Source organism: Halomonas sp. WWR20 (assembly GCF_054602495.1).
Genome location: NZ_JBTRHR010000003.1, coordinates 396,843 through 450,012 on the forward strand (window position 1 = coordinate 396,843; position 53,170 = coordinate 450,012).

At 59.0% G+C, this 53,170-nt stretch carries 50 protein-coding genes and 1 pseudogene (1 of these 51 running past the window's edge); 21 read left to right on the top strand and 30 right to left on the bottom strand.

Annotated elements, in window-relative coordinates; all coding sequences use genetic code 11:
- On the top strand, positions 1–504 hold the 3' portion of the coding sequence (locus ACW4DH_RS08315) for a siderophore-interacting protein (RefSeq protein ID WP_459635905.1). Its footprint begins 297 nt before the window's first position; only the last 504 of its 801 coding nucleotides appear in the window; its start codon lies off the left edge, out of view; its stop codon occupies positions 502–504.
- Between the two features lie 165 nt (positions 505–669).
- On the opposite strand, the gene ACW4DH_RS08320 is transcribed toward ACW4DH_RS08315, so the two are convergent.
- From ACW4DH_RS08320 to ACW4DH_RS08330, 3 genes are all read right to left on the bottom strand, one after another.
- Positions 670–1,284 (bottom strand): LysE family translocator, encoded by a 615-nt coding sequence (locus ACW4DH_RS08320; RefSeq protein ID WP_459635906.1) that lies wholly within the window; start codon positions 1,282–1,284, stop codon positions 670–672.
- A 13-nt stretch (positions 1,285–1,297) separates the two neighbouring features.
- Entirely contained in the window at positions 1,298–2,131 is an 834-nt protein-coding gene (locus ACW4DH_RS08325) for an AraC family transcriptional regulator (protein ID WP_459635907.1), read from the bottom strand.
- Positions 2,132–2,230: 99 nt separating this feature from the next.
- Positions 2,231–2,398 (bottom strand): hypothetical protein, encoded by a 168-nt coding sequence (locus ACW4DH_RS08330; RefSeq protein WP_459635908.1) that lies wholly within the window; start codon positions 2,396–2,398, stop codon positions 2,231–2,233.
- A 362-nt stretch (positions 2,399–2,760) separates the two neighbouring features.
- Between ACW4DH_RS08330 and ACW4DH_RS08335 the strand changes: the two genes are divergently transcribed.
- From ACW4DH_RS08335 to ACW4DH_RS08345, 3 genes are all read left to right on the top strand, one after another.
- Complete coding sequence (locus ACW4DH_RS08335; RefSeq protein WP_459635909.1) at positions 2,761–3,243, top strand: PhzF family phenazine biosynthesis protein; 483 nt, start codon at positions 2,761–2,763, stop codon at positions 3,241–3,243.
- 199 nt (positions 3,244–3,442) lie between these two features.
- A complete protein-coding gene (locus tag ACW4DH_RS08340) occupies positions 3,443–3,661 on the top strand; it encodes a DUF3820 family protein (protein ID WP_459635910.1) in 219 nt (72 codons plus the stop codon).
- 233 nt (positions 3,662–3,894) lie between these two features.
- Complete coding sequence (locus ACW4DH_RS08345) at positions 3,895–6,429, top strand: esterase-like activity of phytase family protein (protein ID WP_459635911.1); 2,535 nt, start codon at positions 3,895–3,897, stop codon at positions 6,427–6,429.
- A gap of 250 nt (positions 6,430–6,679) precedes the next feature.
- Here ACW4DH_RS08345 and ACW4DH_RS08350 read toward each other — a convergent pair whose 3' ends face one another.
- The 3 genes from ACW4DH_RS08350 to ACW4DH_RS08360 all read right to left on the bottom strand — a co-directional run bounded on the left by ACW4DH_RS08350 (position 6,680) and on the right by ACW4DH_RS08360 (position 10,142).
- Positions 6,680–7,852 (bottom strand): MFS transporter, encoded by a 1,173-nt coding sequence (locus ACW4DH_RS08350; protein WP_459635912.1) that lies wholly within the window; start codon positions 7,850–7,852, stop codon positions 6,680–6,682.
- A gap of 36 nt (positions 7,853–7,888) precedes the next feature.
- The gene (locus ACW4DH_RS08355) at positions 7,889–8,911 is read right to left on the bottom strand and encodes a GlxA family transcriptional regulator (protein ID WP_459635913.1); all 1,023 of its coding nucleotides are present in this window, start codon (positions 8,909–8,911) and stop codon (positions 7,889–7,891) included.
- Between the two features lie 355 nt (positions 8,912–9,266).
- Positions 9,267–10,142 (bottom strand): LysR family transcriptional regulator, encoded by an 876-nt coding sequence (locus tag ACW4DH_RS08360; RefSeq protein ID WP_459635914.1) that lies wholly within the window; start codon positions 10,140–10,142, stop codon positions 9,267–9,269.
- Positions 10,143–10,241: 99 nt separating this feature from the next.
- Between ACW4DH_RS08360 and ACW4DH_RS08365 the strand changes: the two genes are divergently transcribed.
- The gene (locus tag ACW4DH_RS08365; RefSeq protein ID WP_459635915.1) at positions 10,242–10,991 is read left to right on the top strand and encodes an NAD(P)H-dependent oxidoreductase; all 750 of its coding nucleotides are present in this window, start codon (positions 10,242–10,244) and stop codon (positions 10,989–10,991) included.
- 126 nt (positions 10,992–11,117) lie between these two features.
- Complete coding sequence (gene thiI / locus ACW4DH_RS08370) at positions 11,118–12,587, top strand: tRNA uracil 4-sulfurtransferase ThiI (protein WP_459635916.1); 1,470 nt, start codon at positions 11,118–11,120, stop codon at positions 12,585–12,587.
- A gap of 300 nt (positions 12,588–12,887) precedes the next feature.
- Here thiI and ACW4DH_RS08375 read toward each other — a convergent pair whose 3' ends face one another.
- From ACW4DH_RS08375 to ACW4DH_RS08385, 3 genes are read right to left on the bottom strand one after another with little or no spacing between them, the layout of a single operon-like run.
- A complete protein-coding gene (locus ACW4DH_RS08375; RefSeq protein WP_459635917.1) occupies positions 12,888–14,267 on the bottom strand; it encodes a sensor histidine kinase in 1,380 nt (459 codons plus the stop codon).
- On the bottom strand, positions 14,264–14,935 hold the full coding sequence (locus ACW4DH_RS08380; protein ID WP_459635918.1) for a response regulator transcription factor: 672 nt from the start codon (positions 14,933–14,935) through the stop codon (positions 14,264–14,266). Before ACW4DH_RS08380 ends, ACW4DH_RS08375 begins: the two co-directional genes overlap by 4 nt.
- Positions 14,932–15,273, bottom strand: a complete 342-nt coding sequence (locus ACW4DH_RS08385; RefSeq protein WP_459635919.1) for a PepSY domain-containing protein — start codon at positions 15,271–15,273, stop codon at positions 14,932–14,934. The genes ACW4DH_RS08380 and ACW4DH_RS08385 overlap by 4 nt, the downstream gene beginning before the upstream one ends.
- Positions 15,274–15,487: 214 nt before the next feature.
- On the opposite strand from ACW4DH_RS08385, the gene ACW4DH_RS08390 reads away from it, so the two are divergent.
- Together ACW4DH_RS08390 and ACW4DH_RS08395 are read left to right on the top strand one after the other, a co-directional pair.
- Positions 15,488–15,964 carry a hypothetical protein gene (locus ACW4DH_RS08390; RefSeq protein ID WP_459635920.1) on the top strand — a complete coding sequence of 159 codons (477 nt, stop codon included), beginning with the start codon at positions 15,488–15,490 and terminating at the stop codon, positions 15,962–15,964.
- A gap of 145 nt (positions 15,965–16,109) precedes the next feature.
- On the top strand, positions 16,110–16,700 hold the full coding sequence (locus ACW4DH_RS08395) for a LysE family translocator (RefSeq protein ID WP_459635921.1): 591 nt from the start codon (positions 16,110–16,112) through the stop codon (positions 16,698–16,700).
- Here ACW4DH_RS08395 and ACW4DH_RS08400 read toward each other — a convergent pair.
- From ACW4DH_RS08400 to ACW4DH_RS08415, 4 genes are all read right to left on the bottom strand, one after another.
- Positions 16,687–17,523, bottom strand: coding sequence for an AraC family transcriptional regulator (locus ACW4DH_RS08400; protein WP_459635922.1), 837 nt, complete (start codon positions 17,521–17,523; stop codon positions 16,687–16,689). The genes ACW4DH_RS08395 and ACW4DH_RS08400 overlap by 14 nt on opposite strands.
- A gap of 67 nt (positions 17,524–17,590) precedes the next feature.
- A complete protein-coding gene (locus tag ACW4DH_RS08405; RefSeq protein WP_459635923.1) occupies positions 17,591–18,220 on the bottom strand; it encodes an FMN-binding negative transcriptional regulator in 630 nt (209 codons plus the stop codon).
- A gap of 40 nt (positions 18,221–18,260) precedes the next feature.
- Positions 18,261–18,998 carry a GNAT family N-acetyltransferase gene (locus tag ACW4DH_RS08410; protein WP_459635924.1) on the bottom strand — a complete coding sequence of 246 codons (738 nt, stop codon included), beginning with the start codon at positions 18,996–18,998 and terminating at the stop codon, positions 18,261–18,263.
- 17 nt (positions 18,999–19,015) lie between these two features.
- Positions 19,016–19,462, bottom strand: a complete 447-nt coding sequence (locus tag ACW4DH_RS08415) for an N-acetyltransferase family protein (protein ID WP_459635925.1) — start codon at positions 19,460–19,462, stop codon at positions 19,016–19,018.
- Positions 19,463–19,555: 93 nt separating this feature from the next.
- Between ACW4DH_RS08415 and pdxR the strand changes: the two genes are divergently transcribed.
- On the top strand, positions 19,556–21,037 hold the full coding sequence (gene pdxR / locus ACW4DH_RS08420; protein WP_459635926.1) for a MocR-like pyridoxine biosynthesis transcription factor PdxR: 1,482 nt from the start codon (positions 19,556–19,558) through the stop codon (positions 21,035–21,037).
- Between the two features lie 184 nt (positions 21,038–21,221).
- Here pdxR and ACW4DH_RS08425 read toward each other — a convergent pair whose 3' ends face one another.
- The 3 genes from ACW4DH_RS08425 to ACW4DH_RS08435 all read right to left on the bottom strand — a co-directional run bounded on the left by ACW4DH_RS08425 (position 21,222) and on the right by ACW4DH_RS08435 (position 25,581).
- On the bottom strand, positions 21,222–23,081 hold the full coding sequence (locus ACW4DH_RS08425; RefSeq protein ID WP_459635927.1) for a hypothetical protein: 1,860 nt from the start codon (positions 23,079–23,081) through the stop codon (positions 21,222–21,224).
- Positions 23,082–23,958: 877 nt separating this feature from the next.
- Positions 23,959–24,405: a low molecular weight protein-tyrosine-phosphatase gene (locus ACW4DH_RS08430; RefSeq protein ID WP_459635928.1), complete on the bottom strand. Its 447-nt coding sequence runs from the start codon at positions 24,403–24,405 to the stop codon at positions 23,959–23,961.
- 462 nt (positions 24,406–24,867) lie between these two features.
- Complete coding sequence (locus ACW4DH_RS08435; protein WP_459635929.1) at positions 24,868–25,581, bottom strand: DUF3581 family protein; 714 nt, start codon at positions 25,579–25,581, stop codon at positions 24,868–24,870.
- Between the two features lie 281 nt (positions 25,582–25,862).
- Between ACW4DH_RS08435 and ACW4DH_RS08440 the strand changes: the two genes are divergently transcribed.
- Positions 25,863–26,234, top strand: a complete 372-nt coding sequence (locus ACW4DH_RS08440; RefSeq protein WP_459635930.1) for a hypothetical protein — start codon at positions 25,863–25,865, stop codon at positions 26,232–26,234.
- Between the two features lie 39 nt (positions 26,235–26,273).
- Here ACW4DH_RS08440 and ACW4DH_RS08445 read toward each other — a convergent pair whose 3' ends face one another.
- Entirely contained in the window at positions 26,274–26,540 is a 267-nt protein-coding gene (locus tag ACW4DH_RS08445) for a hypothetical protein (RefSeq protein WP_459635931.1), read from the bottom strand.
- Positions 26,541–27,080: 540 nt separating this feature from the next.
- Here ACW4DH_RS08445 and ACW4DH_RS08450 point away from each other — a divergent pair.
- On the top strand, positions 27,081–27,635 hold the full coding sequence (locus ACW4DH_RS08450; RefSeq protein ID WP_459635932.1) for a hypothetical protein: 555 nt from the start codon (positions 27,081–27,083) through the stop codon (positions 27,633–27,635).
- A 111-nt stretch (positions 27,636–27,746) separates the two neighbouring features.
- On the opposite strand, the gene ACW4DH_RS08455 is transcribed toward ACW4DH_RS08450, so the two are convergent.
- The 4 genes and pseudogenes from ACW4DH_RS08455 to ACW4DH_RS08470 form a co-directional block, all read right to left on the bottom strand.
- Entirely contained in the window at positions 27,747–28,166 is a 420-nt protein-coding gene (locus ACW4DH_RS08455; protein WP_459635933.1) for an MliC family protein, read from the bottom strand.
- A 522-nt stretch (positions 28,167–28,688) separates the two neighbouring features.
- Positions 28,689–29,318: a TetR family transcriptional regulator C-terminal domain-containing protein gene (locus tag ACW4DH_RS08460; RefSeq protein WP_459635968.1), complete on the bottom strand. Its 630-nt coding sequence runs from the start codon at positions 29,316–29,318 to the stop codon at positions 28,689–28,691.
- Positions 29,319–29,326: 8 nt separating this feature from the next.
- Entirely contained in the window at positions 29,327–29,539 is a 213-nt protein-coding gene (locus ACW4DH_RS08465) for a hypothetical protein (RefSeq protein ID WP_459635970.1), read from the bottom strand.
- A gap of 49 nt (positions 29,540–29,588) precedes the next feature.
- Positions 29,589–29,726: pseudogene (locus ACW4DH_RS08470) on the bottom strand (hypothetical protein); the annotation flags it as partial.
- Between the two features lie 252 nt (positions 29,727–29,978).
- Between ACW4DH_RS08470 and xdhA the strand changes: the two are divergent.
- The 4 genes from xdhA to guaD are packed head-to-tail and all read left to right on the top strand — an operon-like array spanning position 29,979 to position 36,102.
- On the top strand, positions 29,979–31,445 hold the full coding sequence (xdhA, locus tag ACW4DH_RS08475; RefSeq protein WP_459635934.1) for a xanthine dehydrogenase small subunit: 1,467 nt from the start codon (positions 29,979–29,981) through the stop codon (positions 31,443–31,445).
- Positions 31,429–33,894, top strand: a complete 2,466-nt coding sequence (gene xdhB / locus ACW4DH_RS08480; protein ID WP_459635935.1) for a xanthine dehydrogenase molybdopterin binding subunit — start codon at positions 31,429–31,431, stop codon at positions 33,892–33,894. The genes xdhA and xdhB overlap by 17 nt, the downstream gene beginning before the upstream one ends.
- The gene (xdhC, locus tag ACW4DH_RS08485; protein ID WP_459635936.1) at positions 33,881–34,735 is read left to right on the top strand and encodes a xanthine dehydrogenase accessory protein XdhC; all 855 of its coding nucleotides are present in this window, start codon (positions 33,881–33,883) and stop codon (positions 34,733–34,735) included. The genes xdhB and xdhC overlap by 14 nt, the downstream gene beginning before the upstream one ends.
- 38 nt (positions 34,736–34,773) lie before the next feature.
- On the top strand, positions 34,774–36,102 hold the full coding sequence (gene guaD, locus ACW4DH_RS08490) for a guanine deaminase (RefSeq protein WP_459635937.1): 1,329 nt from the start codon (positions 34,774–34,776) through the stop codon (positions 36,100–36,102).
- 98 nt (positions 36,103–36,200) lie between these two features.
- Here the strand turns inward: guaD and ACW4DH_RS08495 are convergent, their stop codons facing one another.
- On the bottom strand, positions 36,201–37,214 hold the full coding sequence (locus tag ACW4DH_RS08495; RefSeq protein WP_459635938.1) for a cytochrome-c peroxidase: 1,014 nt from the start codon (positions 37,212–37,214) through the stop codon (positions 36,201–36,203).
- Positions 37,215–37,608: 394 nt separating this feature from the next.
- Between ACW4DH_RS08495 and ACW4DH_RS08500 the strand changes: the two genes are divergently transcribed.
- From ACW4DH_RS08500 to ACW4DH_RS08515, 4 genes are all read left to right on the top strand, one after another.
- A complete protein-coding gene (locus ACW4DH_RS08500; RefSeq protein WP_459635939.1) occupies positions 37,609–38,271 on the top strand; it encodes a hypothetical protein in 663 nt (220 codons plus the stop codon).
- A gap of 13 nt (positions 38,272–38,284) precedes the next feature.
- The gene (locus ACW4DH_RS08505) at positions 38,285–38,836 is read left to right on the top strand and encodes a FlgO family outer membrane protein (RefSeq protein ID WP_459635940.1); all 552 of its coding nucleotides are present in this window, start codon (positions 38,285–38,287) and stop codon (positions 38,834–38,836) included.
- Between the two features lie 69 nt (positions 38,837–38,905).
- Entirely contained in the window at positions 38,906–39,283 is a 378-nt protein-coding gene (locus tag ACW4DH_RS08510) for a flagellar protein FlaG (protein ID WP_459635941.1), read from the top strand.
- Positions 39,284–39,426: 143 nt separating this feature from the next.
- Positions 39,427–40,212: an alpha/beta fold hydrolase gene (locus ACW4DH_RS08515; RefSeq protein WP_459635942.1), complete on the top strand. Its 786-nt coding sequence runs from the start codon at positions 39,427–39,429 to the stop codon at positions 40,210–40,212.
- Positions 40,213–40,305: 93 nt separating this feature from the next.
- Here the strand turns inward: ACW4DH_RS08515 and ACW4DH_RS08520 are convergent, their stop codons facing one another.
- The 8 genes from ACW4DH_RS08520 to aptA form a co-directional block, all read right to left on the bottom strand.
- Positions 40,306–41,079, bottom strand: coding sequence for a TetR/AcrR family transcriptional regulator (locus ACW4DH_RS08520; RefSeq protein ID WP_459635943.1), 774 nt, complete (start codon positions 41,077–41,079; stop codon positions 40,306–40,308).
- 260 nt (positions 41,080–41,339) lie between these two features.
- A complete protein-coding gene (locus tag ACW4DH_RS08525; protein WP_459635944.1) occupies positions 41,340–42,668 on the bottom strand; it encodes a short-chain fatty acid transporter in 1,329 nt (442 codons plus the stop codon).
- A 56-nt stretch (positions 42,669–42,724) separates the two neighbouring features.
- Positions 42,725–44,377 carry an AMP-binding protein gene (locus ACW4DH_RS08530; RefSeq protein WP_459635945.1) on the bottom strand — a complete coding sequence of 551 codons (1,653 nt, stop codon included), beginning with the start codon at positions 44,375–44,377 and terminating at the stop codon, positions 42,725–42,727.
- Positions 44,378–44,450: 73 nt separating this feature from the next.
- On the bottom strand, positions 44,451–45,647 hold the full coding sequence (locus ACW4DH_RS08535; protein WP_459635946.1) for an acyl-CoA dehydrogenase family protein: 1,197 nt from the start codon (positions 45,645–45,647) through the stop codon (positions 44,451–44,453).
- Positions 45,648–45,656: 9 nt separating this feature from the next.
- Positions 45,657–46,424, bottom strand: coding sequence for an SDR family NAD(P)-dependent oxidoreductase (locus ACW4DH_RS08540; protein ID WP_459635947.1), 768 nt, complete (start codon positions 46,422–46,424; stop codon positions 45,657–45,659).
- A 108-nt stretch (positions 46,425–46,532) separates the two neighbouring features.
- Positions 46,533–47,750: an MFS transporter gene (locus tag ACW4DH_RS08545; RefSeq protein WP_459635948.1), complete on the bottom strand. Its 1,218-nt coding sequence runs from the start codon at positions 47,748–47,750 to the stop codon at positions 46,533–46,535.
- Positions 47,751–47,874: 124 nt separating this feature from the next.
- Positions 47,875–49,056, bottom strand: coding sequence for an acetyl-CoA C-acyltransferase family protein (locus ACW4DH_RS08550; protein ID WP_459635949.1), 1,182 nt, complete (start codon positions 49,054–49,056; stop codon positions 47,875–47,877).
- Positions 49,057–49,499: 443 nt separating this feature from the next.
- Complete coding sequence (aptA, locus tag ACW4DH_RS08555; protein ID WP_459635950.1) at positions 49,500–50,861, bottom strand: omega-aminotransferase AptA; 1,362 nt, start codon at positions 50,859–50,861, stop codon at positions 49,500–49,502.
- Between the two features lie 224 nt (positions 50,862–51,085).
- Between aptA and ACW4DH_RS08560 the strand changes: the two genes are divergently transcribed.
- Both ACW4DH_RS08560 and ACW4DH_RS08565 read left to right on the top strand, forming a co-directional pair.
- On the top strand, positions 51,086–52,801 hold the full coding sequence (locus tag ACW4DH_RS08560; protein WP_459635951.1) for a SulP family inorganic anion transporter: 1,716 nt from the start codon (positions 51,086–51,088) through the stop codon (positions 52,799–52,801).
- Positions 52,802–53,070: 269 nt separating this feature from the next.
- Positions 53,071–53,170 (top strand): hypothetical protein (locus ACW4DH_RS08565; protein ID WP_459635969.1); only part of this gene is annotated, 100 nt, incomplete at its 3' end.

Sequence of the window (53,170 nt, forward strand, 5' to 3'; positions counted from 1 at the left end):
TCCACCTGGGCCGCCGAGGCAACCCCTGGAGACCGTATCGGCTTCGCCGGACCGGGGACGCCGAAATTCGTGGATTTCGATGCGGACTGGTTTCTCTTCGCCGGTGATATGTCCGCGCTGCCGGCCATTGGTGCCAACATCGAACGGTTGCCGGCTGATGCCAGAGGGTATGCAGTACTGGATGTGCTTGACGAGGCAGACCAGCAGGCGCTGCCTTTTCCGAAGAACATGACGGTCACCTGGCGGGTCAATCCCGCACCGGAGCGTGCCAACATTGGATGGGTGGACGCGGTTATGGCGCAGCCTTGGCTGGCGGGATCTCCTGCAGTCTGGGTGGCCGGCGAAACCGGCGCGGTGAAGGCGGTCCGTCGCTACCTCATCGAAGAGCGGAGTGTGGAACGACACCGGCTCTACGCCAGTGGTTATTGGCAGATCGGGCTCACCGAAGATCGCCACCAGATCGAGAAACGCAAGGACCAGCAGGCCAGCGACAGAATCGGATAATCATCTGACGGAACCGGATTCGGCCGGCTTCAGGGGCGTCATCATGGAAGCGGCTTTAGCCGCGATGGTATAAACCGCACACGTTTTTCACAGCTGAAGGCGCTCCTATAGGGTTTTGTACTTCGAGAGAGTTTTGTACTTCGAGCGCTCGCTAATTTCTGTCCGTCAATCTACGCCCGCCGTCAGCGGCAACCAGACGTGTTCGTAGCCGATCGACAGGGCGACGCCCACCAGCAACGCGGCCATCGCCAAGCTGAATCCCTTGAGAATCCTTGGGTTCTCGATGCGCTTGCCGAGCAAGGCGCCGACCAGCGCGTAGCTACCGGGCGCACCGACCGCCAGCACCGCCAGCCCCAGCGACCAGAGCACCAGGCTGACGCCGTGAATGCCCACGGCGGGAAACTGGATGGTGGCGATCGGCAATGTCGCGACCACGCCCTTGGGGTTGCACAGTTGCATGATCAAGCCGTCGCGAAAGCGCATCACCCGCGGCGCCTGGCGCACGGCGCCCAGATCGATGCTCGACCGGGCGATCTTGATGGCCAGATAAAAGATATATCCGCAGCCCAGCGCACCCACCACGGCGAGCATATCGCCGCGTACCCAGGCGGCGCCGGCCCAGCCGAACAGCAAGAACAGGATGAGCAAGGCCATCCCCACCCCGAGGTAGAATCCCAGCGAGGCCCTGGCCTGCCCATGAAGCCCGGCATTCAGGCCGAGCAGGTTCACGGGCCCAGGCGTGTACATGACGCCCAGGGCATAGGCGACGATTGCTAACATGGCGAAGTCCCTGTTACGAAGTGACGCTGCGCTGGTATTGGTACGGCGTCATGCCGTAGATACGCTTGAAGCGGCGATTGAAGTGGCTGAGGTCGGCAAATCCGTAACGCAAGGCGACCTCGTTGGGTAGCGCGCCGGCCTCCAGCGCATGGCGCGCGGCATTGATACGGCAATTGAGCACGTACTGGTGCGGCGTCATGCCGAACTGCTGCCGGAACAGACGCAGGAAGTGATATTTCGAGAGGTGCGCCGCCTGGCTGAGGTCGTCCAGCGACATATCGTCTTCCAGGTGCGAGAGGACGTAGTCCTTGGCGCGTTTCAGCAGCGCATCGGGGCGACTGATCGTGCCGCCCGGCTGGAACCTGCCGTCACGTTGAACGAGGCGTGTGGCGATCCGGTAGAGGGCGTACTCCTGATCGATACGGCTGCCGACCCGCTGGGTCACCAAGCGGACCAGTTCCAGAATGGCGTCGCGTAGCACAGGGTCCTGTATCAGGGTGTCGCGGCTTCTGAAACGGCCGGCGCTTTCACGCCCCACCCCATCGGCAAACACCGCCTCGAGCTGAGCGGGCGATACGTAGGCCATCACGTAACCCAGCGTGCTGTCGCCGCCCGGCTGGCCGTCGTGAACCTCGCCGGGGTTGAACTGGATGACATTGCCGGGCGGGCTGCGGTGATACTGGCCGCCGCTGAAGAAATCCTGGCGCCCGGCGAGGGTGACGCCGAAAGCATATTCGTCATGGGCATGAGGGTCGTAGCGGAAATCGCTCATCGCCGCCTGAAGCACGGTAAGCTCGGGAACATGCCGACTCTTGAAGAACCGAAACTGGCTGGGCTGCTTCGCCATGCCTTCACCTCCCTGAACGCTGACCTAGCCTAGCTTAGGCCGACCGACGTGTCGGCGGCTTGGACATTATTGCGCAAACGCGCCAGTGATGAGTTCCATTCACAGCGGCTTCGCGATCGCCTGGGTATCGGATGCCTTCAGCATGTCGATAAAGGCGCGCAATGCCGAAGGCACATGGCGGTGCCCGGGGTAATACAGCCTCAAACCGGGCAGATCATGCTCGATGCGTTGGCGCAGCGTGGCCGCGACCTGCCCATAGCGTTTCATGACAATATTCCCGGCGCCGTTCAATTGCAGTACAGATAGTCCGAACCAGAACGATACAGTTGCCTGTACAAGATAACTGTACCGCTGATATTCACTATAACTGAATCTGTATTGAACATGGGCATAAACCCTAACCTGTTAGCGTGAACCGCAACAGGAGAAGCGCCATCCACTTCACTCCTCTCTCAGCGGACTGTTAGCCAGACTGCGCCTTTACTGCCAGTGCCAACGCACGCGACACCAGCTGCTCAGCCTCGATGTTCGTCTGCTCCAAGATACCGGCCTGTCGCGTACCGATGCCGAGCGCGAAGCCAGCAAAACATTCTGGAAAGCATAACCTGTCTTCTCACCTGGAGATCACCATGCCCAACGACACACAGTATTATCTGCTCGATGTCTTCACCGATCGAGCCTTCGCAGGTAATCCCCTCGCGGTGTTTCCCTTTGCTGACGAGTTGGACACCGTCACCATGCAGGCCATCGCCAACGAGCTGAACCTTTCCGAGACCGTATTCGTCGGCCAGGCCGGCGATACCGCGCGTTATCCGATCCGTATCTTTACACCCACCATGGAGCTGCCCTTCGCCGGCCACCCGACGGTAGGTACGGCGCATCTGCTGGCGGAACTGGGAATGGCCAGGCGCGACACCCCCCTCACATTGGAAGTCGGGATTGGGTCATTAGTAGTTGACTTCGAGAAGGATCGGGCCCGATTCACCACGGCGCAGCCGGTCGATATCCGAGCCAGTCCCCTGAGTCAGCAAACCGCCGCTCGATTGCTGGGATTGGATGAGCGTCAGATCATCAGCCAACCGGTACCGGCTTCCTGTGGGGTAGTGTCGTGACGATATGCATTGCTGGTCAGTCGGTAATCATTGGCAGGGTACGCTGCGTCTTGGGACATAAATCCACGCCGGAGCTTTCGAAACAGGACCTGTGGCATGATGAGGTAAATAGTCGAGAGCAGCAGGATGACTGGGCGACTCAATACGGACCCAGCCTTCTGGCGTGACGCGGACCTCCATCCCTCAAGGAGCCCTTTGCATGAAACCCGAGGATCTGGAAAAGCTGGTGACCCGCCGAATGCCGTTCGGCAAGTACGAAGGCCGGCTGATCGCCGACCTGCCCGGGCCGTATCTGAACTGGTTCGCGCGGGAGGGCTTCCCGCGCGGTGAGCTCGGCCAGCTACTCGAACTGATGCACGAGATCGACCACAACGGGCTGGGCCCGCTGCTCGATCCGTTACGGCAAAAGCATTCCTGATGCCCTTTTCATGGCAGTCGATACTCGGGCCTATCGAACCCTCTCGACAATCCGGGACCGAGGCTAAAGACCATTTTGCCGCAGCGCGCACAATGAAAAACAAGACTACACAAGACGTTTGAATTGCTACTTATCCTTACCTGCGTGCCCTCGAACTGACATATCCAGCCACCAAGCTGGTCGAGCAGTACATGCCATGTCGTGCAATCCGGCCCTTAGCCTAAGGAAATCCCATGTACGGTTCATACGGCTCAACAACGAATTCGCTATTCAACTTCTCTCCGGCATCGTTTCTTGGCTCGACACTGGATCTCTTTAATAGCGAATTTAACATCGAAGCGGAACCTGCCACCTACACACCGATGCCTTTCTTCGAAAAAGAGTTCTTTCCAGCATTGCTTTCTGCGGGACAAGCTTATTACAGCGGCCTTGCCGATGCGTTAGGGCTCTTGGCAGAAGCCCTTTCAGACGGTCAACATTCCCCAACCGTGCCAGAAGAGCCCGAGATACCAGATGCCACCAGCACACTCCGGGTCGCCAGCTATAACGCCTCCCTGAATCGCGCTGAAACGGGAGAGTTGCTGGCTGACCTCTCCACTCCCGACGACCCGCAGGCGCAGCAGATCGCCGAGGTCATTCAGCAGGCTAGGCCTGACGTTTTACTGATCAATGAATTCGATTATTCGCCGGAGGCCGTCGACGCCTTTCGCCACAATTATCTTGGGATCAGCCAGAACGGAGCTGATCCCATCGACTACCCCTACGCCTTTTCTGCCCCCGTTAATACGGGTGTCGCCTCCGGCTTCGATCTCGATAACGATGGCCGGGCGGTAACGATGCCTGACGAAGAGGGCTATGCCGAGGATGCACTGGGGTTCGGACAGTTTCCGGGACAATACGGCATGCTCGTGCTGTCACGTTATCCCTTGGTGGAAGAGGAAATCCGTACTTTTCAGGACTTTCTCTGGAAAGACATGCCGAATGCACGCCTGCCCGATGATCCGGCGACAGCCGCCCCTGCCGATTACTACTCGGAGGAGGAACTGTCGGGACTGCCGCTTTCTTCCAAGAGCCATTGGGACATACCCATCGTCGTCGATGGCCAGAAGATCCATCTGCTTGCTTCCCACCCGACGCCTCCTACCTTCGATGGTCCCGAAGATCGCAATGGCCTGCGCAATGCCGACGAGATTCGTTTTTGGTCGGACTACGTTACCCCCGAACAAGGGGATTACATTGTTGACGACCAGGGCCACCCGGGAGGGCTCGGCGAGAATGAGCGCTTTGTGATCGTAGGCGATCAGAACGTTGATCCTGTCGACGGTGACAGCCTGCCCGGTGCCGCCCAGCAGTTGCTAGGCAACGCCTATGTTGATGCCGGACTCGCTCCCGACAGCCGGGGCGCCGTAGAAGCGGCCCAGGCCCAGGGCGAGGCCAACGAGACACATTCCGGTGACGCCCGCTTCGACACGGCAGATTTCAACGACACGGCCCCAGGCAATCTGCGGGCCGATTATGTACTGCCTTCTCAGAGCGGACTGACGCGGCTCGATGGAGGCGTTTTCTGGCCGACCGACAACCAGCCCGGCAGCGAGGCTATCGGGGCCTCGGATCATCGCCTGGTTTATGCCGACTTGGCGTTGACCCACCTTAAGCCCCTCGTCGAGGACGTGGAATTCGTGGGCATGACGGAATTCTCCAGCGGCATGTCGTTCCAGAATACCGTCGTGGGGGGGCTCTCCGGGCTGACATACAATTCGGTCACCGGTGAATATCTGGCGATTGCCGATGACCGCAGCGAGATCGATCCCGCCCGTTTCTATTCGCTGCGGATCGACCTTGACGACGGCCGGCTCGATGAAGGCGATGTCTATTTCACGGATGTCACCACCTTGCGCCAATCGGATGGCTCGCGCTTTTCCCAAGGCCAGGTCGACCCCGAAGGCATCGCGCTCGCGCCTGACGGGAGCCTTTTCATCTCGTCCGAAGGAGACGTCTCGCAGAACCTGTCTCCCTCCGTCTGGAATTCTGCCCGGGATGGCGAACAGCTCTTTTCCTTACCGATCCCCCAAGCGCTGGAACCCGACCTTCAAGGCAACGAGGGAATTCGCAACAACCTGGCACTCGAGAGCCTCACGCTCACGCCGGATGGCAAGCATTTGTTCACCGCAACGGAAAACGCCCTGGTGCAGGACGGCCCGGCAGCCGATCTCAACACCGGCAGTCCGTCACGTATCATCGAATACGATCTACACAGCCAACAGCCGGAGCATGAATATCTTTACCCGACAGAGCCGATACCCGAACGGCCTGCCAACAGCGGCGATTTTGCGACCAATGGGCTGGTCGAGATGCTCGCGCTAGACGACCATCGACTGTTGACACTGGAGCGGGCTTTCGTGACGGGTATCGGTAATACCATCCGACTCTATGAGATAGACACTTCTCGCGCTACCGACATCCGCGATATTGATGCGCTAACTGAGACAAACGACACCATTCGCCCCGTCGACAAGCAACTCATCGTGGATCTCAGTGATTACGAGATCGTCCTCGACAATGTGGAGGGTATGGCGTTGGGGCCCGAGCTGGCGGATGGACGGCAGAGCTTGATCCTCGTCTCGGACGATAATTTCAGCGATACGCAAAGCACCCAGTTTATTGCACTGTCGCTCGAATTCGCTGCATTACCCGAATGTGAGAATCTTACGCATGCAAGCGGTCTCGCCACTACCGGGGTGGGACAGACCGGATGGGAGTGGATGTAGACGATCGTTGCGAGCAAGCAAGCTGGCCTGAGCGGCGCCCCGGCCGTGAGGATCGGCGGCGCATGGAGGTGCATCTGCTAGCGCAGGGGGCGTCTGGTCGAATGCATTGCCGAGCGGCCTCAGCCCGGGTTGCGGCATCTGCAAAAGGCGTTCGGCTCTCCGGTTGGCTGGACGCCCCCTGATTCCTCATTGAACGCCGCTGACAGACAGCAGCAGCAGCGTGACGGCGGCAAAGGCGAGCTCCTCGCTGTCAAGGCTGCAGACGCTGAGTGCCGCTGACATAGCGTTGCCAGCCGAGAACGACCAGGGGAATCAGAGACAGCGGCATCAGCATGGCGTTGAGTCCTGCCCAGCCCAGACTGGCTTCGAGCGGCCCGGCCAGCAGAGCCGTCAGGCTCACGGTGGAGAAGACCAGCAGTTCGTTGGCCGCCTGGGTACGCGCCTTTTCGACGGGACGGTAAGCCTCGGTCAACAGGCCAGTGGCGGGCAGGAAGGTCAGGTTCCAGCCCAGGCCCAGCAGGATCAGCGCGGCGTAATAGCCATGCAACGATGTGGAGAATTGAGCCAGTACGCCGCAGCCGGCGAGCAGCAAGCACCCCGTCACGATCATGCTCGGCGCACCAAAGCGGGTCGTGAGCCGGCCGGTCACGAACGATGGCAAGAACATCGCCAGTACATGCCACTGGATGGTCGTGGCGACATGGTCGAAATCAAAGCCGGCACGCTGCATGGCCGACGGCGTGGCGGTCATCGCCAGATTCATGACGCCGTAACCGATCAGGCCCGACAGGGCGGCGATAATGAATACCGGCTGACGCAGGATCTCTCCCAGCGGTCGTGATGCGCCTTTACCGTGAGTGGCCTGGGCCGGTGGCAACCGGGTGAAGGCCAACAGCAGCAATGCCAGGGCGTAGAGCAGCCCCAGCCCCACGAAACTGCCGAGAAACGGCGTAGCGGTAAGCTCGCGACTGGCCCGGGCCAGCCAAGGGCCCAGAAATGCCGCCAGGACGCCGCCCCCCATGACCAGGCCGATGGCTCGGTCGCGCAGTGCCGGAGGGGCGGCTTCCACCGCAGCAAAGCGATACAGCGTGCCGAAGCCGATGCCGATGCCGATCAGCCAAGTGCCCAGCATGAACGCCCCGAACCGCTCACCCACCAGGGCATGCCCCGCCACGGCCACCCCGACCAGCCCCAGCATATTGCCCAGCACGAAGCCCCGCTTGCGACCGATACGTGCCATAAGCAATGATGCGGGAATGGTGGCACACATCAACCCCAGCAGTTGGGTAGCCACCGGCGCAGTGGCCCAAGCCGGGCCGGGCGCTAGCGACGCCCCGATCAGGGGCGAAACGGCGATCAATAGAATATTGCCGCTGACCAGCAACGCTTGGCACAGCGAAAGAAGAGTTACGGTGATCGGCATGGAAGGCTCCTGTTGGCAACATCGAGGCTAGAGGTGTCATTGATCAGCTATCGCCAAGGCGGGAGCGGCCGATGCCCTGAAGCGCTGCCAATAGACCGAGGGGGAAACGCCGTAATGCCGCTGGAACAGGCGCCGCAACTGCTCGGCCCCGCCCAGTCGCCATTGCTGAGCCAGACGCTCCAGAGGTGGCAGGCTGGGGCTGGCTATCAACGCCTGGCGGGCATGTTCGAGGCGCAGCCGCGTCAAATAAGTTCCCGGAGTGGTGTCCAGATGCTGGCGAAACAGACGCGACAAGTGGCGCGGCGTGACATTGATACGTGCAGCCAAGATATCGAGCCGGTGATCGTCACTCGGTGCGCTGTGCATGGCGTCGAGTAGATGGCGCAACGGGCCGATATCCCGCTGTTGGCTGCGCAGGGCTTCGCTGAACTGCGATTGGCCCCCTGGACGGCGCAGGAACATCACCAGCTCTCTCGCCACGCGCCCGGCCAGGCCCGCACCGTGGTCGGCTTCGAGCAACGCCAGGGCCAGATCGATGCCAGCCGTCACTCCGGCACTGGTATAGCGCGGCGACGCTGGCGCAAGGTCATTGACGCTTTCGATGTACAGCGCGTCGCTGGCGACGTCGATGGCGGGATAGGCATCGGCCAGGGCTTGGCAATGACGCCAGTGGGTCGTGGCACGGTGGCCGTCGAGCAGGCCTGCGGCGGCCAGCAGGAAGGCGCCGGTGCACACCGAGCCCAGCCGCCTTACGCTGGGCGCCATCTCGCGCAGCTTGGCCAGCAGAGCCGGATTGCCGGTCTGCTCCCCAACGCCGCTGCCACCGGCGATCAGTAAGGTATCGAAGCCCTCCTCACCGGACAGGGCTTGCCAGCTGCTGTCGGCATGCAAGGCCATGCCCGAGTTGGTCGTCAACGCACCAGCCTCCTCGGCCAGCAGCGTCAGGCGATACAAGGCGGTGCCGGCCAGATCGTTGGCGGTGGCAAATACCTGCCAAGGGCCGGTAACGTCCAGCAACTGGCAGCGGGGATAGGCAAGCAAGGCAACGCAGAGGGTCATGGCGGGCTCCATCGTCAAGCAACAGCGCCAGTGTCTTACCTGGCGGAGATGTCGGCAACGACGCTTACCCCACCGATAGGGACATTTGCTGATCCGTTAGAAACAGTGTTGCCCCCGCCGGGGCACTAGCTCCTAAGTTTGATATGCCTTGTTTAAGTTGCGCCCCCATAAAAGCAGAATTGATCCTGATCACCACTCAATTGACGCACCTTTCCCTACCGGATGCCCATCGCTCTACTGCTGGGCCTGCATCAGCACTCGTGTAGACGCAAGCACTGTTGAAAGACGAACTCCACGGCGAATAGCACTGACATCAATGAGGCCCTGCGTTATGTCACTCGGTGCCTTATCGGCTCTAGTGAGCGTCGCCTAGCAACCGTCCCCATCGCTCCTCCAGTGCCCGAGTCACGCTTGCGAAGAACGCAAGAACCCGGGCGGTACGGCGTAGGTCGGGGTGGGTCAGCAGCCAAAGGTCCGTGGTGAGTGCCAGGATGGGGTCGCCCAAGCGCTGGAGGTCTGGCTCGTCCTCAGCGAGATAACAGGGTAACACGCCCTGCCCCAACCCACTTTTTACCGCTGCCAGCATGCCGAGCATGCTGTCCACTCGGTAACCGACATGCGCATCGCAGCCATTGCGCGACATCCAGGTTTCAAGGGCTGGGTAACCGAGATGGGCATCCGGCCCGACCCAAGGGATGACAGGGGTATGAGTGGGTAACGGATCAATGCGAGCATAAACCGCTTGTGCGATACGTCCCACCCGCCGGCCGACTAGCGTTTCCGGCGGTGTCATGGTGGGGCGAATGGCGATATCGGCATCACGCCGGGTGAGGTTCAGCGTGCGATTGGAGACCACCACTTCCAGTATGACTTGCGGGTGTGATGCTCGAAAGTCCGCGAAGATCGGCGTCAGAAGCCCCATCAGCAAGGTATCGGTGGTGGTGATGCGCAGCGTTCCCGAGAGCGCCAGATCCAGCCCCATCAAGCGGCGCTCGGCACCGTCGATTTCGTTCGCAACCCGAGCTGCCGTGGCCGCCATGTCCTCTCCCGCCAGCGTGGGCGCGTAACCGGTTCTCGAGCGCTCGAACAGGCGTACTCCCATACGTCGCTCCAGTTCACCAAGCCGTCGGAAGATCGTGGCGTGGCTCAACGCCAGTTGGCGAGCCGCGCCGGAGAGAGAGCCCGTTTCGGCAATCGCCAACACGACCTGTAAATCATCCCAACGTGTCATGTGTTCATCCATGCAAGGTAGGCTTGCATTTCCAGGGAATTTCTTTGCACTTCTGCAAGGGATAGCTTAGAGGAACCGTCACCGCGAGGAAACGCCCCCATGCAGGTATTGATCGTCCACTGTCATCCCGAACCCCGCTCTTTCAATGCAGCACTCACCCATGTCGCCACCGAGACGCTGGAACGCTCCGGTCACCACGTTGAGGTGTCCGATCTCTACGCCCAGAACTTCGACCCAGTGGAACGGCCCGGACATTTCGGCTCGCGCGTCGATAGTGATTATTTCGCGGCCTTGACCGAACAGCGCCATCATTTCGAGACGGCGACCCTGCCCACCGACGTGCAACGTGAAATCGATCGATTGCAGCGCGCCGAGCTGGTCATCCTGCAATTCCCGCTGTGGTGGCATGCTCAGCCGGCCATGCTCAAGGGCTGGTTCGATCGCGTATTCGTCTATGGCGGCCTCTATTCGGGTCGGCGACGCTTCGATCGAGGCCCATTACGCGGCAAACGTGCTCTCTGTTCGGTCACCACCGGAGCCCCCGCCAGCACGTTTTCGCCTTTCGGACGCAGCGGTGATATCACCACATTGATGTGGCCGATTCACTGCTCGCTCTATTATGTCGGGTTCGATGTGCTCGCCCCGCAACTTTCCTACGGGGTTCAGGGTGGCGGGCTGAGCTATCAGGCGGAAGCGGACTTTCGACAACAACTGGAGGCCGACAAGGCGAGGTGGGCACACCGTCTGGAAGGGCTTGGAGCACAAGCCCCGATTCCCTTCACCGGCTGGGAGGACTGGGACGAGTCCGGCGTGCTGAGCGACACGCACCCGTTGCGCTGGCGGAGATGACACTGACTCTCGTTATGAATCTGGATCGCGTCAATACAGGCACTACATATTCACTTGAGACATATAGCAGTCGGACTGTTACTGTAGCTACCCGACCGTGGCATTCATTAATATTTGCTAATTCACATGAAATACATTCTCAAGCTGTTTTCCGAAATTACGATCAAGTCGCGACCGGTGCGCAAGGAGATGATACGTTGCCTGCGCGCTAATGTACGCAACACGCTATGGCGGCTTGATCCCGAGGTACGCGTGATCGGCAGATGGGATGCACTGGAGGTCATACTCAGCGATGGGCTCTCCATCGACACAATAGACGCGCTAGAAAGTGCGATGACCCGCATCTCCGGCATTCATGAAGTGTTGACGGTTGAAGAGCGGCGCTTCAGCTCCTTTGCTCATACTGCCGAACACGTGCTGCCGCTATGGGCCCCGCTGGTCGCGGGCAAGCGCTTTTGCGTGCGTGTCAGACGCAGTGGCCAGCATGCGTTTCGTTCCATGGATCTAGAGCGCTATCTAGGGACCGAGTTATTAAAGGCATCGCCCAGCGCTACGGTCGACCTCAAGCGTCCTGAGATCACCGTAGCGCTTGAACTCAAACACACCCGGCTGATCCTGATCACGCAACGCCGCGCCGGTCTCGGTGGCTATCCGCTCGGTACTCAGGGCTCCGCTCTGGCGCTGATTTCCGGCGGTTTCGATTCGCCGGTGGCCGCCTATCGCATGATCCGACGCGGCATCAAGACCCACTTTCTGTTCTTCAATCTTGGCGGTCCTGCCCATGAGGCCGGCGTACGCGAGGTGACCTACCATCTATGGCGACGCTATGGCAGCTCTCACAAGGTCAGCTTCATCTCGGTGCCCTTCGAAGGCATCATCAGTGAGATTCTGACCAAAGTACCCGATAACTGTATGGGTGTGGTACTCAAGCGCATGATGGTCCGCGTAGCCAGTCGCATTGCCGCCAGAATGCGCACTCCGGTACTCGTTACCGGCGATGCTATCGCCCAAGTGTCGAGTCAGAGCCTGACGAATCTGGCCATGATCGATGCCGTGAGCGAGCGCCCGATATTACGCCCTTTGCTGACCAGCGATAAGCAGGACATCATTAACGAGGCGAGAGTGATCGACACTGCAGAGCTTGCTGAGCGCATGCCGGAGTACTGTGGGGTCATTTCAAGGCGCCCTAGCACTCGTGTCCGCCGCGATCAGGTCGAAGCCGCCGAGGCCGAATTCGATTTCGATGTGCTCAAGCACGCGTTCGAAGAAACGACTTATACCCGCATCGATGAGCTAGCCAAGCCCGCCCCGGCGCTTGCCGAGGTCACCATCGTCTCGTCAGCGGAGAGCCTGACCAGCCAGTCCGACTGCAGCGTGATCGACATCCGCCACCCCAGCGAGCGCGACATGGCGCCGCTTGAAGTACCGCCGCAGGTCGAGCTGCTGGAGATCCCCTTCTATGAACTTCAAGCGCGAGCCAGAACACTGCCCGACAAGGAGTATCTGCTCTACTGCGGTCAGGGCATTATGAGCCAGATGCAAGCCCTGCACTTGGCCGATCAGGGCCTGACGAACTTCGGGGTGTATAAGAAGTAGGCAAGGGGTTGCCCTGGAGATGGGGGCTTTCTATTGCCGGGCCCAGCGGCACTTAGGGAATATCCTCGTCGTCATCCAGCACCACCGACAGTTTCCAGAGAACTTTAAGAATCATGAGTTCGAAGTAAGGCATGGTTTGCTCGTCGGTTATAGATCAAGCCTACAAGCTACCAGCTACCACCTTACCGTTTTATGAACGGGCTCGGATCATTACCGTCCAATCTCTTAGAGATGGAATCGACGCCTCCTGCCCCGAAAAATGTGGCTTAGCCTAACAGCAGGAATGTTTGGCAACCGAAGTTAGTTTTTTCTCGAAACGGCGCCAGCGGCAGGTAGCCAGACGTAGACCGAAAGCCCACCGAGAGATGCCTGCCCCAGCGTTATCCGCCCGCCGTAAAGCGTGACCAGCTCCTCCACGATGGCCAGCCCCAGTCCCGACCCTGAGCGGCGCTCGTCAAGGCGGGCACCGCGTGCCAGGGCCGCTTCACGTTGCGCGGCGGTCATGCCGGGGCCATCATCTTCTATCGACAAGCCAACCCCCTCCTCCTCGGCGGCAATGGCCAGTACGACACGTCCGTCGGCCCAGCGCAGGGCGTTGTCGAGCAGATTGCCGACCAGCTCTTGCAGGTCCTGCGGGTCCATGCGCACGTCCAGAGCCTCGTCGATATGGCGCTCGAGTCGAATGTTCCGTCGCCCTGCCAGACGTGCGAGCCCGTCGACCACGGGGGCAATGACGTGACTGAAGCGCACCCGCCCGGCCAACTGGGCCCCACTGGCGGCAGAGGCCCGTGCCAGATGATGGCGGATGGCTTCGTCGAGGCGCGCCACCTCTTGACGAACCTGATGACGCTGGGCTTCAGGCATCCGGTCCGCCAGGGTCTGCAGCACACTGATCGGCGTCTTCAATGCATGTGCCAGATTACCGGCAGCGGCACGGCCTCGCGTGATCAGCCGACGGTCGCGCTCGAGGACTTCATTCATGGCACTGGCGAGCTCGCGCAGTTCGCTGGGCAATCGAGTCTCGAGGCGTTCGGCCTGCCCCGCTTCGACAGCCTCGAGATTGACCAGCATGCGCCGTAACGGTGCCAGTCCCCAGCGGATCTGTAGCGCCAATCCGCTGAGAAGCAGAATGGCCAGTACCAGCAGTGAAAATGCGAGAAGCCACTGGAAATGGGCGACTTCGGTATCCAGTTGCTCTCGTGAGGCCGCGACACTGATATGCAAGGGATAGGGATACCCCGACAGATGTACTTCCCGTTCGATGAGCCTCAGCGGTTCATCCCGTGGGCCGCGCAGGTTACGCAACGTTATCTCGCTGCCCTGGGAGACGGGCAGACGTTGGTCCCACAGCGAACGTGACACGAGCGTCGTACCGTGCGTATCGGTCACCTGCCAGTACCATCCCGAGAAAACCCGTTCAAAACGCGAATCCCCCAGCGAATCCGTAACCTTTACCTGTTGGCTCGCGGGGCTAAGCTCCACATCGGCGAGCAAGGCATACAGGAGCGAGGTCAGACGCTGATCGAAGGAGGCGGTGACTGCCGCACGAAAATTATAGGCCAGCCCCACCCCCACCAGAGGCAGGATGATCAGCACCAGGATCAGCGCGGCGGTCAATAAGCGCCGCCCCAACGACCAATGCGCAGGAGGGGTAAGCCTGGCTCGCAGGCGTTGTTTCATGATGCGGTTTCAGCGGGCACGAGGCGATAGCCTTGTCCACGTCGCGTCTCGATGCAGCCACTTCCCAGTTTGCGCCGCAGGCGGCTGATCTGGACATCGATCACGTTGGAGTCCGGCTCGTGGTCACGATTGTAGACATGCTCGGATAGCTCGGCACGGCTGACGATACGGGGGGCGGCATGCAACAAGTAGCACAGCAGGCGGGACTCCTGTGCGGTCAGCGCCACGGGACGTCCCGCCAAGGTGACGCTGCCACTATGGGTATCGAAGTCCAGACTGCCGCAGGACAGTATCGGATGTGCGTGGCCATGGCTACGGCGCATCAATGCACGTAGCCGAAATAAGACTTCGGCAGTCTCGAAGGGCTTGGTGACGTAATCGTCGGCACCGGCGGAAAATCCGGCGGCCTTGTCGGACCAACGCTCACGTGCCGTGAGTATCAACACCGGCAGGTCGATCCCGTCTTCGCGCCACTGGGCCAGCCACCGGGTTCCGTCGCCATCGGGGAGTCCCAGGTCGAGAATGACGGCATCATAGCGTTCGGTTCGTACCAGAAAATCGGCCTCCTTACCGTTTGTGCTGGTTTCCAGTAACAGTCCCGCATCACGCAAGGCATCGCTTAATACCTCGGTTAGGGCCGGGTCGTCTTCTACCAGAAGAATTTTCACGGTCGCTCCATGTCCTCGATGTTGATCCCTTCGGTTTCGACCAATTTGCCGTTGGTGGCATCGAATTCAAACTCGACCAGTTGTCCCTGAGGACCTAGCATCTCGACTTCATAACGCGGCTGTTCCCCATCCCGCTCCAGCTCGATTTCCAGTATCACGCCCAGGTAATGAGCTTCCAACCAGTCCAGGATCCTGGGTAGCGACACCAGACGCCCAGCCCTGACGTCGTCATGGAGCTCTCGCCAATCATCTTCATCAGCATGCGCCAAAAAATTCAGGCTGATGCCCCAGCCGACCAGAGCGGCCAACAGAAGGCTAACGGGAAGTAATTTTTTCATCTGGATAGCATGCCAAAAACGATATGAACGTACCATGAACGGGCCTGTTGCCCGCCGCCAGCGAAAGGCAAGCGAGGAGACACATCGTCTCAAGAGGACCAAGCGGAAGATGAACGTAGGATGAACGTGGCTTTCAGCCCACGGCAAGGTCGCCTAGCGTACAACAGCATCACGAGACTCGAGAAACGTGAGTTAATGTGCCAGGAGAGCCGTGATGAAACCTTTACCCTATCTTATTCTTCCCGCCGCCCTGATCGGTGGCTTGGCGACCGACGCACTGGCCGCTAACGATGCTCTGACACGTGATGAACTGCACCGTATGCTGAAGCATGCCAGCCAGTATGGATACACGCATTACGAGGAGATTTCCTTAGACGATGAAGATGCCCACCTAGAACTCGAAGGCTGGCGGGACGACGGCTGGCATCTCGATGTCGACATGCGCGTATCGGATGGCCATTGGGTTCATGAGGAGAAGAGCAAAAGCCAGATACCCGATTGGAGCCTGACCGGTGAACAGGTCCGCGAGGCCTTGGCTAGTGCTCGCGAGGCGGGACTGGAGCGATTTTCCCAACTGGATGTCGATGCTGATGGGCACCTTGAAATCGAGGGTTACGACGCTCAGCAGCGTGAGATTGAGCTCCGCCTGGACTCCTCCAATTTTGCAGTTACCGAGGTGGAGCACGACTGACGGAACGGGGAACTGAGCGACACGTATCCGCCGCAGCACCGAGCGCGGAGGCTCCCCAGCTCGGCACATCAAGTCAATATTGTTCAATATCGGGGAACTTCAGGCAGCTTACTCTCGGCTGGTTCGATGACGAGAGTAACGCTGAATGACCCCGACTCTATTGCTATCCATGGTGGCGTTTGCCGTCGCGGCCTCGCTGTCTCCCGGCCCCGTCAACCTCGTGGCGCTCAGTGCCGGCGTGAAACATGGCTTCCGGTCCAGCCTTCGCCATGTCAGCGGAGCTACGCTAGGCTTCACCCTACTGCTATTGCTGATCGGGCTGGGCCTGCATCAGGCATTTCGGCATTGGCCTAGCCTGACGGAGTGGATTCGCTGGGCGGGCGTCGCCTTTCTGCTGTTCATGGCGTACAAGCTGGCCGCTGACAATGGCAGGTTGGGACACAACGATGCCCGGCCGCCCTCGATGCTGGTCGGCGCCACCATGCAATGGTTGAATCCCAAGGCCTGGATGGCGTCAATCGCCGGCATGGGCGCCTATACCGCAGGCGGCGATACCACTCTGGTGCTGGCGTTCTCCGGTTTATTCTTCGCCATCTGTTATGCCAGTCTCGCCTGTTGGGCAGCCGCCGGCGCCTTCATGGGACGCTGGCTACAAAACCCTGCACAGGTTCGCTGGTTCAACCGGGGAATGGCCGCAACGCTAGTGATCAGTGCACTGACGCTCAGCCTGATGTGACCTGGATATACTGCCGAGGCGTGACGGCAGTGAAACGTTTGAAGGTGCGCTGAAAGTGAGGCTGATCGGCGAACTGACACTCCAGTGCCACGTCCGCGATCGGGCGGCCACGTTTGAGTTCAACCTGGCCATGCCGAATACGGCAGTCCGTAAGAAACGCATAGGGAGTAATACCGTACTGCTGCTTGAAACAACGCACCAGATAGGCGGATGACACACCGGCGATGGCAGAAACGTCGGCAAGTCGCAGCGGTTGGGTGCAATGTTCACGCATGAAAGACGCCGCATGACTCAGCCCCTGACCGGAAGACCCGGTAGCATGCCGATCGACCAGCGCCAGGCGTCGATGCAGCCCGGTGAAGAATGCTCTGGCCCGCGCATCCCGGGTAGAGGTGGTCTGGCGCGGATCCATCAGTATCACGCAGAGCGTGAGCAGACCGCGGAAGATCACCGGATCCTGGCTGACATAGGTGGCAAAATGCCGAAAGCCCCCAGCGGCAGCGCATCCCAGGCTGTGCTGAAGCCGCACCAACCATGCCGGCTCGACATATAGCATGCAGTAGGACCAAGGCCGATCGGTAAGCGGATTGCAGGCATGAATCTCGTGCGGATTCATCAGCACGACCGAGCCACGTGTGACAGTGCTGGCGGCCTTCTGATGCCAATAGAGGCTCTGGCCGCCGGTAACGGCACCGATCGAAAACGTGTCATGACTATGCTTGGCGTAACCGATACCTCGGCCATCCCGCGTGACGCGTGCCTCGATATAGGGCAGATCGGCATCGCGCCAGAAGTTCATGTTGTCGTTACGTCGCCCGCCCATCGATCCGTCCCGAAAGCGTTTTTATCATAATGCCACAAGCGTGCCCGAGAATTCTCCCGCCCCTCACTCAGGAAGAGCCAATACCGCTCAAGCAGGCAGCCTTCTCGGCATCGACGCCATATTCTTCCAGAAGCCCTCGCCGGATGGCCTCGCGCTCTTCGTACGACTTGTGCTGGCTGGCCTTATGCTTGCCCGTCAGCCGCGTGATGGTGAGCTCTATCCCCACAATGGCGCGACACATGTTTTCGATATAGTCCTCGGGCGCATCCTCAAGTGCCCAAGGGACCGTCCGCTGACTTTCGAAGCGCTCAACCAGCGCAGCGACATTTTGTCTGAGCCAAGCGGGATCCTCGATAAAGCACAGCCGGCCGTGAGCATGTACCACCTGATAATTCCAGGTGGGCACCACCCGGCCATGTTTCTGCTTGTCGGGATACCAGCTCGGCGTGATGTAGGCCTGGGGGCCGTGAAAAATTGCCAGAGCGTCCCGCTCACCCGCACGCCAGAGGGCGTTGGCACGAGCAATATGGCCACGCAGTATGCCTTTTCCGTCCTCGGTCGGCTCGAACAGGAGCGGCAGGTGATCACAGGTCAGGCCTTCGGGGCCGGTCGTAACCAGCGAGGAAAAGGGGTTGGCCTCTATTACTGTACGCAGGGCGTCGGAATCGGTCAGGGCAAACTGAGCGGGTAGATACATAGCGGCTCTTTTTCAGAGGGAAAGAGACAGCCGGCGCCTGTTACGCCGCACTGGTCAGCGTCGACAGCGAGATGCGCTGCCGGCCCCGGGCATCGAAATTTTCTGGCGCCAGCCAGCGCATGAACAGCGGTTGCAGCTTGGGCCATTCGGTGTCGAGCAGGGAATACCAGGCAGAGTCCCGGTTATGGCCACTTACGACACGGTGCTGTCTGAAAATGCCTTCGAACTGAAAGCCGAGCCGTTGCGCGGCCCGTCGTGACGGGGCATTCAGCGCATCGCATTTCCATTCCAGTCGGCGGTAGCCCAGCGCAAACACATGAGCCATCATCAGCACCAGCGCCTCGGTAGCGGCCGAGGTACGGGACAGCCGAGCCGAAAAGCTCAGATGTCCCAGCTCGACCGTGCCGTGCTCGGGCACGACGTTGAGCCAGGCGGCGACACCCAGAGCGTCTCCGCTATCCACGTCGATGACGGCCATGAACGTCGGATCCGGACTCATGCTGCGCTGATGCAGCCAGCCATAGCAGCTCTCCAAGTTATCAAAGGGCCGCCCACCCAGGTATGTCCAGCGGGCCTCGCCTGCACGATCCTCCGGCAGTTGCGGGCCGGACAGTTGCCAGGCGCTCCACAGTGACGAGGCATGGCGCTCGGCATCCAGAGGCTCGAGGCGGCAGAAGCGTCCCTTCATCGGGGTAGCACCGGGCCGCCCCGGTGGCTGCCACTCCGGCACAACAGAGCCGATGGGTTGGTCGAAACGATTAGCGACGAGGTCAGGCATGGCCGGCTTCCTTTCGTTCAGTCGATTACGAGCGTATAGGCGTGAAAGGCATCATTGCGTTGCCAGCCCAGCGACTCGTAGAGGCGTTGCGCGGGGTGATTGTGGGTCTGCGTATTCAGCGTCAGCCGGCGAACGCCCTGATCGACGGCCAGCTCGGTCGCGGCTTGCATCAGTTCCCGGCCGATACCCTGCCCACGCGCCTCGGGCAATACATAGAGGTCAGCCAGGGTCCAGCGTGGACCGAGGCTGACAGTGGAGAGCCCCGGATAGAGCTGAACGAAGCCTGTCAGCGCACCGTTGGCTTCATGCACCAACAGCCGGGAGTCGCCCAAGGCAAAGCGCTGAACGAGATAGGTACGAGCGGCCGCCACGTCGCCGGTCTGGTCATAGAAGCGACGGTAACCGTCGAGTAGCCGGCTCAGGGCATCGAGATCGGAGACGCTGGCGGGACGGATGGCGTTCATGGTCGCTCCTGGCGGATCAAAGTGACAGGCCGTCAGTTTGTCGTCATAGTGGTTCTTACATAAGGGCCAATTCCAAGTAAAAACGGGGAACCAGTGGACCACGAGCGAGCACACAGCGAATGGGTCATTGAGGCGCTGGCCATGCACTTGGCTGTCGCCGGGACCGGCACGCTGACACAGCGCCTTTACGACGCGCTACGCGGATGGATTCAGAACGGTGAGCTGGCTTCTGGCAGCGCCCTGCCCTCGTCGCGCCGCTTGATGCAGTCGTTGGGCGTGGGGCGCAATACCGTACTCGCTGCCATGGATCGGCTGGTGGCGGAGGGCTTTGTGGCGGCGCGCCAGGGCGTCGGGCTATTCGTCGCCGATCTGCCCCCGACGCCGGCCGGCATGGCCGGACGAGCCCCGATCTCCGAGGCCGGTCGACTCTCTCGGCGAGGACAGCAACTGCTCGATTTCTGCGGCACGATGGGTACCAGCCATCGTGCCTTCGCACCGGGTATTCCGGCACTTGACCGGTTCCCGCGCGAGCTTTGGCAGCGCATGTTGCGGCGCCACCAGTACCGAGCGCAGGAAGATTGGTTCGACTACCAGGCTCAGGGCGGACTGCCGGCCCTGAAGACGGCACTCTGCGATTATCTACACTTGGCACGCTCGGTGCACTGCCGCCCCGAACAGATCCTTATCACTCAAGGTGCTCAGCAGGGCTTCGAACTGATCGCTCGGCTGCTGGCGGATCCCGGCGATGCGGCATGGATTGAGGAACCCGGCTATGGCGGCGCCCAGGCCTGCTTTTCCATGGCCGGGCTGAACACGATTCCCGTACCCGTGGATGAACAAGGCATCCATCCCGATGCGCTGTCCCCAGAGGCCCCTGCTCCCAGGCTGATCTATGTTACCCCGTCGCATCAATATCCCAGCGGAGTGACGATGACCATGGCACGCCGTCTCGCGCTGCTGGCGTGTGCCGAACGATATAAATCCTGGATCGTCGAGGACGATTACGACAGCGAATTCCGTTACACCACTCCCCCGGTAGCGTCATTGCAGGGACTCGCCGGGCGAGCGCCGGTAATCTACGTGGGCACCTTCAGTAAGGTCCTCTATCCGGGGCTACGCCTGGGCTACCTGGTGCTGCCTTATGCGCTGGTCGATGACTTTCGGCGCGCCAATGCTCGCCTGCACCGGGAGGGTCAGTATGCCGTGCAGTCGGCACTGGCCGAATTCATTGCCGAGGGACATTTCGCTCGACATGTGGCGCGCATGCGAACGTGCTATCGCCATCGTCAGGCCTGTCTACGTGACGCTCTGGCGCCCGCCACGGCGCAGGGGTTAGCGCTTTCACAAGGCCAGGCCGGCATGCATCTGGTGGCAAAACTCGAATCACTGGGGCTGGAACAACACCTAGTGGCTCAATGTCATGAGCAAGGCATTACCCTATCGCCCTTGTCGCGTTACTACTTAGGGAACCATAGAGAGCCCGGTCTGGTGCTGGGCTATGCCGGCACGAGTGAGGCGGAAATCGCTCGTGCCGGTGGCTGGCTATGCAAGGCTTGGCTGCAGGGGGTGATGTAGTACGCTCTTATGGCGACTAAGGCTGGCCGCAATAATAGAAGGCTATAAAGATTGAGCCTAGCGGTGAGATTTGCCAAGTTGCAATATTAAGCCTTCAGAGAAGGCACATCTTTCAAGCCCAAGATATTATAATACCCTCCGGATATGGCACCTAAGCCTAGAGGGAGTAGTTCAGACTCTCGAATCATATTAATCCAACGAGAGTTCCATCCGTATCGTTCGTCGGGTTTCCACCCTTTATTCTGAGTGCCCCTGTAGAATCAACCCACGACACGTAAGAGCCTCCTATCTTCGTTACGTTTCTCCATCTCCCAATAGGATTATCAACTCTCTCATTTGCATAGTAATTGACCCCCTCGCTTGTGCAATGCACCACATCTAGAAAATAAGATGAAAGGTTTCCTGATGTGATACAACCGCTGATTCCTTCAGAACTAACCACTGGCCCTTTCGAATCATATCTTATATTGTTATGCACTATTGATCCTCCTGCTGATTGACTTAGATGCACTGCACCACTTTTGCAATCCTCCTTCGGATGGCCATCGTTAAAAGAATTCAAGAATTCACAGCTCGTCACGCTAATACTAGAAGTTGCGTATATAGGAGTATCGCCGGTTTCCATGAAACGCATACCTGAAACACTAGTAGCTGTTCCGCCGCTAACACGAATAGATACACTCCCCGCCGCAAAAGACAAGCCTCCTCTCACGCTTACCCCAGATGTACTATAGACATCTGCATGGCGAGAATATGAAAAACTACAGTCAGCGATTTCAAATCCTTTTGTTGGCGATGTTACTCGTATATGTTGTTGGTAGGGCGCTATAGAGGCACCTCCTCTTTCTGCCTTAAAGTTACAACCAACTACTTTTATGCGAGAATTCTTCTTCCTCCCTCCTGTGTATATACCATATTCAGGGACAAAATTGAAAAAACAGTTTGAGATGATCAAGTCGGTCACTCCATCTATTTTTATTCCTCCATAACGGCTCTTGAAAACAGTACAGCCCTCGATAAGGGTCGTCTGCGATGTATTGTATTCATCGCCTGCCCCCTTCATCATAATCAAATGAGAGGTGCCATTATCAGCCAAGCTGTTGAGAAGCTGCCCGTCGGTTGTATTTCCTTCTGTCCGAACGCAAACATCAACGAAAAACCAGCAACTCCTAACAACCCAACCTTGGATACCATCAAGATAAATTGCCGACGTTCCACCTGTCGTTTCCGCAAAGCAAATATCAGATACTATGGGCACTAGCCCGCCGGGATCCTTTACCGGCGCTCCCTCTATTAGACCATGACCTACATATATCATTTCGCCTATATCAGGAGTGCTTGTAAATATACGGGTGGAAGTATAACCGCTGCCTCGAAGCCAATCCCCTTTGCGCAAGTAGATAGGCTTGGTAATTTTGTAATTACCTCCCGAACGCAGTCGAATTTCCCTACCTCCAGATTTTTGGAACGTGTAGCCGGAGTAATCATGATCGTATGGTACAGAAGATGCACATGCGGCACGTATCGCATCAGTATCGTCAGCTTCCCCGTCGCCCTTAGCTCCGTACCATTCCACACAAACGGTAGATTTGTCAGCGTTGCGGACCCATCGGCCCCGACTTCCTCTAGCTGGCGCGAAAACGAACCCTCCATCTTGCAACTCGGTACTAGCTGCACACCAGCGAAAAAAGCCGCCGCCGCCATCCCCCGGAATATCATATCCCATCACGTTAACAAGCTGCATGTCTGCTAGCTTACTTGTATTTAATGACACCATCTCGTTAATGTTATTTACGTATATAGTCCGCTGCTCCAAAGCGCTATCCAACGCTTGCGACCCCGTGGCGGTAGTGACACGAGTCTTGGAGATATCGACATGACGCAGCCCATTATCATATTCGCCTGACTGCCAATGTTTTCCTTCTGCTGCGTCAGCGGCCAACCCCTTGGCGTTGGGGAGGTAGGAATAGGCACTATCGGCTGCCGTAAAAATGGTACCGGCCTGTAATGCCTTAAGAATGAAGCTCCTGCGTGATAGATTCACTTCGCCCCCGATAGATAAGAAAGAGAGACGACACTATGCGCTACAGAACCAGCCGAGATATTATATGAAGATATTCAACCAGAAAGGTGTCGTCACACCAGACTATTGAATAGTCTATCATTGACTCATAAAAATCCAGACTATAGTTTTAATATCAGTGCTCACAATACGAATTCCCTATACCGGCCATTCTATGGAGGCTAGAATAGCCATGAATAAGTTAGTCGAGGTTCTCACTAACACCCCTTACAGATCAGCTTATTCTTGGAAAGCCTTGCTTGCCATGCTAGGTCTAATCATGCAAATGTTGTTGCTTGTGACAGAGTCGTTATTTTTTTCTGACGAAAGTAGGGCATGATTAAGAAGGTCGCTTCACAGCCACAGGTCATAGGATCACTCCAGTATCGGCCAGCTACTCCGATTACCATTACTGCCCTGCAGCCACCACTGGGCGGCCGCTTATCGGGATTCAGAGGCGGGCGTTTTGACTGGAAAGAGCGCTTTTAAGAAGCGCGAGATCGCTAGCGGGGTTCGGGGCAGCATAGTGTTCCATTAAGCGAGACACCTCGTCTCTCAGCATACCGCACACATATTCATCATAGTTCGAAATGAGCGCATCACAATGCTGGCAAAAGAGCTCATCGGAAGGCTGAGGATTCCTCATATCTTTCCAAGAGCTGAAATTATGACATTTAGGGCAAGCGACATTCCTTGATCGATTGAACATATAAGCATCCTGCCTATGGGTGGAGCTTCAACCTAGCATCGCGATCATGACAACGCCGCTAACCCAAGTTATCAATCCTAAACAAACTGTTCAATGCCGATCCACTTTGTCTGCTTCCGGGCAGGCCCGCCTGCTGGCATAGGCTAAACATCAAATGAGCTTGGGTTGCCAAGTGTCGGCAGCTCGTACCAACTGGTGGTGAACGTGCTCGAAGGCTTCTCGGCTTTTTCGATACGGATCGGGGATATCTTCGCCTCTTCCCCCCGCGCCTAACCACCGCCCGAATAAAAGCGTCTTGCCGGTGGCAGAGGGTACGAGCTTGGCCACAGCATGCCGCTGGCCTTCGCTCATGACTAGGATCAGATCGGCAGACTGGATCATATCCGAGGTAATCTGCCGTGCTTGGTGATTACCGATTTTCAGCCCATCAGCCTCGGCTAGCGTTTTTGCCGTAGGCTCGACGTCATGACCGACAAGAGCTCCCAAACCGGCAGATTCGATGCTGAGTTGCGGCAGTCGCGCCTTGAGTAGAGCTTCCGCGACGGGACTACGGCACACATTGCCCGTACAAACGACAAGGATTTTCGAAAACTTCATTTTTCTACCACTGCTTATTTAACGTTGTTCAAAGTAGCATGACATATCCCCTGCAAAGCGAACCCGAGACAAAAAAAGAACTGAAAAAAGCGTCGCAAGCAGGTGGCAAACGTCGGCTCACTTCAAGAGGCCCAGCGCCCTCAATGCCGCTCAGTAAATCTAGGCTGAGCAAGAAAAACGTAGACCTATATAGAATGCCGAGCTATGACCCAGTATCCTCATCATTCCCTTCTAGCACACCTGACAACATCCACATCGATTTTAAAGTTAACAGATCCAAGTAGCACATCAATTTTCCCTGTCGTGAGTCGTATTTCGCTAGCAAATTTAGACTAGCTCGTCTCATCGACAGTACAGCCAGGGTCTTACTGTTTCCTTAAGCACACCCGGTGTGCCTGCCAATACAGCAGTGCACAAGCCCCATTCAACCCACAGTTAATGAACCGATCCGTTTACGACAGGTTAACTCAGTTTGCCCGTCTGCGCCTTGCGTCGGTTGAACTTATCGACGAAATCGTCCATTACCGACGCATCGTAGGGCTGCAACCCGCTGATCACGAGCTTTTTGGAGCCACGCCCCACCTGTCGGCCTTGTGACATCATGCGAAAATTCAGATACGCCTCACCTCGTTTGCCATTGATATGGAGTTTGGAGCCAGTGAACTCCACCTGCAACTCAGCAATATCCAGCGTATCCAGCGCGAAATCCATGCGATCATAGATGACCAGCGGACGTTGAGGATTGAACATCACTCCGTGCTCCTCCATCAACGGCTTGAGATAATGGGGGAAGTTTCGGCCGGAGAAGGCAATATAGCGTCGTATAAAAGACTCGACGATACGTGCATCCCGGGTGGTAGCCCCTTCTCGCTCGATAAGCAGGAATTCCTTGCCCGCATCATCGATCACTTTGAGGTTGCCATCATCCTGTTCGCTAATGAGTAACGAAGCACCGTCACCAACCATGCCGCAAAAATGAAATGACATTTGCTGAGAGAGGCCATGGCGAGCGAGAACTAACGCAAACAGTAGGTCTCCCGGCACGCAAAAGCGTCGAGCGTCCGGATCATGAATCGGATTGTAGTCATCGGCCATGCACTTGGCGAAATGGCTAGCCTGGTCTGCAGCGATGCAGATCCGCCCATCAGTCAATGTGTAAAAATCATTAAGAAACATGCATTTTCCTGGTTGCTGACGAGAAATCAGCATCCTGTCAGGGGGGTCATCTCAGTCACGTGGTACCGCACGAGCCTTGCGTTCTATCATCTTGTCGTACCGAGGCCAAGCACTTCAGGGAAATTGATCTCCCTTCTGCATGCACCTCCTTCCCGCCCGGCTTAGCCAAGCCTTAAAGCGGCTACCAAGTACAGTCTCCCGAGTATAGCTTCGCACCGCACTGCTTATACCGCCAAATTGAGCTATATACGTAGCACTATTAGTTTTACAGGAGAGTTCGTATGGTAAAAACAGCCCGTGTCGAGCCTATTGTCGAAAGCCGGGGAGACAGCCGTTTCATTATCGGCTGGAAAGTCGTTGATGCCAGCGACGCTGGCAGCGGAGCCGAGGTTTCACGTCACGACACCGAACCTGAAGCTATAAAAGCGGCACGCGATTATGAAGGCGATCCAGAATATACCCTTCTTGATCAGGTGGGAGAAGGAGAGCTGACCCAGACATACACCGTACGACAAATTGACGTACCCGGCAGCGAGGCAGCAACGCAGTTCGAAGTCTACAATTCACAAACAGGCGCCAGCATTGAATTGTTTGATTCCGAGGAAGACGCTAGAGCCTTGGCCCAAGAGAAGAACGGCGAAGCCCCTATTTAAGGTGAGCCCCCTTTAGGGGGCTTTTTCCTTGAATCGGAATTATATTTCCGCTTGGCTTATATGGCGATAGATATAAAACAAATAGATGATAGCGACGACTAATGCGATGCCAGCGACAGGCAATAAGACCTGCCTCATATATTCCGGCCACTCGCTTGCTTCTTTAGCGCGAGGGTCATCATCGCTAAAGCGTACGCGAGGCAAGAATTTCCCCTTCTTCTTACGCCATCTCAGGAGTAGCGACAATGCCCCTAGCGCCGCAAGGACCAGAATCGCTAGCACCCATATTGTACTTTGAAAGAACATAGGCCAGCTCCTCAAATAGATAATAATAGGTTAGCCTAAACCGGCATATGCGAAAGCGCAGTTGGTCTGGCGATACCGATTCGTCATCCTGCGTTTCTTTAGCTGTGCTTCGTTGCCCTTGCAGCACACGCTTTAAGTTGCCACGTTATAGTGAGAAGCCGTTAGACACTGCAAGATAGCAATTATCGATGTTGTCATCCTGCTTGAAGAGGATTACTGACATGACCCTACAAGATAACCACCCAGATAGATCAATGGAGCCCGGTGATGAGGCATCGCCAGGGACACCCGGAACCGGAGAGAATCTATGTCGTAAGTGTCAAGGCAGTGGCCGCATTGGCCAGGAAGAATGTCCGCAATGCGGGGGGACGGGGTATGTAGTGGAAGGCCTCGGTGGCGGTTAGCCGTTTCCTGCCAGCGTATAGGTAGCTCTCTCAAGCCTAACCGCAGTACAAGATGTACTATTCGCTATCGACGTCATGATGGTTTCTCGCGCATGGGTTTGATAATTTTGAGTATTTTAGCTTGAGAGAGCGCACGATGATTAGAAAAGTCGGCCTACGCCTGACTCTGGACAACGAGGTTTTTGAAATACCTTACGACGCCGAGCATCATGCAGAGGGTGTGGTATACCCGTATCGCTCGTTAGTGGCTCATCCGGAAATTATCGAAGAGATACCTGAGGTCGAGGATCAACCGCTCCTTCGAAAGCTACTTCATGCCATCAACGCGCCTGATGGAATGCTGGAGTCGGCACGGGTCGAACATTGGTATGGCAAACACGAAGGCCGGGTTATTCATGTTGCTGCTGTAGGAGTTTTCTTCCGCAATAGAAATCGCTTCGCCAATATCGATGAATACATGCTATTTGCAGGCAGAATGCTACAGGCGGCTCATTCCAGCCCAGCCTTTGTGAATGATGAAGATGCCGTGCAACTCGAACTGCAAAATGCCAAGCTCACCGAAGAAAAAACTCAAGGCTGGATAATGGATCTGTTTATATTTGGACGTGGCCAAGACGCGGCCTCATCCGATGCGGATCTGGGCAAAAAGCTCAACTCGCTAAGTCATCTATGGCGGCCTGGCTTCGCTTGAACAAATGTTTGCCGCTTAACATGATATAAAAGAGAATCCGCGAAACCAAGCACAAGCCAGGAGTGCCATTTAGTCGATTCAGGCACTACCGGCTTGTCAATACGTCACTACTTACCGCGCGTGGCAACGAATATGTAACGGCGTGCCGGTTTTACTGCTATCAGAGCCAATCGGATATGTCGATAAAGTGGCTTCATCCTTGTCATGTAGCCATTCGACTCCGACTCCCTCGACGGGGCCCTGCGGAGAAGCATAACGTTTATCCAAGGCCCCTTCGACCCTCTTCAATTCGTAAACCTCATTATCATAGGTTAGTTCGACCGTATCTTGCTCGTCGTTCTGAACGTAACGAATCAAGAACTTGGCATCATCCTCGCAGGTGACGCGAAACGCTTCACCTTTCTTCGCGCCATCCTCGACATCCTGGACATTCGATTGAGCATCAGGGGCCTCAACGTTCGGCGGTGCATCATCGCTGCATCCCAGCAGCACTAGCAACGGTAAGCTGGCGAGAAACAGTCCTGTTTTCATAACTATGGTTTACCTTATATCCGTACGTTGACGATGCCCAAGCCAGCCCTACGATAATACATTTCACGCATTATCGGTACAGCTTGGCCTGGCCAGCCTCGTTATTCGCTCGCCGCCTTCCAACGAAGCCCGTCTGTGATGGGAATGTGGAAATGGGGTGATAACCTCAATCGTCGCCTCTATGGCCTGGGTGTGAACCTGGCTATCCCTGGCATGGATTACTTCCAGGTCAACGGCTATGTTCGTAACGACACGGATATACCGGGCGACTTGGCAGGTCACGCTGGTCTGGGGCAGCAAGTTAGAGATCGCTGATACCAAATGGCTCTTCAAGGGCCACTTCGACTATGCAGGCAAGGAGGTGACGCCGGCCACAACATCAATAGTGCACCGCAGCTGGTTGTCGCCTGGTTCCTGTGAGATAAGCCCCAACATGCCGGATGCGCCACCCTCCGGCATATGGTTCTTCCCGCTATCAGCCTTGAGCCTGCTTCGACATGAACGGATTACTCCCTCTCTGTTTTATTTTTTAACGCCACACCCCTTGAGCACGACTTGGCATAAAAAGTCGGTAATCGACTGATAGTCGCTCTCCTCGAGCTCGGCACGGTTGGTAATTCCCAACACTTGGGCCTCGAAATCCGCATAGTGCTGAGTCGCCGACCAGATCAGGAAGATCAACCATACCGGATCCACCGGATCCATCAGGCCCCTGCGAGACCATTGTTCGAGCACCTTGGCACGTGCCCTAACCCACTCGCGCAGTTCACCCTTGAGATATTCCTGCAAAAAAGGTGCGCCTTGGAGAATCTCTGCGGCAAACAACCGCGAGCCCTGGGGATGCATCCGAGTCAGGCGCATCTTGGTGCGGATGAAGGCTTCCAGCACCTGCGCCGGGTCATCCTCCTCGCTGATGTCATCCAGCATCATGTTCCAGCGCGACATCATGCGCTCGAGCAGAGAGACGTATAGCTGACGTTTACTGCCAATGTAGTACAGCACATTGGACTTGGGCAGTCCCGCAGCTTCGGCAATGCTCTGCACGCTGGCACCTCGATAGCCATGGCAGGCGAACATGCGTTCTGCGGCTTCGAAAATAAGGCTTTCATTGCGGGCACGAACCCCGCCCTCAGGTATGCTCATTGAGGTCATGATGACATTCACCCACGCTGCGGGACCCAGAGTCTGCCCCAGAGTACACACCATAGGCAATGTAGGTGGCTTCCCGGCCTCTCCACAGCCCACACGGTGGCCGTCTGGCACAACGCCTGAACCTCCTTGAGCTTGTGACTGATGAACAGAATGCCCGTACCTTCGCTGGCCAGCTGGCGCAGCGTGGCGAATAGCGGCTCGACCTCGCCGGGCGTTAGCACCGAGCTCGTCCAGGATCAATAGCTGAGTGTCTTGGATCAGGCAGCGCAATATCTCGAGACGCTGACGTTCGCCCATCGAGAGCGACTGCACATACGCCGAGGGAGACAGCGGCATGGCATAAAGCTCGCCCAACTCGCGGATTCGCATCTCCAAGGCTGTCCGCAACAGCCGTTTGCCCGGCGGCATCGCCAAGTCAGTAGCATTAAACTTGCCATCCAGTCGGATTTCACTCACGCTTTTCAGCGCTTGACCATTTGGTCAGAAAAGGATAACTCAGGTCTGGCGTGGACGATGTAATCCATAGAAAGTCCGCAACTTCTCGGCTGAGCCAGCCTTGCAGTTCATTCAGGGTCGAGCCACGCCTCTCGGCATGCCCCATGGCGTCCTGACGCATAATGACCGAACCGAACAATATTCTTTACCACTGGCGGAACCGTGATGATCGACTTCTACCTTAATGGCCAGCGCCAACAATGTGCCGATATCGCACCAGACATGAGCACATTGGAGCTTTTGCGCACCACATTGGGGCGCACCGGTACCAAGGAAGGCTGCGCCTCGGGCGATTGCGGTGCCTGCACCGTGGCCGTTGGCGAGCCTGACGACGCAGGCCGGCTGCACTATCACAGCGCCAACGCCTGTATCATGCCCGCGCATCAACTCAACGGCTGCCATCTGGTGACGGTGGAAGGCCTGTCACGTGACGAGGCTCTGCACCCCGCGCAATCCGCCATGGTCGAATGCCATGCCAGCCAGTGCGGCTTCTGTACACCAGGCATCGTCATGTCATTGTTCACCCTGCATGAAGAGCAGCGGCATGCGCCTGCCCCGCTCAGCCAGCAGCGCCTGGAGGCCGCACTCGGCGGCAACCTGTGCCGTTGCACCGGCTACCGTCCGATCCGCGATGCCGCCCTGCGCATGGGTGAAACCACCGATACTCGCCCCTCCTGGGCCGACGATTCGGGCCTGGCCATAAACGTGGCCACCCTGCGGCAACAAACGTCCAACCACAGCGCCTCAGGCGGCAGTCACTTTGTCGCACCGCGGACTCTCGTCCAGTTGCTTGAACTCAAGCGTGAACGCCCCGAGGCGCGCCTGGTCGCCGGTGCCACCGACCTGTGGTTGGAGGCAACGCAACAGCTGAAGCCGCTATCCGAGCTGATCGATGTCCGCCAGGTGGCCGAACTGAACACGCTCGAAGAGACCGCCGAAGGTTGGTGGATCGGCGCCGCCGTGACTTACTCCCGTCTCGAGCCGCTGCTCGCGGTGCATTACCCCGCGTTCGCGCGTTTATTGCACCGGCTTGGGTCGGCGCAGGTCCGCAACCGCGGCACGCTGGGCGGAAACGTCGCCAACGCCTCGCCCATCGGCGATACACCGCCGGTGCTGCTGACACTGGGCGCCAGGCTGGCGCTGGATGGCCCCGACGGCTCTCGCGAACTGGCTCTCGAGGAGTTTTTCCTCGACTATAAACGGACCGCGCTTGCCGAAGGCGAATTCATCCGTGCCATTTTCCTGCCCCGGCCGATACAAGAGCAGCAGTTGGCCGTCTGGAAACTCTCCAAACGCCGCGAGGACGACATCTCCACCTTGCTCGGCGCCTTTAGCTGGCGTGTCGAGGGTAACGTACTGCGCGACGTTCGCCTGGCGTTCGGTGGCATGGCCGCGATTCCCCGCCGCGCTTTACAAACCGAAGCGGCATTGGAAGGCCAAGAGCCCTCGGCCAAGGTTTTCGAGGCGGCCAAAGCCGTCTTGCGTGGCGAATTCCAGCCACTCAGCGATGTACGCGGCTCCAGCGAGTATCGCCTGATCGCCGCTGCCAACCTGCTTGAACGCCTGCGACTGACGCTAGATTCCGCTCATCACAACGCCATGGAGGTCAGCCTCGATGCGTACGCTGACTAAGAACTTCTCGTCCAAGACGTCCGACATCGCCCCCGAGTCCATTGAGGCCCGCCGCGAACTGCAGGGACAGATTCAGGCCGATGGCCCATTGGCCCGTGATGTGGTTCATCCCCATCGACACGGCCAGGCGCATGAGAGTGCGATCAAGCATGTCACCGGCCGCGCCGCCTATCTCGACGATCTCAGCGCCCCGGCCGACGCACTGCATATCGCGGTGGGTCTGAGTACGGTAGCCCATGGGCGACTGACGCGTCTGGACCTGGAAAAGGTCAAGTGCGCCGACGGAGTGGTGGATGTGATCACCGTGGCGGATATTCCCGGTCATACCGATGTCGGGCCGGTATTCCCCGGCGATCCGCTGTTCGTCGCCGACGAGATCCGCCACGTCGGCCAGCCGCTGTTCGCCGTGGCTGCAGTCAGCCACAAGGCGGCGAGACTGGCGGTCCAGCAGGCGATCATTGAGTTCGATCCCCTGCCTGCCCAGTTGGATCCGATCGCGGCTGCCGAGGCCGAGGAGTTCGTACGCCCCACCCATGTGCAGCAAAGCGGCGACTGGCAGCAGGCGCTCGAGACGTCGCCCCACGTGCTGGAAAGCCAGCAATTCGTCGGCGGTCAGGAGCACTTCTATCTGGAAGGGCAAGCCTGTCTGGCACTGCCCAGCGAAGACGAAGGTGTGGTCGTGCATACCTCTAGCCAGCATCCCAGCGAAGTGCAGAAACTGATCGCCGAGGTGCTCGACGTCCCCTTCCACTCGGTCACCGTGGAAGTCCGACGCATGGGCGGCGGCTTCGGTGGCAAGGAAACCCAGGCGGCCCCCTGGGCGTGTATCGCCGCCCTTTTTGCCCGACGCACCGGCCGCGCAGCGCGCCTGCGCTTGCCGCGTTCAGAGGACATGCGCGCCACCGGCAAGCGTCATCCTTTCCATAACCGCTATCGGCTGGGTTTCGACGATCAAGGCATACTGCTCGGCGGTGACATCACGTTGATTGGCGACTGCGGTCATTCACCGGACCTCTCCGAAGCGGTGGTGGACCGCGCCATGTTCCATGCCGATAACGCCTATTCGCTGGGCAGTGCCCGGGTCACCGGCTATCGCGCCCGCACGCATACCGCTTCCAATACCGCCTTTCGCGGCTTCGGCGGGCCACAGGGCATGATGATCATCGAGCAGGCCATGGACGACATTGCCCGCCACGTCGGCGAGGATCCGCTGACGGTACGCAAGCGCAACCTCTACCGCCCGGGACGCGACGTCACCCACTATGGCCAGCAGATCGATCAGATGGCATTGATGGTCGAGATGATCGAGCGGCTCGAAAAGAGCAGCGACTACTGGACACGGCGCGCTGCGATCACCGCCTATAACGCCAAAAGTCCGGTGCTCAAGAAGGGTCTGGCGCTGACGCCGGTGAAGTTCGGTATCTCCTTCACTGCCAAGCATCTCAATCAGGCTGGCGCGCTGTTGCACGTGTATACCGACGGTAGCGTGATGATCAATCACGGTGGCACCGAAATGGGCCAGGGCCTGCATACCAAAATATGCCAGGTGGTGGCGCGCGAGCTAGGGCTCGAGCTGGACAACGTGCGCATTACCGCAACACGTACCGATAAGGTGCCCAACACTTCGCCGACCGCGGCATCCAGTGGTGCCGATTTGAACGGCATGGCTGCACGCGACGCCGCCAGCCAGGTCCGTAAGCGCCTGTTCGACTTCGCTGCCGAGCACTATCAGCTCGACCGCGAAGGCATGCGCCTGGAAAACGGTGAGCTGGTTACCGGCAGTGGCGAGGGCGAGCGCCGTATCGCCTGGGGCGAGCTGGTTCAGGCCGCCTATCTGGGGCGCATCCCGCTGTCCGCGACGGGCTTCTACTCCACGCCGCTGATCCATTACGACCGCGATATCGGCAAGGGCCGGCCCTTCTACTACTTCGCCTATGGCGCGGCGGTGGCCGAAGTCGTTGTCGACACACTTTCCGGCGAGTATCGCCTGACCCGCGCCGATCTCCTCCATGACGTGGGCGACTCGCTGAATCCTGCCATCGACATGGGCCAGGTCGAAGGCGGCTTCATTCAGGGCATGGGCTGGCTGACCAGCGAAGAGCTCAAGTGGAACGCCGAAGGACGGTTGATCTCGGACGGCCCGGCGACTTACAAGATCCCGGCCTTCGGTGACCTTCCGCCGGAATTCAATGTCGAGCTGCTCCAGGGCCATCCCAACTCTCAGGCCAGTCTCTATCGCTCCAAGGCGGTAGGCGAGCCACCGTTCATGCTGGGCATTTCGGTGTGGTCGGCGCTACGTGACGCGCTTTCCAGCCTGGTCGATTATCGATACTGCCCGCGTCTCGACACGCCGGCGACGCCGGAACGCATATTGATGGCCGCCGAGGCTCTGCGCAATGCGCAAAGGCAAGGCAAGCGCTCCCAGGAAACCTCGCATGGCCTGGTATGACGCCCTTGCTCGCCTACAGCGAGACGGGGAACCACACGCTCTGGCCAGCGTGGTCGGGGCGGCGGGCTCGACCCCGCGCGAACCCGGCGCCAAGATGGTGATTACCGCAACACAGGTATTCGACACCTTAGGCGGCGGCACCTTCGAGCATCAGGTGATTGCCAGCGCACGCGCCTCGCTGACAGCGCTGGCAGACGGCAAACCGGCAATGACGCCGCAGCTCGAGGCCTTCCCGCTCGGGGGACGCTCGGGCCAATGCTGTGGCGGTTACGTGCATGTACTGCTCGAACTCTTTGCCGGAGCAGAGATGACTGTCGCCCTGTTCGGCGCCGGTCATGTGGGACAGGCGCTGGTCGGTCTATTGGCGCCATTACCCTGGCGGGTATGGTGGTTCGACAGTCGAGCGGATGCGTTTCCGGCTTGGGCTAAAGAGCAAGCCCGGCTCTCCTGCCATACCCTGACTGTCCCCCGCCAGGCGGTAGCGGACATGCCTGGCGGGGCGCATGCGCTGATCATGACCCATGATCATGCTCAGGACCGCGCGCTGGTCGAGGCGTTGCTCAGGCGTGGGGATAGTGCTTCCATCGGGCTGATCGGCTCGCACAGCAAGTGGGCCAGCTTCCGGCGTCGATTGCATGAAACGGGCCACGCTGCGACGGCCCTGGAAAAGGTACGCTGCCCCATCGGGATTCCCGGCGCGCAAGGCAAGCGCCCCTACGAAATTGCCCTGGCCGTGACGGCCGAACTGCTCACGCTTCAATCGGCACCCGGCGGAGCCGACCAGCGCGGTTTATCCGCTCGGGCATTGCGTGACGTCTTCGAGACACCTCAACAGAATTAAGCGAGCGCTCTCGCGCCCTATTTCAGGAGACTCCCTTTATGACGGCTGATACTCGCGTATTGCGTGGCCCGTTGCTGACGTTTCTCAATGATCCCGGTGAAGGCGATACACCGGCGGATGGCAGTGTACTTTACCTTGAGGATGGCGCCATCTGGATGGTTAATGGCCGCATCCACGCCGTGGAAGACTACGCGGTTCTGGCGCCACGCCTGCCGCAGGGCATAGAAGTGGTGGATTATACCGGCAAGCTGATGATGCCAGGTTTCATCGACAGTCACGTACATTATGTGCAGTTGGAGATCATGGCCTCCTATGGTCGCCAACTGCTCGACTGGCTCAATGAATATACCTTTCCCGAAGAGTGCCGGTTTGCCGAACGCGCCCATGCCGAGAATATCGCCGAGGCCTTTCTGGACGAATTGCTGCGGGCCGGCACGACGACCGCCCAGGTATTCTGCACCTCGCATCCGATCTCGGTGGATACCTTCTTTGCCGCTTCCCGGCGTCGCGGGTTGCGCATGCTCGCCGGCAAGGTATTGATGGACCGCAACGCACCCGAGGCGCTGGTCGATACCGCCGCAGGCGGCGCACGCGACACCGAGCGCATGATCGCCGACTGGCACGGTAAGGACCGCCTGGGTTATAGCTTGACACCACGCTTTGCCCCGACCTCCACTCCGGCTCAGCTCGAGGCGACGGGAGCGATTCTGCGCAATGCCCCTAACCTGCATCTGCAGACACACCTTTCCGAAAACCTCGGCGAAATCGACTGGGTCGCCGAGCTGTATCCGGAGCGCCGGGATTATCTCGACGTCTACGAGCATTACGGTCTGGTGGGCCCGCGCAGCACCTTCGCCCACGGAATTCACCTGACCCAGGAAATGCGTCAGCGTCTGGCCCAGGCCGGTGCCAGCATCGCCTTCTGTCCCACCTCTAACCTGTTCCTGGGCAGTGGCCTGTTCGATCGCATGGCCTGTCAAGAAGCCGGCCTCAACACGTCCCTGGCCAGCGATGTGGGTGGCGGCACCGACCTTTCCGGCTTCGGCACCCTGCAGGGGGCATACCAGGTCGGCGCCCTACTCAGCCAGCCCCTGACGGCTTGGCAAGGCTTTTACCGCCTGACCCTGGGCAATGCCCGGACGCTGCACCTTGACCAGCACATCGGCAGTCTACGCGAGGGGGCGGAAGCCGATATCGTGGTACTCGACTTGGACGCTACACCGCTGTTGTCACGGCGCATGGCACGCACCACGACGCTGGCGGAGCGTCTGTTCGCCTTGATGATCCTGGGCGACGAGCGCAGCGTATATGCCACCTGGGCGAACGGTCGACGTGTCCATCAGCGTCAAACCATCGCCGCGGCCTGAGGCGATCCGAAAGCCACGAAAACAGAAGCCACGAAAGCGCTACGCAAACAAGAGCCCCGCCCGTCGATGACGGGCGGGGCTCTTGTCATCCGTCTTACTTATTCCGCGAAGGGAATCGGCCGCGGCGTTTCCACACTGGAGGGAGGTAGCTGCGGCATGGCAAAGTCCGGTTGATCTCCCGTCAGAGTCCGCAGGAACGCAGCGATCTTTTCGATATTCTCCTGCTCGAGCTGACGTCCCACCTGTAGAGTGGCCATGACATTCACCGCTTCTTCCAGTTTCCAGTAGGCACCGTCATGGAAGTACGGGTAGGTCAGTTCCACGTTGCGCAGGGTGGGTACCTTGAATGTCATCCGGTCGGCATCCTGACCGGTGACCTCGAAACGCCCCTGCGACGGGTTATTGGTCAGATACTCCTCGAACATCCCCATGCGCTGGAAGGAAGTGCCGCCCACGGCCGGCCCATGGTGACAGCCGGCACAGCCGATCTCCTTGAACAGCTCGTAGCCGGCCAACTCGACGTCGCTCAAGGCGCTGTCGTCCCCCTTCAGCCACTGATCGAAGCGCGAGTGGGGAGTGACCAGCGTATTCTCGAACTCGGCGATGGCATCGGTCACCTCATCCATGCTGATCTCGCCGGTGCCGTAGACATCGCGGAACATCTGACGGTATTCGGGAATGGAGCTCAGTACGTCGATGGCCAGGCTGTGCGTAAAAGCCATTTCCTTGGGGTTGGCGATGGGTCCGGCGGCCTGCTCCTGCAGGCTCTTGGCCCGGCCATCCCAGAATTGCGCCATGCTCAGGCTGGAATTGAGCACCGTGGGCGAGTTGATCGGCCCTTCCTGCCAATGATCGCCGATGGAGGTCGGCAGGTTATCGCTACCGCCCATGCTGAGGTTGTGGCAGGAGTTACAGGAAATGGCCCCTGAACGTGACAGCCTTGGGTCGAAGAATAGTTTCTTACCCAGCTCTACCTTGAGCGGGTTCTCGACACTGACAGGCTCTACGGGCTTGATCGGTTCATCGGCAATGCGATCCGCAATGGCCGGCGAGGTAGCCACGGATGCGGCGACTCCCATGGCAGCAACAAATGCCCAGGCACGGTATTTCATTTTTTTCTCCCCTTGCTGAATCAGACAGGTCACTGCCCAGACAACCTCGCATCGGGTTGCCTTTTTGCTCTGTCTTCCATTATGGGGAGCCCCTGTCGGCGTGGCTTGATACCGGTCAAGTTCGCCACCGCCAGCGTTGATACAGATCAACACCCATGGCCCCTGATGGCGTCATGCGGCCCGTGGTCGAAAAAGCCAATGTCTGAAGCCGGCGTCTTTTCGACTTACAGACTCTCAGCACACAATAGAGTAATGACAACCTGCCGGAAGGTGCTCGCAGCAAGATCGATGCCACCACCATGTTTCCCGTGGCTTCTCAATCTCCCTCAAGCTTTTCCCTGTCACGCCGATACTTTCAAGAGACAACTCTACCTATCGAGACAGGATAACCATCATGCCGGTCAGGACATGGATCGTTGCCATAGGCAGCGCAGCGCTATTGAGTGGCTGCTTTTACGTCAACACTTCGCAAGCCCCCATGGTGACGACCTACCCTATTACGGAACAGCAGAAAATGCAGGCTGCCCACCATTGGGACGTGCTGGCCCAGCATGAGGCGCAACAGATATTGTCAAACCCCAGCCTGCGAGACAGATCTCTTTTCATCTCGGCAAACCGGCAAGCCACGCCTTTCGCCCGAGGCTTCGATGAACTGCTGATCAGCCAACTGGTATCGGGTGGCGCCGCCGTTCGCACCGACCCCATCAATGCCGCCCAGATCGGTTATACCGTGCAGGTCGTCAAACATCGGGACCGCGACTTCATCCGTCAGCCACGCGGCACCTGGACGGCGCTGACCACGGGGGTGGCAGTCGCCACCCTGCCGATCAACCAATGGCGTGAACCGGCCTTGGCGCTAATTCCGGCCGCAGGATTGATCGATGCGTTCAGCGGCAACTGGGCGGCGCTCAGCAACGAGGAAGTGATCATCACCACCCAGGTCACCGACAACAACCGAATCCTGTACTCCTCCTCGAACATCTATTACATCAATGCCGGTGATGATGATCATTACGAGTCCGGCGCGACACATATTCCCGTCACCAACCGCTGGTAAGCAGGCCATGAACATGACTCGATTCTGGAAACCCTTCGTTGGCGTGGCCCTGTCTTTATGTCTGGCAGTAGCGACCGGCTGCTCGACGACGAATCACGCCCCCCTACGCAATGACAGCGAAATCGATATTCTGAAGCTGGTCGACGAAGCGGCGACGGACCTCGTCACGCATGCCAGCTCGCTGCAGCCCGACAAGACAGTGATCGCCGCAACTTTTGTCAATATCGACAATCTTCAACAATCGTCCACCCTGGGCAGAACCCTGTCCGAGATGTTCGCATCCTCACTGGTCCGCTCCGGCGTCTCGGTGATCGAAGTCAAAATGCGCGATAGTCTGTTCATTCAGGAAGACACCGGCGAACTCATGCTCTCGCGAGATGTACACCGTCTTTCCGCCTCGCACGATGCCCAGGCGATCCTGATCGGCACCTATGCCCAGGGAGATTCATATGCCTATGTCAACGCCAGGATCATAAGAGCATCGGACAACATGATTCTGGGTGCGACCAACTTTACGCTCCCCATGAGTCGGAATGTTCGCTCGATGCTACCGATGCCGTACTGAGGCATCGTAAACGGCACGAAGCATAAGCACTAACAACAACCTCAATGGCGTGCTCACAAGGAACATCACATGGCGACCTCACCCACCGACATCACCCTGTCTCAAATCACCCCAACGGGCGGCACGCTAACCGCCCAGCAACGTCTGGAGACGTTGCTGGCGCATTTACCTGCATCCACCACCCTCCATGACCCCGATGCCACGCCCATTTCTGAAACGGCCTCATCGACCCGGGGGCAGCTCAGCGTAGAAATCGAATCTCTCAATACCAAGATGCGTGCCTACGGCGTCGAGTTTCAACTCGATGACTTCGACGGTCGGGTCATCACGCGCCTCGTGGACCGTGAAAGCGGCGATCTGATTCGCCAGATTCCTTCCGAGGAAGTGTTGCGGATCGCCAAGGCGCTGGACCAACTGCAGGGCCGCCTGATCACCTTGCGCGTGTAGCGTTTCGCTAGCACGACTAAAGCGTAAGCCAAGTCAGTTGACACCGCCTGAGCCTTCGCTAATGTACAAGCAGAGAATGAAACTTGGTTTCTCATAGCAGAAGACACCGGACGATAACAACTCACAATGACCAGGACGCCGCCATGCCTTACGCTGACGTTAACGGACAGCATCTCTATTACCAAGATACTGGTGGTCATCTACCCGCCATCATCTTCTCGCATGGTCTGCTGATGGACCATCGCATGTTCGAGCCGCAGATAAACGCCTTATCCACGCGCTACCGCTGTATCAGCTGGGATGAACGTGGCCACGGCAATACCGCCGGGGCAAGCCTCGAGCCCTTTACTTATTACGACTCGGCCAACGACCTGGCCGCACTGCTTGACCACCTCGATATCGAAAAGGCCATTCTGGTGGGAATGTCCCAAGGCGGCTATCTCTCGCTGCGTTGCGCACTGACCCATCCCCAACGGGTACGCGCGCTGGTACTGATCGACTCCCAGGCGCTGCCGGAAGCCCCCGAAACCCTGCCAAGGCATCGTGCCCTGATGGAACAGTGGTCCACTCAGGGGCTGTCGGAGGAAAGCGCCGATATGATCGCCGATATCATTATCGGTAGGAATTGGTCCGGCGCCGAGACGTGGAAAGCACGCTGGCAACAGAAAGCGGCACATGACATTGTCGCCTGTTTCACTACTCTGGACGAACGCGACGACATCCAGCCAAGACTGGGCGAAATCAATGTCCCGGCACTGGTCATCCATGGCACGGCGGACCAGGCCATCCCCACTCCACGAGCTCAGGCCATGGCCGAGGCCCTACCCCAAGCTCGGCTGGAATTGATCGATGGCGCGCCGCATGCCGCCAACCTGACCCACCCCGAACGGGTCAATGCGGCGATCGAGGGCTTTCTCGCCACTCTATAGCGTCGAGGTGGGCTGCTTCCGCGAGGCTTTTCACGGACTGAGCCTTCTGCTGAGGAGCAGGCCCCGTTCACCGTAGCCATAGGGAGTCATCGCTCAGGTAGCTGTTGCGAGTATCCGGCTTTCGATCAACTCGCGTACTGCCTGGGCGTACTGAGTGACGTCCAATTGCTGATCATGGTACTTGCGCCGTTTGATATACCAGTCCTGCAGCAGCGCTTTGATGAAGGAAGCGATGAGTCGAGTATCGACGGATTGAAAGACGCCCGTCTCGATACCTTCGCGCAGTATCGCCTCGAAAATGTTCTCGATCTCAAGCTCGACGGCGATCGCCTTCTGCTTCTCTTCCTGAGGCAGGGATTTGGCCTCCATATAGGAGAAATAGAACCAGGCCCGCATCAGCTCGCTCAGATAGAGGTGAGTGCGGATGGCAATAAACAGCTTCTCGCGGGGCGGCGAGACATGCTGGGTATACTTGAGCAGGGTGCGTCGGGTCAGAATGAAGCCGTGATTCTGAATCAGTTGGATCAGGTCATCCTTGTTCTTAATATAAGAGTAAAGCCCGCCCATGCTCAGCCCGGAGTCGTTGCACAAATCGCGCAGCGTCATGGCCTGGAAGCCTTTGGAATTGGCCAGACGCAACGTCGAATCGATGATTCGGATCAGATTCTTGACCGCCACCTTCTCCTTCTTGATACGAATCAGATCGGAATTCTGATGAAACAGCTCACTACAGATTTCCGATTTCGACAGACTGATTTCATCTTTGAACGCTTCATAATCCGACTGCATGCAGGACACCAGAAAACAGACATAGAAAAGACCTTCGGTATGGATTCCGGCATCCAACCAGGTTCGTAATACAGGCATGGCCAGACATGCCGCACCAGACGGCCAAGTCATTAAAGGCAGCACTTTTCCTGCTCAATACCGGAACACCAGCGTAACGATCCCGCTCGATGGCATGGTGAATATCCCCCCAGACCTCGGGCAAACATGATACCACCGGTTGCGGATCGCATAATGACACGACACCACATTCATGAATGTAGACTTTCCGGGTTGCGCCACTCTTCTACGACTGGTTGGCTACGGATTTGTACCCGGCGAGCCGCAACCGGAAATGGCCGTTATAGGAACAACAGCCCCAGCGAAAAGATGATACCGCTCCAGAAGAGTGCGATGACGGTATATCCCATGATGGAACGGACGTGGAGACCGGCGATCGCCAGGGCGGGAATGGTCCAGAACGGCTGGATCATGTTGGTCCATTGATCGCCAATCGCCACGCCCATGGCGACACGCGGCATGTCGGCACCCAGCTCGGCGGCAGCCTGCGCCATGATCGGTCCCTGAACCGCCCACTGTCCGCCTCCGGAGGGTACGAACATGTTCATCAGCCCCCCGCTGATCATGCTCCAGAACGGCAACGTATCCGCCGTGGAGATGCCCACGAACCAGCGAGCGATCATCGCGGCCAGCCCCGAATCCGCCATCATCGCCATGATACCGGCGTAGAAAGGGTATTGCAGGAACACCGGACCCAGCGTCCTGCCGGCATTGGCAACCAGTTCCACGAAGTGAATGGGCGAGCGCGACAGCAGGATACCCAAGGTAAAGAAGACGAAATTGACGGTATTGAGGTTCAGTCCGCCACCGTCGAACACAAAGTACTTGAGCAGGAACGCCAGGCTGATCGCCCCGACCAGGAGATTGATGATACGGGCATGCTCCAGCCGCTTGGCCGGGGTGTCGATGACGGGCGACGTCTCCTCATGCGAGGCGGCGACCTCTTCCATGGCCAGCGGCACACACTCCTCGTCACGCGGACGCAGCGCCATCATGACCACCGGCATGGTCAGCAACACCGCCAGCGCCATGATGACGTTCCAATACGCGAAGATCGTCTCCGAGGCAGGAATCACCCCGATGCTCGACTCCAGAAAGTGACCCGGCGTGGCGATCAATAGGGCCACGGAACTCGACAGCCCCATATGCCAGATCACGAATCCCGAATAGGCGGTCGCCACCAACAGCGGATAGTGAATGACGATGCCCTTGCGCTGGCACTGGATCGCCGTCTCCCGAGCGATGATCGCCCCGACGATCAGCCCCACGCCCCAGGAGAACAGCGACGCGATGCCTGACATCAACCCGACCATCAAATAGGCCGAGGATGGCGTCGTGACCATGGCGGAGAGCCTCTCCAGCAGTCTTTTCATGGGAGGCGTGTGCGCCAGGACATGGCCGGTGATCAAGGTCATGGCAATCTGGGCCGAGAAGGTCAGCAGCCCCCAGAATCCGTTGCCCCAGGAATCCACCGTATCGGCCAGCGAGTAGTCGGTTACGGTGAAGGCAAGGACGAACGCCAGCAGCGACAGCAGACAGGCGAAAATGAAGGCATCCGGCATCCAGCGCTGGAAGAGATACGTGAAAGGCGCGGCAAGCTTGTTGAGCATGGTGTGACTCCGTTGTTGTGAATTGTTATGGAGGTGGGTCAGGGTTGTGATACGCGTTACTGAATACGTTCGCGCAGGATGTTCTTGCGAATCTTGCCGGTGGCGGTCTTGGGCAGTTCGCCGATCACGACTTTCTTGGGCACCTTGAAGCGTGCCATGCGGCTGCGACAGAACTCGATGATCTCCTGTTCGCTGACATCCTCGTCGTCCGGCGAGACATGAATGAAGGCGCAGGGCACCTCCCCCCACTTCTCGTCGGGGCAGGCGACCACGGCCGCCTCCATGACCCGCGGATGGGCGTAAAGCACCTCCTCGATCTCCAGGCTCGAGATATTCTCTCCGCCGGAGATGATGATGTCCTTGGAGCGATCCTTGATCTCGACATAGCCGTCCGGGTGAATCACCGCCAGATCACCGGTGTGGAACCAGCCACCGCGGAAGGCTTCCTCGGTCTTGCGAAGGTTCTTGAAATAGCCCTTCATCACTGTATTGCCGCGGATGACGATTTCACCGAGCGTGACGCCATCCCAGGGTACCGGGCGGTCGTCCTCCACGCGCAACACCTGCATGTCGTCGATAGCGAAATTGGCCACGCCCTGTCGGGCCATCTTCTTGGCCAGCTCGGCAACGGGGAGCTGCGCCCACTCTTCCTGGCCGACGCAGAGCGCCGAGGGGCCGTAGGTCTCCGTCAGACCGTAAAGGTGCGTGATTTCGAAGCCGATCTGACGGGCCTTGGCAATCACCGTATCCGGCGGCGCGGCACCGCCAAGGGCAAAGCGTACCGGGGAGGAAATCGTTTTGCCCATGTGGCTCAGGTCATTGAGCAACATGTTCATGACGATGGGGGCTCCGCACATGTGCGTGACCCGGTGGGCCTCGATACGCCGATGAATCTCCTCGCAGTCGACACCGCGCAGACAGACGTGCGTGCCCCCGATGGCGGTCACCGCCCAGGGGAACCCCCAGCCGTTGCAATGAAACATGGGCAGTGTCCAGAGATAGACGCTCTGCGCCGTCATGTCGAAAGCCATGGCATTGCTCATCGCCGCGAGGTAGGCGCCGCGATGGTGGTAGACCACGCCCTTGGGATTGCCGGTCGTGCCTGAGGTGTAGTTGAGCGACAGCGAAGCCCATTCGTCTTCGACCGGCAGCCAGGCGAAGTCCGGATCGCCCGCCTCGAGCAGCGCTTCGTAATCGAGCCTGGTCGCGTCCCGGGTCGCACCCCCGTCGCGCTCGATGGCAATCAGCCGCGGCGGTGAATCGAGACCCGAAATGGCCTGCTCTACCAAGGCTTCGAAATCGGTATCGTAAAGCAGCGCCTTCGACTCGCCATGCTCGAGGATGAAGCCGACCGTTGCGGCATCGAGTCGGGTATTGACGGCATTGAGCACGGCCCCGAGCATCGGGATCGAATAATGGCTTTCCAGCAGCTCGCGGCCGTTGTGCGCCATCACCGATACCGTATCGCCCGGCCCGATGCCTTGCGCGGCAAGAGCGGAGGCCACCTGCCGGCAGCGTCGATAGAAGTCCTGATAAGTCAGGGTTATATCACCGTCGATGACCGCCGCCTTGTGCGGGAAGACATGCGCGGAGCGCTTGAGAAACGCCACCGGAGAAAGCGCCGAATAGTTGGCGTCGCATTTGGATAGCGTCGTGTCGTCGGGCTCCTGCATGTTCCTGCCCTCGGTCTTGTGGTTAGAACGGGTCATGGCCATTTTTCCCCTGTTCAGACATTTCCCTGTTCGACGTTGAGACGTTGCAGTTTTCCTGCCTGTCCGTGCCTCACCCCCAGGCCCAGAAGTCCTGGCGCTCCTTGAGCAGGTTGCGCGAGAAGACCATCTTATGGATCTCGGAGGCGCCGTCGACCAGTCGGGCCTGACGCGCGTAGCGGTAGATCCATTCCAGCGGTGTATCCTTGGAATAGCCGCGCGCACCGCATAACTGGATAGCGGTATCCACGGCCTTGTGCAATGTTTCAGACACTGCGACCTTGGCCATGGAAACTTCCTTGCGAGCGAAATCGCCCTGATCGAGCTTCCAGGCAGCGTGCATGGTCAGTAGACGGCCGACCTGGATCTCCATTGCCGCCTCGCCGAGCAGCCACTGCACGCCCTCGCGCTCGGCCAGCCGCTGGCCAAAGGACTCGCGCTCGGCGACATAATCGACAGCGATCTGCATGGAACGCTTGGCCAGCCCCAGCCAGCGCATGCAGTGCGTCAGGCGTGCCGTGCCCAGACGTATCTGGGTCAGCTTCAGTCCATCGCCGATCTCCATCAGCCGGTTCTCGTCGGGAATTCTCAAGCCGTCGAAACGCAGCTCGCAATGTCCGCCGTGCTCCTCCGGCCCCATGATCGGAATGCGCCGCACGATCTCCCAGCCCGGATCGTCGCGATGGAACATGAATGCCGTCAGCCCTTTGCGGGCGTCCTCCGAAGTTCGCGCGATCAGGATGAAATGTTCGGCGACACCCGCTCCGGTAATGAAATGCTTGTGTCCCGAGACGATCCAGTCATTTCCCTCGCGCCGTGCACGTGTCTGCATCATGGTGGGATCCGAGCCGCAACCGGGAGGCGGCTCGGTCATGGCAAAGGCGGAGCGGACCCGCCCCTCGACGATAGGTTGCAGCCAACGGTCCTTCTGCGCCTCGCTGGCCACCTTGTTGAGCACGATCATGTTGCCGTCGTCAGGGGCCGCCGAATTGAATACCACCGGTCCGAAGATCGAGCGGTTCATCTCCTCGTAGCAGGCCGCCATACCGACGATGGACAACCCCTGCCCACCGCGCGCCTTGGGCATCTGCAGTGCCCATAAGCCTTCCCGCCTGGCCTTTACGCGCAGCGATGCCAGCCGCGACTCATCGAGATTCTCGTGAACGTCGAAGGCCTCCGGGAGACGCTCCAACGGCAGCAGTTCGCGGTCGACGAAGGTCCTGATGCGCTGGCGATAGTCGTCGATTTCAGAAGAGAGCGTGAAATCCATGCGAAGCCCTTACAGAGAGGATTGGAGATGACCGCCGTCGACGACGATGGAGCTGCCGGTCATGTAGCGTGAAGCGTCCGAGGCCAGCAGCAACAGGGCGCCGTCGAGATCCTCGCACTGCCCGAGACGCCGCTGGGGAATGCGCTTGAGCATGCTCTGACCCTTGTCGGTGGCGAAGAATTCGCGATTGAGGTCGGTCTCGATATAACCCGGCGCCAGGGCGTTGACGCGAATCCCGTAGCGCGCCCACTCGAGCGCCAGGCTGCGGGTCAACTGCTCGAGCCCCGCCTTGGAAGCCGCGTAGGAGGCGATCGCTCCCGCCACCCGGTGGCCGAGGATCGAGCTGACGTTGACGATACTGCCGGATCGCTGCGCATCGATCAGACGCTTGGCGACCTGGTTGGCGACCCGCCAGCATCCCTTGAGGTTGATGTCGAGCACGTGATCCCACTCCTGCTCGGAAGTGTCCAGTGACATCTTGTTGACCGCCACGCCAGCGTTGCATATCGCGATGTCGACGACTCCGTAGCGCATCTGGGCATCATCGAGCCCCTCGCGGATACTGTCTGCCTGGGTGACATCCATCGGCAGCGGATGCGCCTCGCCGCCCTTTGCTCGGAGCTTTTCGGCCAACGCTTCCAGCGGCTCGACACGACGTCCCGCCAGCAGTACACGGGCACCCGCCGCACTCAACGTCTGCGCGAAATGGGCGCCGAGCCCGCCGGAAGCCCCGGTGATCAGAGCCGTTTTCCCGTCCAGGTTAAATATGCCATGCATGGTGTTTCTCCTTACGTCCCCCTTCGAAAATAGAGCGAGCGCTCGTTATTTACAATATCGAAGAAGCCGATGCCGACTAGACATAAGTGGTAAATGGGAAGGCGTGTGCTAGGACCGGGGATTTTCCGACACGTCTGCGGTCGCAAGTGGGCCTGAAAAGCCGCGAATCAACCAGCTGAGATAGATACCGACCGCCAGCACGGCGCAACTGATCACGAACACGACCTGAAAGCCCCCGGTCCATTCGATCAGCATGCCGGACACCGCCGGCCCCACGAACTGCCCGACGGCAAAGAATACGGTGACATAACTCACCGCCAGAGGTGCTTCTCGGGGTTGTACCTGCTCGGTGGAGGCGGCCAGCACTGACGTGAACAGGCCTGACGTCGCGCAGCCCAGAATCATGTAATGCACGGCGAACCCTGGAGTCAATGGCCAAATCACCGGCACGGCGGTCGCGACCAGCACCGCCGTCATGGCCATGAGCATGGCATTACCACGCCCCAACCGGTCAGACAGCCAGCCCCAGGTGGGCGCGGCGACGATGGATAACACCCCCATGATGGACGCCAGCCGCCCGGCAGTCAGTGGCAGCACGCCGCTAGCCAGGGCATAGCTGTACATGAACAGTGTCTGCACGATGTAGGTAGTCCCGATGACTCCATAGGCCAGGCCCACCACGATGACGCGGCGGTTGCGGAATACCGCGGCACGCTCGACCGGCCGCGTGTCGTGGGTACTCGGCAGCGGTGGATCGCGCAGAAAGGCCAGCACCGCGACCACGGCCAGTACTCCGGCAACGGCGAACACTCTCCAGGCGATACGCCAGCCCTGGGCGCCGAAGCTCTCGGTCAGGTAAGGCACCAGAAAACCGGCCATCAGCATGCCGATTCCCACACCGGAAGTGAGCAGGCCGATTACCGCACCACGTCGCTCCGGAAACCAGGTAGCCAACAGCGACACCAATGGCGTATAGGCAAAGGCGGTGCCGAACCCCAGCAAGGCCATCAGGACGATCAAAGCGAGATAATCCGATGCCAGGCTCAGCCCCACAAAACCCGCCGTGGCGAAGATGACCCCGAGCAGCACCGCGAACTTGCCGCCGTGGCGAGCCGCGACACTGCCGGCGACCATCACTAGACATAAATAAGCCAATGCCGTGACGGTACCCAGGTTACCCACCTGCGGGTAGGTGAGTCCCAGTCCTTCACGCATGGGAGGCAGAATGAGACCATAGGCCAGCCGCGCAAAGACCAGCGTTACTATGATCACCAGAATGCCGGTGGCGATCATCAGGCCCGCCGGGGGGTGCTTGCGATCTGACACAGTGGCGTTCGGTATTGTCGCTGCTTTGGCGTTATCCGGCACTCAGCTACCCTGCAATCCGCCTGAAATCTTCGTTCAGTCATCAACGGCGGCTCGCGAGCCGCCGTTGTCAACACGGAACGGGTCAATAACGTTCGTAAAGCGCTGCAATACCCTGCCCGCCGCCGATGCACATGGAAACCACGGCGTAACGTCCGCCAGTACGCTCCAGTTCATGCAGGGCCTTGACGGTCAGAATGGCCCCGGTGGCGCCGATCGGGTGGCCCAGTGAGATACCGCTGCCGTTGGGGTTGACGCGCTGGGGATCGAGTTCGAGATCCTTGACCACCGCCAGCGCCTGAGCGGCAAAGGCTTCGTTGATCTCCCACACATCCACGTCATGCTTGGACACGCCGGTTTTCTCCAGCAGGCGATTGATCGCCGGGACTGGCCCGATGCCCATGTATTTGGGCTCCACGGCCGCCACCGTGCCGCCCACCAGTCGCGCCATGGGCCGATAACCGCGTGCCTCAGCCGCCTCGCGCGACATCAGCACTACTGCCGCCGCGCCGTCGTTGAGCGATGAGGCATTACCCGCCGTGACCGTGCCGCCCTCTTTCTTGAATACCGGCTTCATACCGGCCAGCTTCTCCACTTCGACGCCGGCGCGCGGGCCTTCGTCGGTGTCGAAGACCTCGACGCCCTTGCGCGTCTTGACCTCGATGGGCAGGATTTGCGGCTTGAACAGACCCTGCTCAACAGCGTTCAACGCCCGTCGATGGCTCTCGACCGCCAGTACGTCCTGTTCCTCGCGTGAAATGCCCCATTTCTCCGCGACGTTTTCGGCGGTAATGCCCATATGGCACTTGTCGAACGGATCGGTCAGCGCCCCGACCATCGCGTCGAGCATGACGCCATCGCCCATCCGCTGTCCCCAACGGCTGGTGGGCAACCAGAATGGCGCGCGGCTCATGGCATCGCCACCGCCGGCCACGGTACAGTCATGTTCTTCCAACTGGATATAGGAAGCGGCGGTCAGGATGGCCTGCAGGCCGCTGCCGCACAGGCGATTCAAGGTCAATGCCGGCGTGGTCACCGGCAAGCCGGCATTGATCGAGGCCACCCGCGCCAGATACATGTCGCGCGGCTCGGTATGGATGACATTACCGAACACGGTGTGGCCCACATCGCCCGGCTCGATACCTGCGCGACTTACCGCCTCGCGCACCACCGCCGCGGCTGAATCGCCCAGAGAGATATCCTTCAGGCCGCCCCCATAGGTGCCGATCGCCGTACGCACACCACTCACTACCACTACGTCACGCATGTCGCTGACTCCTGTCATGTCACTACGGACGATCCGATCACACCGACCGTAGCGACCAAATTCGTTTCATGGGTAATAATTAAAGGATTTACTCTATTCAGGCGCCAGGAGCCGGTCAATTAACCTTAGGTCCCGTCACGAGGTGCTTGCAGCGCTAGCCGCCCGGGCAAGCCCGCACGGCGATGGGCCCGCTATTCGGCTTCATTCACCGCCATCGTAGCCAGCGCGGTACTGGGCAGTATCGGCCATCGCCTGTGCGATATTGCCGAACTGGCTTTCGACTTAGAAGCCCCCCTGGCGCCGCCATCTCGACCTGTTGCCCGCTCGCCCACCCGCGGCATGAGATGGCCGATGTTCTCCACCATCTGTCGACTGCTATGTAACCAAGGGGTGGCCCGGCATCGTTGGCACCCCCCCCTTAAGTCATTCCGGCACGCTCAGGCTCAGGCCAGCATGTCCAGCGTACTGGCAACGGCATCGAACAGCCGCTCCAGCTCCGTCTCCGTCGAGCCGAACGGTGGACCGAACTGCAGGGTGTCGCCACCGTAGCGTACATAGAAACCCGCCTCCCACAAGGCGAGTGCCGCGTCACGCGGACGCGTCAGCGGGTCGCCTTCGCGTGATGCCAACTGTATGGCCCCGGCCAGCCCGTAGTTACGAATATCCACGACATGCGACCGACCTTTCAGGGCATGCAACTTATCTTCAAACGTGGGCGCAATGCCACGGACCTGGGCGGGAAAATCCTCGCGCTCGAACAGCTCCAGCGTCGCCAATGCAGCGGCGCAGGCGACCGGATGGCCCGAGTAGGTGTAGCCATGCGGAAACTCGACGGCATGCGCCGGGGCGTCGGCGTGCATGAAGGTGTCGAAGATGTCACTCGAAGCAACCACCGCCCCCATCGGCATCGCACCGTTGGAGATCTGCTTGGCCACGGTCATGATGTCCGGCACCACGCCGAAGGCATCGGCGGCGAACGAGGCACCGCAACGGCCGAACCCAGTGATCACTTCATCGAAAATCAGCAGAATGTCGTGAGCGGTGCATATCTCGCGCAGCCTTTCCAGATATCCCTTGGGCGGTACGATAACCCCGGCGGAGCCGGAAACCGGCTCGACAATCAGCGCGGCAATATTCGAAGCATCATGCAGGGCGATCTGATCCAGCAGGGCATCGGCAAGCTCGGCGCCGCTCTCCGCCTGGCCGCGGGTGAATGCCTGCGATGACTGCAAAGTATGCGGCAGATGGCTGGCCTCCATCAGCTGGCCGTAGAGCTTACGGTTGCCGCCGATCCCTCCCAGGCTGGTGCCGGCGATATTGACCCCGTGATAGCCCTTGGCGCGACCGATCAGCCGAGTCTTCTCCGACCTCCCCTTGAGCCGCCAGTAGGCGCGCGCCATCTTGACCGCCGTGTCGGCGCACTCGGAACCGGAGTTGGTAAAGAACACATGGTTGAGTGGATCGGGCGTCAATGCGGCCAGGCGCTCGGCCAGCTCAAAGGCCAACGGGTGGCCGACCTGAAAGCCGGGGGCATAGTCGAGGGTACCAAGCTGGCGCGACACGGCATGCTGGATTTCCTCGCGATTGTGCCCCGCCCCGCAGCACCACAACCCCGACAGGGAGTCGAACAGCTGGCGTCCGCGTGTGTCACGTAGGTAACGCCCCTCGGCACTGGCAACCATGCGCGGGTGCGCGCGGAAGTCACGGTTGGCGGTAAACGGCATCCAATAGGCATTGCCGAGTAGCGGAGTATCGTGGTCAGGCGTCTCGGCAGCCATATCGGTTTGTGGGTCCAGACTGAACATTATGTTGTCCTTGCAGTGACTGGCGAACGGAGCTCTTCCAGCTTGGCCGACAAATGGAGGTTAAAGAAATCAAAATTGCTAATTTCCGCGTAAATCCAGGCTAGCGCGTCGTCTCTCGCTTGCGCTGCATATCGCAACAAGTCACCATTAGGTTCTAACCTTATTCCGAATCATCGATTGCTGCATGATCCTTGCCTCGATGGCGATTCCGACGTGAGAAACGGATGCTCAAACGTTATCTGCCCATTGCCGAATGGCTACCTGCCTATAATCGTCAGGTTTTATCCCAGGACCTGTTCGCCGCCATCATTGTCACGCTGATGATCATCCCTCAGGCGCTTGCCTATGCTCTGCTGGCGGGTTTACCCGCCGTGGTCGGGCTATACGCCAGCATACTGCCGCTGTTCGCCTACGCACTGTTCGGCACCAGCCGCACCCTGGCCATCGGTCCCATGGCGCTGGTGTCGCTGATGACGGCCGCCGCGCTTTCGGGCATTGTTGCCCAGGGCACCCCCGCCTACCTTGAAGCCGCCGCGACCTTGGCGATGCTCTCCGGGGGAATGCTGGTATTGATGGGCATATTCCGCTTGGGCCTACTGGCCAATTTTCTCAGCCACCCGGTAATTTCCGGACTGTTAAGCGCCTCGGGCGTCCTGATCGCCGCCAGCCAACTAGCAGGCCTGCTCGGGTTATCCTCGTCGGGGTTCACCCTGCTCGCCCAACTGACGCATCTATTGGGACATCTGGGCGACATTCACCTTCCGACGCTCAGCATCGGTCTGGGGAGCCTGGCGTTTCTCATGCTGATGCGCCGTGCACGTCCAGCATTGCAGCGCTGCGGTCTGTCAGCCAGACTCGCCGGGTTTATTGTCAAGGCAGGCCCCATTTTCGCCGTGATACTCACCACGGCCATCAGCTGGCAATGGAATCTGGCCGAAACGGGCGTCAGCGTCATCGGCCACATTCCCGAACAGCTTCCCCCGCTGGGCCTGCCGTCACTCGATCCCAACCTCTGGCAGCAACTGCTGGTTCCCGCGCTGCTGATCAGTGTGGTCGGTTTCATCGAATCGGTATCGCTGGCACAGATGCTCGCCGCCAAACGGCGTCAACGTATCGCTCCCGACCAGGAACTGATCGGCCTCGGCGCCGGCAATATTGCGGCGGCGCTTTCCTCCGGCATGCCGGTGACCGGCAGCCTCTCGCGGACCGTGGTGAATTTCGACGCTGGCGCTCAGACCCCCGCCGCGGGTGCGTTTGCCGCGCTCGGCGTGGCACTGGTAACGCTGTTTCTGACGCCACTGATCCGCTTTCTGCCGCTAGCCACCCTGGCGGCCATCATCATCGTCTCGACCTTTACACTTATCGACCTTAAGGCGATACGTCGCACCTGGCGCTACTCACGCAGCGACTTTGCCGCCATGCTCGCGACCATCGCGCTGACGCTGGGCGAAGGCGTCGAAGTCGGTATCATTGCCGGCGTCGGACTTTCCATCGCACTTTATCTGTACCGCACCAGCCGGCCGCATAGTGCCGTGGTCGGCCGAGTTCCGGGGACCGAGCATTTTCGCAACATAGAGCGTCATCGTGTCGAGAGTGAGTCGCACGTTTCTTTACTGCGCATCGATGAAAGCCTGTACTTCGCTAATGCACGTTATCTGGAAGACACCGTCTATGGCTTGGTCGCCGAGCATCCCGAAATCGAGCATGTCGTCCTCATCTGCTCGGCGGTCAATCTGATCGACGCCTCGGCACTGGAAAGTCTCGAAGCGATCAATGCGCGTCTCCGCGATTCCCAGGTCACGTTGCATCTTGCCGAGGTCAAGGGCCCGGTCATGGACCAGCTTGCCCGCAGCGATTTTATCGACAATCTGACCGGCCAAGTCTTTCTGAGCACTTATCTCGCCTGGAGCGAGCTTAAAGGTCGCAAGTTGTCGTCATGATCACGACTTGTGCGTTTAGCACCAGCATGTTTCGTGAACAAAAAAGCGCATCGTTTTGCTTAACAAAATCAAATTCCGAAAAATTTGACCTCGCTAAAACTTGTCAGCATCATAAGCTAAAGGCAATTCCGTTATACAGCTAACCACTGGCGACGCAACGAGAAGTAGCGCTTTCAGGGTCCATGCGCTAGGCGATACCATGCCTGACCCCGATAAACGCCGCAGCGAATCGCCTTTTCCTCTACCTAGTGTCTATCCCGGAGGGACGCATGGAACGTGAATACATGGACTTCGACGTGGTCATCGTCGGTGCCGGTCCCAGCGGCCTGTCCGCCGCCTGCCGCCTGATGCAGCAGGCCCAGGCCGCCG

Coding starts and splice junctions, on each gene's coding strand:
- ACW4DH_RS08320 (WP_459635906.1), bottom strand. CDS start 1,284: ATGTTAGCAATCGTCGCCTATGCCCTGGGCGTCATGTACACGCCTGGG.
- ACW4DH_RS08325 (WP_459635907.1), bottom strand. CDS start 2,131: ATGGCGAAGCAGCCCAGCCAGTTTCGGTTCTTCAAGAGTCGGCATGTT.
- ACW4DH_RS08330 (WP_459635908.1), bottom strand. CDS start 2,398: ATGAAACGCTATGGGCAGGTCGCGGCCACGCTGCGCCAACGCATCGAG.
- ACW4DH_RS08335 (WP_459635909.1), top strand. CDS start 2,761: ATGCCCAACGACACACAGTATTATCTGCTCGATGTCTTCACCGATCGA.
- ACW4DH_RS08340 (WP_459635910.1), top strand. CDS start 3,443: ATGAAACCCGAGGATCTGGAAAAGCTGGTGACCCGCCGAATGCCGTTC.
- ACW4DH_RS08345 (WP_459635911.1), top strand. CDS start 3,895: ATGTACGGTTCATACGGCTCAACAACGAATTCGCTATTCAACTTCTCT.
- ACW4DH_RS08350 (WP_459635912.1), bottom strand. CDS start 7,852: ATGCCGATCACCGTAACTCTTCTTTCGCTGTGCCAAGCGTTGCTGGTC.
- ACW4DH_RS08355 (WP_459635913.1), bottom strand. CDS start 8,911: ATGACCCTCTGCGTTGCCTTGCTTGCCTATCCCCGCTGCCAGTTGCTG.
- ACW4DH_RS08360 (WP_459635914.1), bottom strand. CDS start 10,142: ATGACACGTTGGGATGATTTACAGGTCGTGTTGGCGATTGCCGAAACG.
- ACW4DH_RS08365 (WP_459635915.1), top strand. CDS start 10,242: ATGCAGGTATTGATCGTCCACTGTCATCCCGAACCCCGCTCTTTCAAT.
- thiI (WP_459635916.1), top strand. CDS start 11,118: ATGAAATACATTCTCAAGCTGTTTTCCGAAATTACGATCAAGTCGCGA.
- ACW4DH_RS08375 (WP_459635917.1), bottom strand. CDS start 14,267: ATGAAACAACGCCTGCGAGCCAGGCTTACCCCTCCTGCGCATTGGTCG.
- ACW4DH_RS08385 (WP_459635919.1), bottom strand. CDS start 15,273: ATGAAAAAATTACTTCCCGTTAGCCTTCTGTTGGCCGCTCTGGTCGGC.
- ACW4DH_RS08390 (WP_459635920.1), top strand. CDS start 15,488: ATGAAACCTTTACCCTATCTTATTCTTCCCGCCGCCCTGATCGGTGGC.
- ACW4DH_RS08395 (WP_459635921.1), top strand. CDS start 16,110: ATGACCCCGACTCTATTGCTATCCATGGTGGCGTTTGCCGTCGCGGCC.
- ACW4DH_RS08400 (WP_459635922.1), bottom strand. CDS start 17,523: ATGGGCGGGCGACGTAACGACAACATGAACTTCTGGCGCGATGCCGAT.
- ACW4DH_RS08405 (WP_459635923.1), bottom strand. CDS start 18,220: ATGTATCTACCCGCTCAGTTTGCCCTGACCGATTCCGACGCCCTGCGT.
- ACW4DH_RS08410 (WP_459635924.1), bottom strand. CDS start 18,998: ATGCCTGACCTCGTCGCTAATCGTTTCGACCAACCCATCGGCTCTGTT.
- ACW4DH_RS08415 (WP_459635925.1), bottom strand. CDS start 19,462: ATGAACGCCATCCGTCCCGCCAGCGTCTCCGATCTCGATGCCCTGAGC.
- ACW4DH_RS08430 (WP_459635928.1), bottom strand. CDS start 24,405: ATGAAGTTTTCGAAAATCCTTGTCGTTTGTACGGGCAATGTGTGCCGT.
- ACW4DH_RS08435 (WP_459635929.1), bottom strand. CDS start 25,581: ATGTTTCTTAATGATTTTTACACATTGACTGATGGGCGGATCTGCATC.
- ACW4DH_RS08440 (WP_459635930.1), top strand. CDS start 25,863: ATGGTAAAAACAGCCCGTGTCGAGCCTATTGTCGAAAGCCGGGGAGAC.
- ACW4DH_RS08445 (WP_459635931.1), bottom strand. CDS start 26,540: ATGTTCTTTCAAAGTACAATATGGGTGCTAGCGATTCTGGTCCTTGCG.
- ACW4DH_RS08450 (WP_459635932.1), top strand. CDS start 27,081: ATGATTAGAAAAGTCGGCCTACGCCTGACTCTGGACAACGAGGTTTTT.
- ACW4DH_RS08455 (WP_459635933.1), bottom strand. CDS start 28,166: ATGAAAACAGGACTGTTTCTCGCCAGCTTACCGTTGCTAGTGCTGCTG.
- ACW4DH_RS08460 (WP_459635968.1), bottom strand. CDS start 29,318: ATGACCTCAATGAGCATACCTGAGGGCGGGGTTCGTGCCCGCAATGAA.
- xdhA (WP_459635934.1), top strand. CDS start 29,979: ATGATCGACTTCTACCTTAATGGCCAGCGCCAACAATGTGCCGATATC.
- xdhB (WP_459635935.1), top strand. CDS start 31,429: ATGCGTACGCTGACTAAGAACTTCTCGTCCAAGACGTCCGACATCGCC.
- xdhC (WP_459635936.1), top strand. CDS start 33,881: ATGGCCTGGTATGACGCCCTTGCTCGCCTACAGCGAGACGGGGAACCA.
- guaD (WP_459635937.1), top strand. CDS start 34,774: ATGACGGCTGATACTCGCGTATTGCGTGGCCCGTTGCTGACGTTTCTC.
- ACW4DH_RS08495 (WP_459635938.1), bottom strand. CDS start 37,214: ATGAAATACCGTGCCTGGGCATTTGTTGCTGCCATGGGAGTCGCCGCA.
- ACW4DH_RS08500 (WP_459635939.1), top strand. CDS start 37,609: ATGCCGGTCAGGACATGGATCGTTGCCATAGGCAGCGCAGCGCTATTG.
- ACW4DH_RS08505 (WP_459635940.1), top strand. CDS start 38,285: ATGACTCGATTCTGGAAACCCTTCGTTGGCGTGGCCCTGTCTTTATGT.
- ACW4DH_RS08510 (WP_459635941.1), top strand. CDS start 38,906: ATGGCGACCTCACCCACCGACATCACCCTGTCTCAAATCACCCCAACG.
- ACW4DH_RS08515 (WP_459635942.1), top strand. CDS start 39,427: ATGCCTTACGCTGACGTTAACGGACAGCATCTCTATTACCAAGATACT.
- ACW4DH_RS08520 (WP_459635943.1), bottom strand. CDS start 41,079: ATGCCTGTATTACGAACCTGGTTGGATGCCGGAATCCATACCGAAGGT.
- ACW4DH_RS08525 (WP_459635944.1), bottom strand. CDS start 42,668: ATGCTCAACAAGCTTGCCGCGCCTTTCACGTATCTCTTCCAGCGCTGG.
- ACW4DH_RS08530 (WP_459635945.1), bottom strand. CDS start 44,377: ATGACCCGTTCTAACCACAAGACCGAGGGCAGGAACATGCAGGAGCCC.
- ACW4DH_RS08535 (WP_459635946.1), bottom strand. CDS start 45,647: ATGGATTTCACGCTCTCTTCTGAAATCGACGACTATCGCCAGCGCATC.
- ACW4DH_RS08540 (WP_459635947.1), bottom strand. CDS start 46,424: ATGCATGGCATATTTAACCTGGACGGGAAAACGGCTCTGATCACCGGG.
- ACW4DH_RS08550 (WP_459635949.1), bottom strand. CDS start 49,056: ATGCGTGACGTAGTGGTAGTGAGTGGTGTGCGTACGGCGATCGGCACC.
- aptA (WP_459635950.1), bottom strand. CDS start 50,861: ATGTTCAGTCTGGACCCACAAACCGATATGGCTGCCGAGACGCCTGAC.
- ACW4DH_RS08560 (WP_459635951.1), top strand. CDS start 51,086: ATGCTCAAACGTTATCTGCCCATTGCCGAATGGCTACCTGCCTATAAT.